This is a genomic window from Streptomyces sp. NPDC001787, assembly GCF_040297465.1.
Classification (GTDB): domain Bacteria; phylum Actinomycetota; class Actinomycetes; order Streptomycetales; family Streptomycetaceae; genus Streptomyces.
The window spans coordinates 113,142-162,269 of record NZ_JBEOZE010000024.1 but is presented as its reverse complement, the minus strand read 5'-3'; the positions used below and the strand labels follow the sequence as shown (position 1 = coordinate 162,269).

The following is a 49,128-nucleotide window of genomic DNA, read 5'->3' as shown; positions in this document are numbered from 1 at the left end:
GGCGACCAGCTCGGCCAGGGCAAGGAGAACTCCCGGAACTTCCTCAAGGACAACCCCGATCTCGCCAACGAGATCGAGAAGAAGATCCTGGACAAACTCGGCATCGGCGTCGGTATCCGCTTCGAGGAGTCCGCTGCGCCGGTCCGCCAGGGTGTGACTGTCCTTCCGCACCGCACCGACGTCGCAGCGGAACAGCAACCGAACAGCGCGGCGCAGAACGCCGAGGGGCTCCAATAGCTAAGGGCTGTCCCGCGATTCCTGGCGGGCGCACGACGACAGCTACGGCACCTCGCCGTGTTGTCGAAACGCCCGAGTACATCCAGCATGCGGGCGCCTCTCCGCCTTGCGATGCACCGCATCCGACGCCGCGCGCTGATCCACCAGGAATTGCGGGACGGCCGTTAGAAAACGCCACCCCCATCCCTTTCCTTGCTCACGCATTCTGTGCGAAGTCAAGAGTCACCCACGCGTTCTTCGCGCCGCTTTCCAAGCTGGGTCGGGTTCTCTTTGCGCACGCGATGAGCTTCCCTGTCAAGGGAGATATTTGCCACGCGGATCTGGTGCTGAATAGTGAGCCTGACGTGTGGCGGCACGGTGCTACGGTTGGTCTCGGCTAGTTCTCGATATCACCTGAGGTTTACGAAGTGAGAAATCGGCTCGTCATCAAGGGTGCCCGGCAACACAATCTCCGTGACGTATCCGTCGAGCTGCCCCGGGATGCGCTTATCGTGTTCACGGGCGTATCGGGATCCGGAAAGTCAAGCCTGGCATTCGATACCATATTCGCCGAGGGGCAGCGGCGCTATATCGAATCCCTCTCCGCCTATGCGCGGCAGTTTCTCGGGCAGCTCGACAAGCCTGATGTCGATGCCATTGAGGGGCTGTCCCCGGCGATCGCCATTGATCAGAAGACGTCCAGTCGCAACCCGCGTTCCACGGTGGGCACCGTCACCGAGGTCTACGACCACCTGCGCCTGCTCTACGCCCGCATCGGCCGCCCCCATTGCCCCGAGTGCGGCGAGCCGGTCAGCAGGCAGACACCGCAGCGCATCGTCGACCTGCTGTTGGACGAGAATGAGGGGACCCGCTTCCAGGTGCTGGCCCCGGTCGTCCGTGACCGCAAGGGCGAACATGCGGAAATCTTCCGGCAGTTGTCCGCCGATGGATTCAGCCGGGTCCGGGTCGACGGGACAGTCTTCGCACTGACGACGCCGCCCGCACTGGACAAGCGCAAGAAGCACTCGATCGACGCGGTCATCGACCGGCTGGCCGTCAAGCCGGGTATCCGGCAGCGGCTGACGGAATCCGTCGAAACCGCGCTGGGGCTCGGATGCGGTGTTCTGCGAGTCGAGTTCGTGGATCGGGAACTCGACCCGGCAGGCCGCGAGCTGGTGCTCTCCGAGGAGTTGGCCTGCCCGCGCTCCCACGACATCGGCCTGGAGTCGCTGGAGCCCCGGCTGTTCTCGTTCAACGCGCCCTGGGGCGCCTGCCCCACCTGCACCGGCCTCGGCTCGCGCGTGGAGGTCGACCCCGCGCTCGTCGTGCCGGACGACACCATGTCCCTGGCGGAGGGCGCCATCGCCCCCTGGACCAACACCAGCGGCGCCGATTACTACGCCCGCCTGCTCGAAGCCCTGGGCGCGGACGCCGGCTTCAGCGTCACCACCCCCTGGCGTGAGCTCTCCGCCGATACACGTCAGATGGTGTTGCACGGTACGGAGCGGCGGCTGCACCTCACGTACCGGAACCGCTTCGGACGTGACCGCTCGCACGCGGCCCGCTTTGAAGGAGTCATCCCGCACATCAAGCGCCGCTACGCCGAAGGTGCCGAGTCCGCAGCGGGTCAGAACCGGTTCGCCGGATACATGCGCGCGGAGCCATGTGCGGCCTGCGGGGGCGCGAGGCTTGCCCCGCACGTCCTCGCGGTCACGGTCGGCGGGCGCAGCATCGCTCAGACGGCCGCCCTGCCACTCGGTGAACTCGTCACCTTCATCGAGGCGTTGGAGCTGAGCACCCGTGAGCAGCGGATCTCCGAGGCCGTGCTCTCGGAGATCGGCGAACGGCTGAGGTTCCTGCTCGATGTCGGCCTGGACTACCTCTCGCTCGACCGGCCCGCCGCGTCCCTCTCGGGCGGGGAGGCGCAGCGGATCCGGCTTGCGACCCAGATCGGCGCGGGGCTGACGGGCGTGCTGTACGTGCTGGACGAGCCGTCCATCGGGCTGCACCAGCGCGACAACCAGCGGCTCATCGAGACCCTGAAGCGGCTGCGCGACCGCGGCAACACCGTGATCGTCGTCGAGCACGACGAGGAGACGCTGCGGGTCGCCGACTGGGTGGTCGACGTCGGCCCCGGCGCAGGCGCGCACGGCGGCCGGATCGTCTGCTCGGGCACCGTGCAGGAACTGGCCGCACATCCCGAGTCCATCACCGGCGCCTACCTCTCCGGACGCCGTACGATCCCCCTGCCCACCCGGCGCAGAGAGCCGGCACAGGGCCGCGACCTCACCGTGCACGGGGCATCCGAGCACAATCTGCGCAACATGACGGTGTCGTTCCCGCTCGGCCTGTTCACCGTGGTCACCGGCGTCTCGGGCTCCGGCAAGTCGACCCTGGTCAACGACATCCTGCACACCGCGCTCGCCCGGCGCATCCACCGCGCACACAGAGTGCCGGGCCGGCATCGCACCATCACCGGCGTCGAGCACCTCGACAAGGTGGTCCAGGTCGACCAGACCCCGATCGGCCGCAGCCCCCGCTCCAACCCGGCAACGTACACGGGCGTCTTCGACCACCTGCGCAAGCTGTTCGCCCAGACCCCGGAGGCGAAAGTCCGCGGCTACCAGCCCGGCCGGTTCTCCTTCAACGTCAAGGGCGGACGCTGCGAACACTGCTACGGCGACGGCACCATCAAGGTCGAGATGAACTTCCTCCCGGACGTCTACGTCCCGTGCGAGGTGTGCCAGGGCGCCCAGTACAACCGCGAGACCCTCGAAGTGCACTACAGGGGGAGGTCCATCGCGGACGTGCTCGCCATGACTGTGGCGGAGAGCCTGGACTTCTTCAGCGGCCATCAGATCATCTCCCGGCATCTGCGGGCCCTGGACGATGTCGGGCTCGGCTATGTGAAGCTCGGCCAGGCGGCCACCACCCTGTCCGGCGGTGAGGCGCAGCGCGTCAAGCTCGCCGCCGAGCTTCAGCGCCGTACTCGTGGGCGCACCCTCTACGTGCTGGACGAACCCACCACCGGCCTCCACATCGCCGATGTCGACCGTCTGCTGGCGGCGCTTCAACGACTGGTCGACGGCGGCAACACGGTCGTCGTCATCGAGCACAACCTCGACGTGATCAAGTCAGCCGACCACGTGATCGACATGGGGCCGGAAGGCGGGCACCGGGGCGGCGAGGTCATCGCCGAAGGCACCCCGGAACAGGTCGCGGCCAACGCCCGGTCGCACACCGGACGGTATCTGAACGCCTTGCTGGAGCCCATGTGAACGCCACAGACATACAGCACCCGGAGGAAATCCCGCTCCCGGAGCACGACGAGACCGACGCCCCTGCCCCCAGGCTCCCCTCGGGCGACAGTACGGTCGATCAGGTCAGGGACTACCTGCGGCTCATCGCCAAGGTACCGCTGCTGACCGCCGAGCAGGAGGTGGAACTGAGCAAGCGCATCGAAGCCGGTCTGTATGCCGAGCACCTCCTCGCCGAAGGACCGGGACCGGACACGCACATGCGCCGGGAGCTGGCCCTTCTCGTCGAGGACGGCCGCCGCGCGAAGAACCATTTCACCGAGGCCAACCTCCGCCTGGTGGTCGCCGTCACCAAGCGCTACACCGGGCGCGGACTGCAGTTCCTGGACCTGATCCAGGAAGGCAACACCGGGCTGATCAGAGCCGTGGAGAAGTTCGACTATGCCAAAGGCTTCAAGTTCTCCACGTACGCGACCTGGTGGATCAAACAGGCGGTCACCCGGGCCCTGGCCGACCAGAGCCGTACCATCCGCGTACCGGTGCACGCTGTGGAGATCATCAACCGTGTGGCGCGGATCCGCCGTGAGTTGATCAACAAATCCGGCGCCGAGCCCACCCCGGAAGAACTGGCCGAGAAGGCGGACGTCCCGGTGGAACGGCTGGCCGAACTCAAGGCCTACAACAAGGAACCCGTCTCGCTGGAGGTGACGCTGTCCGACGACGGAAACACCGAATTCGGCGACCTCATCATGGACGGCGACTCGCCATCCGCCTGGGACGTGGTCGCCTTCGGCTTTCTCCGGCAGGCCATCCAGGCCATTCTGGCGGAGATGACCCCGCGCGAAGCCGGCATCATCACCCTGCGGTACGGGCTTCTGGGCGGCAGCCCCAGGACTCTGGAGGAGATCGGCAAGGTCTACGGCGTGACACGCGAACGCATACGCCAGGTCGAGGCCAAGACGATGAGCAAGCTGCGCCACCCCTCACGCTCGCACGTGCTGCGGGACTACCTCAATGACGACTGAACGCTGTCCCTCGATTCCTGGCGGGCGCGCGGCGTCGGATGCGGTACCTCGCGGCGGTGTCGGGACGTACCGCATACATCCCGTACGCGGGCGTCCCTCTGCCCTGCGACGTACCGCATCCGACGCCGGGCGCTGATCCACCGGGGATGCGGAGACAGCCTTTGGCCGAAGTCGACGGGCCGGCCTTTACCGGCTTGTAGTGCTTGGTGAGGTTGGTGTCTCTATGAGAGGGCCAGAGCTCCGTCCCCTCGTCCCGATGCTGCGGGGGGCCACGGGGCGTAGTACCACCTTCCAACCCGGCGGCCGAGGACCTGCGCGCGCGGTGCGGGACGCTCGTCGACCACGACGATGCTGCGGATCCTTCGCCGCCTCGCCGAGAACACCGGCCGTCCACGCTCAGCCCTCGTCAGTTCTGCCCCGGCGGGCAGGGCGGTTCCCGACCCCGGCGAGCGGGACGGTTGCGCCCTGGCGGTATCGTGCGCGCCTGAGCTGTGAGCCGGCTGTGGGGGCAGCGCCACCCGGCACGGCTCGACAGAACGCTTCAAACGGGGAGAACGAAGAAATATGCGCATGTGGACTCGTGCTGTACCGGCGGCGGTTGGCGCCTTGGCGCTGGCTGTGGCGCTGACCGGTTGCAACGACTCGGGATCGGGGAAGGGCCGGCGCGGCTCCGGCTCCGTCGGTTCCTCCTCGTCGGACGGCAAGAAGACCTACCGCCTGGGCGAGGCCAGCCCGCCGCAGGAAAGCACTATGAAGGCGTCGAAGGACAGCAAGTTCACGGTGACGCCCACGAAGGTGCAGACCGGAACGACGGCCGACATGGACAACTCGGGCCTGGACAAGGACAAGGACAAGGCCCCCAAGATTCCCGTGTACGTGTGGTCCACCCTCACCCACAAGAGCGGCAAGGCCATGGAAGTCGGCGACATGGACAACGACCTGGTCGTCAAGACGGACAAGGGCGAGCGCACCAGGGCCCTCATCGTCATCATGGGCGATGCCAAGTGGCCGAACTGCCCGGAGCCCGACACCTTGAAGAAGCTGAGCGCGGGACAGTCGGAGAAGATCTGCACCGCCTTCCTCATCCCCGAGGGCCAGAAGGCCGCCGCTGTCCAACTGAGCCAGGGCTTCTCCAGTGCACCGCTGGAGTGGCCGGTCAAGAACTGAACCCTGGCCGGGGCCCTGCCGAGGAGGGTGACCAGGGCATAGCCGCTTGACGGAGTGCACGCACCCATGACGGAGGGGGTGTGTGCACTCCGTCGCACCACGCCGTACTCCGCCAACCGGGCACTCGTGTGACGTTGCCCGGGAGCGACCAGTGCGCGAGGTTGTCCCGGCGAATCAGGGTGCCCATCCGGTGCGGATCCGATCAGCGAGGCCGCGTCCCTGACCGGGTGGGCGGTGCTGGCCGCCCACCCGATCGCCGGGCCGCGAAGCGACGTTCCTAATCCCTGACCTTGAGGAAGCGCATCCGGGTTGCGCCATTGCTGTCGGTGCCGCCGGCCTCGGCGTTGGAGATCTTGCCGCCGGTGAGGACGAACATCAGGTGCAGGCGGACCGTCCGGGGGCCGGAGGCGACCGTGTACTCGGTCATGATGTGTGTGGTTCCGCCTTGCTGCTCCTGCCCCGCTGCGTTGATCGCGGCGATCTGGGTGAAGCTCGTCAGAAGGGTGTCCGTGGTCTCGTCCCTGAGCCAGCCGATGATGTAGCCGCTGCCGCCGGTGGCGGAACCGAGCGCGTACCGTACATCGCTGTCGATGTGGTACACCCCGACTTCCGGGAGCACGATGTCGGACTCGGGGATCGGCACGTCGGTACCGGCCCGGGCCAGGAGGTTGGCATGCTGCCGCTCGGAGTTGAGGAACGCGCTCACCGGCGTGAGGCGGGCGCCGATCTCCCACCTTTCGGGGCAGCCGGGCGTGCCGGTGACGTCGATGTCCACCGACCGTTCGATGCCCCTGTTGCCGCCGGGAGCGATGCCCGCCAGGCCGATCCGCGGCACGAGCAGCCCACCTGTCGTGTTCCGCGCGGCATTGCACGGGGACGGGTCCAGAGCAGGCGTGTCGGGTGCGTACAGGCACCCGTCGCTGCCCCGGGTGATGGCGTTGCCCCGGTCGGTGGAGATGCACGGAGGGCGGGCGGTGGCGCATCCGTCCTGGCAGGAGGCGACCGGGATGACCGGCGGGACCGCGGCGTAGGGAGTTGAGCCGTCGAGGGTGTCGGTCGTGCAGGTGACCGTGCCGTCGCAGCTGCGGCAGGTCGTACGGAGGAACGGCCTGCCGCAGCCCGGGGCGGACGCCTGGACGGTGAGGACGAAGCTGTCGACGGTCCACTGCTTGGGGCCGACCCGGCAGGTGTCGTCGTTGCCTGTCTCCAGGTTGAGCTCGACGACGATCTTTCCCGCGAGGACGTCCGCGAGGGACACGGCGGTCGGTGGGATGACGCCGTTGTCGTCACCACCCGCCGGCAGATCGGGTGGGCCGAGGAGATCGGTGCGGATCGGGGCCGTGCCGTTCCACAGGGCGAAGCGGCCGTAGAGCTGGCAGGCCGTGCTCCTGCCGTCGTTGCGGACATGGACCGAGGCGCTGATCGTGACGGTGGTGGGGTTGCCACGCAGCGACGTGGGGTCGATGTGCACGACGCCGGCGAGCCAGGTGTGCTGGCCGTTGTGCGTCCCGTTGTCGGCCGGGAACGTGCCCGTGCCGCTGTTCAGGATGGTCTGGGCGACGACAGGGTCCAGTGCCGCATGGGTGTTGGCGATGGTGTAGTACGGCGTCGGGTCGGTGCTGCTCGCGGTCGCTGCGACCCGGTACGGCGCGGAGTCGCGCAGTGGGATCGTCTCGCAGTGCTCACACGGCTTGGAGTCGGGACAAGCAACGGGGGGACAGGTCGGCTTGGGGGGCTGACAGCCGCCGATGGCGATGGGGGCCTGCCCGCAGCCGCATCCACTCATGGGTCAACTCCTTTGGTGAGGCGGAGTGGTGGCAGTGGTGGTGTGCGCCATGCCACTTTGCGCGGTTGGTGTACGAGCACGTGGGGCACCGGCTCCTCGGCCGAGACGGATGAAAGTCGAGCTGGGGCAGGCGCGCTGAGGGATTCCGGCGGACCTGATGAGGTCGTCCGCGCAACCGGGGAGCGGGAGAAAGCGGAAGAAGAAGACCGTCTGGTGGACCACTCGCCCGGGGCCCGTGGCTGACAGGACGCCGATCGTCATCCAGCTACGTGTTACCGCAGCCGGTCATGTCCGTGGGGATGGGAAACAGAAGCGGCCGCGCCGACCCCTTGTCGCGATTCTGCTACTGGTACTGGGCGAATCGCGTTGGGCGCTCGGACCCGGGAACTGAAGGCAAGTCACTTGTCTTCTTCGTTGCCATCCCTAATGTACTATCCCGTGATCTGTCGGGCATTACCCCGTTAGGGTGGCCGATTTCACGTCTGCGCGCTGCCGGCAGTCGGCAACAGCCGGCCTGCGATCCAACGACAGCTCGGCATGGCGTACCGCCCCCGTCCAACGGCTGGCCGACGCCGCAGCGCCGGAAGACCCCTTCCAGGGGCAGTGGCAGAACTGACGATCCGGCGGTTCGGCGACGCGCCGTGGTCCGGTGTCACGCCAACTTCACCGCGTGTTCCGTGAGCACCTCATGCTGCTCCTGGGTGAGCCGGTCGCGGCGGCTATTCGGTGTTGCTGATGAATACACCGAACTTCACCATGTGCCTCCGGCCGTCGAGCAGAGATGGCGGCGGTGCGGTGGTGGGGTCCGAGGAACATGCACGGCAGGGGCGCGTGCTCCCGGACGGACGCCGGTGGTCACCCCGTTCGATGCGGTGGCTTGTAGAGGTCGTCAAGGCGGAGTGGCGCGGGCTGGGGCAGGGGTGCGCCGTCCGTCGGCAGGCAGGACTGGAGAAAGTAGGCGAGCAGGCGGCGGGATGCGGCCATGGAGGCCGCCGGAGACTCTCGCACGACGCCGTTGTTGGCCAGGAGCAGGAGGGTTACGTCGCTGGGGTCGAAGTCCTTGCGCAGCTGTCCGGTGTCCTTCGCACGCTGTACCAGCTGCACGAGGGATGCCTCGGCGCGGGCACGCTCGCGATGGACGTCGGGCGCGTCGGGAAACTGGGAGAGGAACGCGGCGCTGAACCCGCGGTCCTGGGCCTGCATCGCACACACCTTGGTGAGGACGTTGCGAAGTCCGTGCCAGGGATCGTCGTCCTGAAGGGCCTCGTCGAGGGCTGCGACGCACTGGCTGAGCTGTTCGGAGAAAGCGGCGGCGATGAGTGAGCCGCGTGTCGGGAAGTGCCGGTAGAGGGTGGCGGCACCCACGCCCGCTCTGCGGGCGATTGCGCTGGAAGACACGTCGGTGCCGTTGAGGGCGTACGCCTCGCGGGCCGCCTGGAGGAGTCGGGCGCGGTTGTGCCGGGCGTCGGCTCGCTGCCCCGGGGCGGGGGTGCCGGAGGCGGAGGAGGCCGGGTTCCGAGGCAGTTGGGCAGGCATGTCTCCCACTTAATCACAAACGGAAGGGGGCGACCGTTTAGCGGGTTAGCGTGATCCGGTGCCGAGGTGCCCAGGTGCCGCGCGGCCCGCTCGCTGCCGCAGAGGTGAGTGGCTGCGAGTTCTTCTGCTGAACGACGTGCCATGTGTATGGAGGTCTTCCATGTTTGCTGTTCAATACCACCGCTACGGCGGTTCGGAGGTCCTACGCGTCGAGGAGGTCGAAGAGCCGCACGCAGGGCCGGGTCAGGTCCGTATCGCGGTGCGTGCCACCGGAGTCACCCCTGCTGACTGGTATCTGCGCTCAGGGATGCTGCGGGACATCGCCACCGTGGACTTCCCCCATATCCCCGGCATGGATGCCGCGGGGATCGTCGACGAGGTGGGAGAGGGGGTGACCGGCGCCGCCGTGGGAGACGCGGTCTTCGGCCTCGTCCCGTTCGTGGATCAGGGAGGCGCCGCGGCCCAGTACGCCGTGCTGGAGGCGTGGGCGTCCAAGCCGCGGTCATGGTCTTTCGAGGAAGCGGGTGGCGCCGCGGGCAATATCGACTCGGCCACACGTGTGCTGGAAGCACTGGAAGCCGTCGAAGGCATGACCCTGTTGATCGATGGTGCCGCCGGAGGCGTCGGCACCATCGCCGCGCAACTCGCCCAGGCCCGCGGCCTCACCGTGATCGGCACCGCGAGCGAGGGCAACCACGGCTTCCTCGCCCGGCTCGGCGTCGTACCGGTCACCTACGGGGCGGGGCTGGCCGATCGCCTTGCCCCACTGGCTCCGCTCGGTGTCGATGTGGTTCTGGACGCGGCGGGTAAGGGCTCTCTCGCCGAACTGGTGGCCATCGCCGGCGACCCGCACCATGTGGTGACCATCGCTGACTTCGACGCAGGCCGGCACGGAGTGCGGTTCTCCCGCTCCGAAGCCGGGGAGTCGCCGGGCTGGGCAGGACTGCCGCTGGCGGCCGACCTCGCCGAACACGGCCGCCTCTCCGTCCCGCTGCACGCCGTGTTCCCGCTGAAGGAGACCGCCGCGGCGCATGACGTCAGCGCCACCGGCCACGCGCGCGGCAAGATCGTCATCACCGTGCCCTGACACGGCGAACGATTCGGCCCGCAACGGGCGGGCCCGCAGCAGCACGGCCACGGCCACGGTAGCCGTGGCCGGCGCGACCCGTGCCGGACCGCACCCCGACGCCGGCCACCACGGACGTACCGACCCGAACTGTCGACCATCGTGCGGTGGTGCTGCCCGTGACGCGGTCGTCCGCCCGGACGGAGATGCCGGTGAACCGGCCCAGCAGGCATCCCGGAACAGCCCCCCGGCCGAGGATCGGGTCGCCGCCCTGCGCGAGTGCCTCACGTGCTCCGGCGACAGGCGTTTGGTTTCCGGGCGAACAGGGCCAGGCTCTATGTACCGGGGCCCTCCCGCCGCCGGCGGCGGATCATTGCCTCCCACAGGAGGTCGGACAAACCGTCGTGGTCGAGGGTGTTGAGGACGAGGGCGTCGAGGGCGAGGAAGGCCACGGGTGCTCCTGGTGCGAGGCGTGCGCGGACCGCAGTCGCATCTGCCTGGAGACAGGCAGATGCGACGGTACACGTACGTCGTTGCGATCCTCAGTTGCCGGCACCGGCACCGGCAACTGCCAAGTCCCCGTCGCCAGTTCCGCCGCCGTGAAGGGACAGTACGAGCCTGGGCCAGGACGTCCGGGCTGCGGGCGGCGCCCGCCGTGGTGTGGTTGCCAGAGCGCAGCCGCCTTCGCCGCTGCTGACCAGGGGCGTTGCCCGTTGTGCGTACCGGAGTTGACCATGACCGGCATTGCCGTCGCCTGCATCCGGCCTTGGCCCCGACGCCTGGCCGTGGTCCTGATCGTGGCAGGGGAGAACGAGGGAAGTGACGGGCCCGCCCACGGGGTGGGCCTTTGCGTTCTCTCAGCGTGTCGCCCATGAACGTGAAACGATCCCCCTCTTCACCTGACCCTGGGGGGATCATGCGTACCCGCACCACCGCCGCTACCGCGCTCGTCGCGGCCAGTCTGCTCGCCGCACTCACCGCGTGCGGCGGGGGCAATGACGAGAAGCCCGCCGGCAAGGGATCCGCCAGTGCTCCGAGCGAGGCCGAGCGCGAAGCTGCCCGCGAGGCCGCCGGCCTTCCGCCAGAGCCCAGCGCGACGGCCCGCTACGCGTTCCTCGAAGCCCTGGACGACATCGACGAACGCATCTCGAAGCCCGGCACGGACGAACGGACCGTGGACCGAGGTCTGAACCAGTGCGGTTCCATCAAGTCGTTCCCCGATGACAGGGACAAGCTGGTGGAGCTGACTCTCGACCGGTTCACCATCCCGACACGCCTGCCCGACATCAACAACGCGGACACCGGCGGCAAGATCCTTGACGCTGTCCACCACCACCTCTGCCCCGACTTCTGACCACCGGCCCCGCACACCGGCGTGGCCCTGGCAAGCCCGCCGTACTTGAGGTTTGCCGCCACGCGGACGCGGAGTCGGTCTTCCCCTGTGCGGCGTGCGCAGCGGGGAAGACCGCCGGCCTGGGGCGAGCGTGAGAATCACACCGTTGGCGGCGGGGCAACTTCGGAGTCGTCACCGAGCACGACTGGCAGGTGTTCACTGACACCTGACGAACTCCACCGGGACCCCGGCCGGAGGTTTCGAACTGTTCGGGTACGGGGGTCAGGTGAACACGGTCGGGCCCGCGCGGACAGCGGTGGCCCAGCGTGACGCGGTGATGAAGGCCGACTTCCACACCGTCTGGAGCGACGAGTCCGACGACGGGGCCGGCCTCGCCTGGGTCCGTGATTTCTACCGTGACGTGTACAGGGACACCGGTGGCGTTCCCGTGCCCAACAGGATCAGCGACGGCTCCTACATCAACTGCCCCCGACACCGGCCTGGCCGATCCCGAATGGAACACTTCCGGGGTCCCCTGGCACACCCTCTACTACAAGGCCAACTATCCCCGGCCCCAGCGGGTGAAGTCCCGCTGGGACCCTCTCAACGTGTTTCACCACCCCCTGGCCGTCCAGCCACCGGCCCACTGACCGGCAGCTGGGACCTCAGGGTTGAGCCGAGCCGAACGCAGCAGACTTGCGCGGTCCAGCGTGGGGGGCCGGGCCGCGCGGGCGCACATGAGCGAAAGCCAGTCACGCTGGGACGGCACGGCTTCGGGTGGGGGTGGTCACGTGCGGGCAGTCCTCGTGGTGGGTGGTCCTGTTCGTCGGTCACGGGGTTTCCTCCGGTGGTCGGTGCGGGTTCTCCCGTACAGCGGCGCGGGGCCGACGGAGACCGGGGTGTTGCTGAGCCGCACAAATCCGTGACGGGTGTGACAGGTGTGCACCGCCGCGTCCGTGCGTGCGGGACAGCGGACGGTCCTGGGCGCGGGTCAGTATCCGGGCAGACACAAAGCGTTGAGATCCGGAGGACAGCATCGTCCGCAGACGCTCCGACCGCTGCGGCCATGAGGGACCGGTCTCGTCCAGGCCCGCACCGCGGGCGGGATCGTCCACCATGAAGGGCGGGCGCCGGGCCCGGCCGGGACCGTCGCCTCGGCGGGCGCGATCCGGTGGCCTGGCGCGACCCGGCCGGATCGTCTGGTGGCCACGCGCCGCCGTGTCCCTGGCGGCGGGTGCCGCCCGTACGCCGGCGGACTCGTTCACCTGGGTACTGGGTACTGGGTACCGGGTACCGGGTGGTTCCGAGGTGAACGACGCCGCGTTCTACGGTGCCGTGGGCATCGAGCCGGCTGACGATGACTATTTGCGGGCCCTGGGTGCGCTGGAGGCCGTCGTCGGGAACGACGGCACGTTCCTGGGCGTGACCCATGCGTTCACCGACACCCGCGACACCCTGATCCTGCCGCGCGTGCTGGTCCTGCTGCGCCACGAAGCTCTCCGGGTCGAATGAGCCTTCAGCCCGTTTGGTTCCCGCGCACGCAGTGTCGGCAGCACGAGACCCCGGGCGATGGCGCCCGGGGTCTGTCTGCGGCATGACGTGATGTCTGTACTGCCGGTTCAACGACCGGCCGCGGCCGGCGTCACGCCGTCAGGAAGGGGTGACGGTCATGGTGAAGGTGCACAGGCCGGGGCCTGACTGTGCGGTGACGCGAACCTCGAAGTCTCCGGGGCGGGGTCCGGCGGTCAGGGGAAGGGCAGTCGCTTTCCCGTCCGGGCCGGTGCGGGGGTCGCAGTGGCTGGCACCGCCGGGAAAGGCGGAACCGGTGTTGCCGGTGTCCTGGATGGTGAAGTGGAGTGAGGCGTCGGCGACGGTGCTGCCGGCGGTGTTCCGGGCGATGACGGTGAGGAGATCTGCGAAGACGGTGCCCTTGGGAGCTGAGAAGTGATCGCCGCCGACGGAGCTGATCGTGGTGACCGGTTCGGGTGTGCTGGTGACGGTGAAGTGGCGGATGGCCGGCTGGGAAGTCCGGCTGCCGCTGTGTGCGACGGCGCCGAGGGTGTGTTCTCCTGCTGCCCAGTCCGAGGACGGGGTGAAGGACCAGCCCTCGTCGGCCGGGACGATCTCCGTGAGCGGAGTGCCGCCGTCGGTAAGGACGACGGTGTCCACCTCCGCCGTCACCGTCCCCGCGATGATCTGCCGCGGATCGGCTGTGACCGCGCCTTCCCCGGGAACAGCGAAGACGGGAGGTGCGAGCGGGGAAAGGGGACTGACGGTGAAGTGGCGGGTCGCCGGCTCGGACACCTCCTCGCCCTTGTGGGCCACGGCCTGCACGGTGTGGTCGCCGGGAGCCCAGTCGCGGGTGGGGGAGAAGGACCAGGTGCCGCTGGACGGGACCACGTCGCCCAGCGGCGTGCCCTGGTCGGCGACGGTGACCTTGTCCACGCCGTTGGTGACGGTGCCGCTGACCGTCTGGCGGGGGTCGGTGACGGTCGCCCCTTCCTGCGGTGCGGAGATCACCGGGGGCGCGAGCGGGGCATCGAACCTGACGCGATAGAGACTCCGGTCGTAGTCGGCGAGATACAGGTCGGTGCCGTCCAGGGCCAGACCCGTGCCATAAGCATGGCTGGGAAGGTCAACGAGCTTGGTCTCCGCGCCCGTTCGCAGATCCTTTGCCCAGAGCGCCCTCGTGTCGGTCACATAGAGGCTGTCGGTGCCGAACGGGCACACCGCGAAGACGTTTGTGTTCTGGGTCCAGGGGATACGGGAGACGGTCCGCGCCCGCAGATCGACGCTCCAGATCTCCGCTTCGTCCTTGACGACGTACGCGTAGGAGTCATCGACCCTGAGATTCGCGTAGTAGTTCTCGGCCGGGCCGATCTCGGGATACGTGTCCAGAAGCGTCTCACCGGTCGGGCTCAGCTTGGTGAGAGTGCCGTTCTTCTGATGCACGGAGAACAGCGCGTCCATCGCCGGGCTCATAGCCACGCTGTACGGCAGCTCGGCCGGACACTCGACCTTCGTCACCTTTTTGGTGGCGAAGGTCGTTTTGACCAGGCTGTCGTCCTGGCTTGCGTAGGAGAAAGAACTCCCCTGCCCGTCTACCGCAAGTCCGAATACGTAGTAGTCGTCGTACTCGTAGACGGTCGTGGGGACGGGCTCCCCCGTGAGGTTCACCGAGACGAGCGTCCGCTCCCCGAGCCCGCCCTGCGGGTTCGCCGCAGCGTCAAACGGGATATAACTCGTCAGTACGTACGCAGTGTGCGTGCTGACGTCAATATCCAGGCTGACAGCACGGTCGGAGAAGCTGCACACGAGTTCCAGACGGCCCTGCGAATTTCCCACATCGACTCCTGTCGGACTTCCGGTAGCGGAGAGATTCCGGTACCCCGATCCGCCTCCTCGCCGGAACGGCTGAACACCACCGTTCCTGACGCGGACCGCCGCGACCGGAGAGCACCCACACGGATGGGCGCGAGCTTCAGATGAAGCGACACTCAGCACGACCGGATCAGGGGGCAGTCAACCGGGCGCGTCCGACGGGAGCAGGACAAGCGCTGTGAGTTCACCCGGTTGTGCATGAAGAAATGTTCTTGCACGTCAACACGCCCCCAACGCCGAACTCTCGGCCGGCCTGCGGACCGCCAGCACGAAGCCCTCCGGCGAGCGACTGCACACCCCAGGGAGAACCCGCAGAACCGCTTCTCCGCCTCGGCCACCGTTGATGCGGATGATGGTCAGCGCGAGGATGAACGAGGCGGCGAACCAGCCCGCGGCGATCAAGGTCCAGCGAGGGCCATCGCCGCAGGCAGCCATAGTCGTACACCTTGTCGGCGTGCATTTCCGCCGGGCGTCGGCGGCACGGGCCAGCAACAGCCGTTCCGCCTGATCAGTCAGGCACGATGCCACGAACGATCACATCGAAGGAGACGACGCCCAAATACCCGGGCCAGGTTCGAAGCCACCCACCGCTGGCGGGTGAACCGCTCTGGGCATATGGCTCGCTGCTCGCTCTCGGGGCCTGGTGACCAGTCCATTCGCCATCACGGCGGGTTTCCGTGAAGCGCGTACGTCGAGTGACGTTTCACAGGTAGAGAGCTGCGCGCCTCTGTGTCAGAACGGCGGGTCTTCGGCGCAGCCGCCTGTCCCGTTGCTCGCCCACCACAGGTCGTGATCGGCCATGCGGACGTGAAATTCACGGGCGGCAATGTCGTTCGCGTTTTCCAGTGTGCTGGTGTCGTGGCCCCAGGCGTTCAGCGCGTCGAGCGCGCGGTCGCGTCTGTATCGATCCGTGCTGGTGCTGAGCAAGCGGTGAGCGTGGTCAGCCAGCTCATTCCGGTGCTCGGCGAGGGCATGGTGCTCTGTGAGGGGGATGGCGGAGACAAGGGCCGCGTCGCGAACCCTTGCATTGTCGTCGGTGAGGAAAGGCTGAACGGCGGAGTAGATCACCGGGCGCAGTTCCCGGAAAGCCCACATGTCAGGGCATGCGTCGAGAAAGCCTTCACCGAGATGGCGTTCGCTCAGCGCGAGGCACTCGTCGTCGGCGTCGTAGGCGGTGTGGCCGAGCCAGTCCAGTAGCGTCTCGCGGGTGGAGTGGTGCTGGAGGTCGGCCTCGTGGGCGTGTTCGCCTGCTGTGATGGTCGGGTGGTTCAGGATGGCCGCCACGTAAAGAGCTACGGGCACGGTGGCTTCATAGATGGTGTTCTGGTGGGTCACAGCGTCGAGCGCGTCCCTGGCGGCCGCCGCCCTGATGGACGGGTTGGGATCAAGGAGGCGTGTAAGCGCGGCCGGTAAGGATTCGCCTGTCCCGTACGGAGTGGCGAGCGACGCCCAGTCTGTCCCGTCCAAGAGCTCCTGAAAGTGAGGCAGCTCGGAATGGGGGTTCTCCGTCGTTCGACTGCAACTGTTGGTCACAGGCCGAGGTTATAGCGTCGGTGAACCTGCGTTACGCGTGGTCAGCCATAGGGGTGTGCCGGCTCGCGGTGGCTCAGGGCGGGGCATCGATGGGATAGCCCCGCAAGGCTGCTACGCCGTCGCTTCCCCTGGGACGCCCGAACGGGAGGCCTTCTTCTTCCGCTACCGCCCTACTCCCGCGCGACCTGAACTGGGTCGCACCGACCGGAAGCAGTGACTTGCGCAGCAGCCGTCGAACCCCAGCGACCCGAACCTCCGCATCATCACCGCGCTCATTGGCACAGGGCTCCATGGCGTTTGCCATCGTCTTGAAGCTGTGAGGGGTGTTCACGAGTGCCGCTGGTCTGTGGCTTCCCGTTCCACTCAAGGTCCTTTCCCGGGCGCCTGGTGATCGTTCCCCGAACGGCCCCGCCTTCCGCGGAACTGCGTTGATATGCCCGTGCACGGCAGCGGTTCGGGGTGCAAACTACCGGGATGAATAGGGAAGAGGTCGACGCGCGGTTGGTGGGTCGATTCGGCCCTGAGGCCGAAGGATGGCTCGCTGGGGTCCCGAACCTCGCTGCGCGGCTGGCCGCGCGGTGGGGTTTCGTGCTCGGTGAGCTGTTCGAGAGTGGAGCCTCCTCCGTCGTCCTGCGCTGTCAGTGGCCGGACGGAACGCCAGCGGTTCTCAAACTCAGTCCGGATCGGGCGCTGTTGACCAAGCAGGTGGAGATGCTTCGCGTGTTCGCGCCATCAGGTCGGGTACCGGCCGTATTGTCTGCCGACGCGGAAGCCGGGGCGATGGTGTTGGAGGAGGTCCTGCCCGGCACCGTGGCCGAGGAAATGCCGCAGACGTCGTTGCCGCAGCTGTGGGGAGAGTTGCTTGCCGAACTGCACGCCGTGGCCCCACCCGCGCACTGGCCGCTGGATCTGCGCGGTCGGTTTGACGAGGCTTTCGTTCGGATCGGCAGGCGGTTGTCCGAGCCGGCCATTGGCGCACGCGTTGACCAGACCACGTGGCAGCGGGCAATACGGCGCTGTGAACGGTTGCTGGACAGTCAGGCCAGGCTCGTGTTGCTGCACGGTGATCTTCACCTCGGCAACGCCCTGGACGGTGGCCCATCGCGCAGCCTGGTCGCTATCGACCCCAAGGCATGCCTAGGCGACCCATGCTTCGACGCAGTCGACTACGTGGTGGCCGGCGCCGGACAAGAGGGTGTCGAGGACCGTTGCCAGCGGGTGGCGACCGCGTGTGGGCTCGATGGGGACCGGCTGTATGCCTGGAGCCGAGTCATCGCACCAATGGCAGCCATTGCACACCTCACCTATGGCAATGCAGAACCGGTGATCGACGAATTACTCGTCCTGTCTCGCTGATAAGTGGTCGGCCCGCGCCGAATCATGGACTCAAGGTGGGCAGGAGTTGCATGCGCCTCTGCCCGTTTTCTGGAACAGTACCCGTGCCTCGACCTCGACGCGGTTTCCCGTCCGGGAGCACCCCGGCGACACCCCTCCAAGGTGGGAACAGCCGTCCAGATCTGTCCGGGACAGATCGAAGCCCCGCCTCTGAACAGGCCGGACAGCACAGCGGCTGTCCGGGACAGCGGAATACCTGGACGCCACCTGAGTCACCCTCCAATGCTGTCGGCAGCCAGGAGGCCTTTCCTGGCACACGAGAGGGGAGATGAACATGCGCACCACAGCGAAGCGCGCCGTCGTCACACTCGCCACCAGCGCGGCAGTCGTCATGATGGCTACGGTGGGAGCCTCGGCCGCCACGACCGGTGCCGCTCCGGCCCCCGCAGGTGCTGCGGGCTGGGATTACATCGGTGAGTTCTCCAAGTCGGCGTGCATAGAGCTGCGGGACTCCTATGCCGGTTCGGCCAAGTGTGTCCAGAACGCCGGCGGGCTGTACGACCTCTACGTCTGGGTGTGATCCGCCGCCCTCCTGGACCAGTGCGCGTGATTGCCGCCCGGAGTTGGAACACGCGGCGGCCTGCAGGTCCGTGAGGGCGCTCCGTCAGCCGTACGAACACGAACAGTGCCCGGTCCCTTTGATCCCGTCCGGGGACCGGGCACGCGCCGTTGCCGATGTCTCTTGTCCCCACGGTCAGTGAGGCGAGCCGTGCGGTGCCGTTCGAGGTCTGCCTAAGAGATCGCGCGGATAGGTGCTCCGGCGACGAGATCCCCGTGCCCAGGAAGCTCTGTAGAACGGGCGGCCTACGAGTGAAGAGATGAGACGTCAGGCAGGTGCCTGAGCCCGGGGGCTCCGCCCTGGTACCGTTCACGGCATGTCAGCTACTTCGTGTGCGGCCGCTTGCGCCGCAGTGACCAGGACGTCCCGCTAGCGGCGGGACGTTCGACTCACACACTCCTCCTGGACGTCCAGCCGCTTCGTGATCAGACCGGAGCGGCACGATTGTGCTGCTCAGAACTTCTTCTGAGCGACGGAGCACCTGATGCTTCCAGGCATCCCTTCTTCCCGCGGGCACAGCCCGTCCCCGGCACGCGCATGGCTGATGCTGTGCGCGGTGTCCATGCTGCAGTTCTTCATCGCGGTCGACGTGACCGTGGTCAACATCGCCCTGCCCTCGATCGGCGCTGACTTCGACGTTGACGGGCACGCTCTGACCTGGGTCGTGGTCGGGTACACGGTCGCCGGTGGTGGACTGCTGATGCTCGGTGGCCGGCTGGGCGACCTGCTCGGGCGGCGGCGCGTGCTGCTGCTCGGCACCGGCCTGTTCGGCGCCGCTTCGCTGCTGGCGGGCCTGGCCCCCACGTTTGCGCTGCTGGTGGTCGCGCGCCTGTTGCAGGGCGCAGGTGAGGCCATCGCGCTGCCCGCTGCAATGGCCACCATCGTCCTGATGTTCCCCGAAGGTCCGCGCCGGTCGCGGGCCCTGAGCGTGTGGGCGGCGGTGGCCAGCTGCGGGCTCGTACTCGGATTCGTCCTGTCCGGAATCATCACCGCCCACCTCGGATGGCGGTGGATCTTCCTGGTCTCGGCCCCGTTCATCCTGGTCGTGCTGCTGGCAGCTGTCTTCCTGGTCGAGGGGGACCGGCCCGTGGCCAAGGACGCCCCGCCGCTGGACCTTCCAGGCGCACTGTTGCTGACCGCTTGCCCGCTGCTGTTCATCTTCGGCGTGGTCGAGGCCGGTGAACCCGGAACGCCCGCATGGGTGGTCCCGGGGGCGCTGGCCGGGGCGGTGACCGCCGGAGCCGGGTTCGTGAGGGTCGAGACACGCTCGCGCAACCCGCTGCTGCCGCTGCGCTTCTTCGCCAACCGCACGCGTGTGGCGGCCAACCTGACCACGATGCTGCTGAGCGGGGCGCTGTCGACCTCGTTCCTGCTGTTCACCTTCTATCTGCAGGATCGGTTGGGCATTGGCCCGCTCGGCGCGGGTCTGACGATGCTGCCTCTGGCCCTCTCGCTGATCGTTTTCTCCATGCTCGTGCCCCGCCTGCTGGGCCGCTGGGGAACACGCGCGTGCGTGCTCGCCGGCATCGGGTTCACCGCCGCCGCGATGGCCGCGATCGCGGCGATCGCGGCCCTGCGGGCAGGCAGCGTGGCGATGATCCCGCCCATGCTCCTGATCGCGGCCGGGATGGGGTTCGGCATCGTGGGGCTCCAGTACCTCGGGGTCAGCGGCGTCACCGAGGACGACGCCGGGACCGCCTCGGGCGTCCAGCGCGCGGCTGATCAACTGGGCGGTGCGACCGGAGTAGCAGCCTGTGTTGGGATCGGGTTCGCCCCGTCCTTGCACTCCTTCGATCCGTTCCTGGTGGCCACCCTGCTGGCCGTCGTAGGGCTCGTGACCGGCGCGGTTGTGGCTTGGCGCATGCCCGTGCCCGCTCCCGTTCCCGCAGCGGACCTGCAGCAACAGGCCGGGTGACTTTCGCCCCGCAGGGGTGTGCCGCCATGACAGTCGGGGCGGCACACCCCTGCGGGACTTGCTGGTCAGCGCCCTCTACGGCCGAGCGAAGGTCACGTGCCCGTCCTGCCCTCATCCATAATCGACCCGTTGTGGGACCAGTTCCAAGCCTTCCTGCCCAGGCGGGCAGTGGCCGCTCGTCCATTGGGCTGCCACCGTCCCCGCATCCCCGACGGGGTCGTGTTCGACAAGCTCCTGGCCCGCCTCGTGCTCGGAGGCACCTACCAGCAGCGTGCCGACCACACCTGCTCGGCACCACGATGAGGGCTCGGCGGGATGAGTGGATCGCCAATGGCCTCTTCGAGCGGCGGACCCTGCGCCTGTTCGGGTTCCATCTGCCACCGTCGATCACAGTGCACCTGGACGCCGGCTACGACTCACGACCCACCCGGGCACTGCTGGAAGAGCTGGGATGCGCCGGGCGGATCACCCCGAAGGAGTAGTTCGTGCCGATCAACCACACCCACCGGTGGGTGATCGTACGGACCAACTCCTGGCGCAACCGGGGGTTCAAGGCGTTAGCGATCGTGACCCCACCGGCGCGCGGTGGTGCAGGACGCGTGGGTGGCGTTGGCCAGCGCGGTCATTGTGATCCACGGGCTGCTACGCCGGGGCCTGGACGGCCTACCGGTGGGATGCCCGCCCTGCCCGACGACCCTGACCTATCCGCGGGACAGCCCTTGGGCACGTAGTTCGCGGGCCGTTGATTCGTATGGTGTGGCTGGTCATCGCTGTGAAGTGGCGGAGACCTCCGTGGTGGAGAAACGTCTGGGCGCTCTGGCTGTCGTTTCCGATTTCACTCGTCGGCTGGTTCCGACCGGGATTGTCGATGAGGTGTGTCCGGGCGGAGCGAACGCTGGTGACGCACGGGCAGGTGAGCGAGGCGCTGGTGGCCGATTGGCTGACCGCGCCCGCACTGTTGGTGCGGGACGGGGACTGGGCAGGCACCCGGGCGGTGGAGGAGGTCTGCGTCCGGGCGAGCTGGACTTCGAACGCCTGCCTTTTGCACTGGCCGGATCATGTGATCTTCGACGGGGACCTCGTCATCGGCTGCGCGCTAGGCCCTTCGGCTGGCGGGAGGACGACGACTGACGGTATGACGGCAGGAGGTGCTTGTGACAGTCGGCCTCGCCTGCCTCGTCCACGTCGGGCCGGTTGTCAGTGCAGGACACTATCCTGCTCCGCATGGCAGTTGACCCCGTTGACCCGATGAAGAGCGATCCCGATTCTCGGGGCGCGGGAGGCGGCCGGGAGCTGCCGACCGCCACCCGGGGTGTTGGGCAGCTCCTCACCGATCTGAATCACCACGACGGTGGTCCCGACGCGTTCTGGCGGCTGCTGGAGCGCGGCACCATAGTGGGCGGTGATGATGACTCGGCCCGTCCCCTGACGGGCGATCAGGAGCTGTGGGAGCCGCTGCTCCACTATGGCGACCTCGTCGTCACCGGCCACCTGTATGTGCCGACGGCGATCGTGGTCACCGGCTCGCTCACCGTCGGCGGCTGCCTGTCCGACCGCGGGGACGGCTCCCGGATCGTCGTCGGCGGGAACCTGACGGCGCGCGCGGTGTTCAGCGTCGGCGACCTGCTGGTCCGGGGCGATCTCACAGCGGACATCGTCTCCTGCGTTCGCCTCGACCCCCGTACGACCGCCACGGGCACCGTCCGGGCGCGGCTGGTCCTGGAGGAGGACCCGGGGGATGGCGGGGCTGCCACGGTGGACGCTGGCATCCAGCTCGACTACGATACCTACCGCCTGGGACGGGACGACCGGGAGGGCCTGCGGGAGCAGCTGCGCGCGCTGCTGGTGGACGAGGTCTTCACCAAGGACGACGACAGCGACGGCGATGACGAGCTGCGCCTTGACCGGTACGAGCTGTTCGACCGGCTGCTGGCGGGGGAGCCGGTGTTCCACGACGACGTCCGCTGACCGATCGGCCGTCCCGTTGGCACGGCCTTGGATTCAACCGGTCAGAGCAACAGTGCTGGTTGAGGACGGTTTGCATGGCGGGGATGGGGCGGCCGGGGGTGCCGGACGATATGAAGGCCGACTTGTAGCGGCGGTGGAGGGCTGGGAAGCCGATCAGCGTCATCTCTCGGCAGGTCGGCAGGTCGGCAGGTCGGAAGGTCCGCGGATCGGCAGGCCGCCTGGCTCGGTGTTCACTGTCCTCAAGCACCATGGGGGGATCGCTCCCGGCTCCTCCCGGAAGACCCGGACGGGCAGCTTGACCTGGGGGGAGTGCAAGGAATCTCACGCGACTGTGCGTCGGCCGATCCTACCGATCTCTCGCAGCCCTCCTGGGACGTGCGGTGTCGAAGGCCAGCCGCGAGGTCGGCATCAACGGCGGACGCGACGCCTACCGGGCGATTGCGGTTCAGGAAAGGGCACTTGACCGCGCCCGACGACCGAAACAGTGCCTTCTCACCGCGTGCCCGTACTGAGGCAAACGGTGTTGACCCTGCTCAAGGAGGAGTGGTCACCTGAGCAGTTCGTCGGACACCTTCGGCTGCACCACGGGGACGATCCGAACATGTAGATCGCTCACGAGACGATCTACAGATCGATACCGTGGTGAAGCTCGCCAGCCATCACACCGCAGTGGTCGTTCCCGCTCGGGCGGACGCCTATGAGCGCATGGAGTTGGCAGCTCACGAGCGTTTGACCACAGACATGGGTGTCGACGTGTTCTTTGTGGCTCCGTGAAGCCCCTGGCAGCGCGGCACCAACGAGAACACGAACAAGCTCCTCCGGCAGTATCTGCCCAAGGGAACGAACCTGTCGACGCTCAGCCAGGACGATCTCGACGCCATCGCGACGAAGCTCAACGACGCCCACGCAAGTGCTTGGGATTCCGGACTTCAGTCGAGAGTGTTGCTTTGACCGGTTGAATCTGAGCGACCCTTGGCCGCCCTGGGGGCAACCGCCACCGATGCCTTTGCGGCCAGATTCGCCGTCGGCGTCTTGCTGCTATCCTCGCTCGCCGCGAGGGACGAGCGCCACACGGCAATGAGCTGTGGGTCCTGCCGTCGCCCAGGTGCACGAAGGTGTCCAGGAACCCGGCCCCTGGCGGACGTGTTCGCCTACGCCCGGGCCGAGGGCATCGAGAGGCGGTTGGATGCCACCGAGGTCCACGTCCGCAGAGTTCGAAGCCGCAGAGTTCGAAGCCGCAGGCCAGGACGGTCGCGGACCGTGCATCCCTGCTCGGCCGGGAGCCTGCGTACCTCTTCGATGGCTCGGGTGGTTGTGGAGCGGTCGACACCGAACGACAGGGCGAGGTCAGAGTGCGGGAGATCGTGGCGCAGGTGGATCAGCGTGGCGACCAACCGGTCGACGAACACCAGCCGATGCCGGGCACCTGCCCCTGCCTCGCTTTTTCCGGCCCCCCCCCGCATGCTTCATGACGGCGCCCCTTGGCAGCGGCCTGCCACGGGCCTGCCAACTCCTCGACCAGGCAGCCCAGATGCTGACGGGGATACCAGCGAGCAGCCGTGGACTCGCCAGGGTCGCGCGGGTCGACCTCGGCATACCCGGCATCGTGCTGCGATCAGGGGTCAGGCGAGAATGAGCGGGTGTATTGCCTGCAGGCGGTCATCGCCACCGAACCCGTGCTCCGCGAGTTGGCCGGCTCCACCACACGGGCGTGCGTCGTTCCTCTCGGCCAACACCTCTGGCTCTTGCCGATGACCGACGCTCTTTTCGATGCGGTCACGGTCGCCGGGGCATCCGAACTCGACGGGTTCCGGAAGGCGCCAGCAGGCTTTGAGCGCTTGCTGACCGCGTGCTCGGAGGCAGGACCCGTGGCCTACATCGAGGCCGACTACTTCGGCGGGGCAGGAACCCAGACGGCGCAGGTCTGGGATGCCGAGAAGATGGTCCTTGGCCCATTGCACCTGGCCGAAGGGGAACCGTCGCCGTCGAGCGGCACTCCGATCTCTCAGGCGCTGCGGCGACTCGGCGCCGCCGCAGGCGATCGGGTCGACGAGTTCTCCGCAGTCGGACTCGACCGCCACCGCGATACAGACGACTGGCTTTCTCCCGCGAACCGTTCGAGGTCCGTCGGGCACGCCATTTGACTCGGTGCGGAGAAGGAACCGGAAAGAGAAGGAACCGGAACCAGGCCAGCGGCTCGTACGCGTAAGAGCGCAGCGAAGCCGGGCTGTCATCGTCGGCGAGCATGTCGAGCAGGGCTCGGTGACTGCCGCCACTGCGCGCCCGTCCTGGTCGAGCAATCTGTACGGCAGCGACGGATCGCCCGTCTCCTCGACCCGGCCGGTCCTCGGGACCGTGGCTGCCGTGATGTCCCGTAACTGCGTGCCCTCTTGCCTCTGATCCTTCACCAGCCGTGGTGGTCCCCAACAAGTCGTGATGACAACACATCAGAAGGCGGTGTGGCACGGCTCCCGAGGCAGGCTGACCGGCCTGATGCTTGGTTCTGTCGCCGTGCGTCGATCTCCGGGGGCCCGTCGGCTCATGCCTCGGAAGGGTTCGGTAACAGGTTCTCCACGCCGTCCTGGTAACGCTGGTAAAGCTGCTTGGCCAGGCCGCGGAAGATCTTTTGGGCGAGCGCGTGACAGCCTTCCGGCAGGTCGGCCTGCACCTTGATCTAGCGGTGCGGCACCCGGGCTCGCCGGCCGAGCGAAGGATGCGCAGGGACTCGGCGATCCGTCCGTAGTGCGTGATCGCATTGTCCAGCGGGGTTGGGCGTCCCTCGCGCGACAGCATCCGGATCACGTCGTAGGCGAGGACGGCCCCGGCGTGGATGGAGCCGATGATCCGCACGATGTCCTCCTGGCGCCGCTCGATCCGCCCCAGGCCGCCCCGGTCGCGGGACACGTCCTGAAAGGCGCCGTAGTCGGCGGCGCGGTCGATGCGCCACATCTTCTGGTCCGGCAGGGCCGCGAGCTGGTGCGTGTACGCGAACACGGCCAGGGCCAGCAGCTCGAACACGATGTCGGATCAGAGGCGGTATCGGTGAAGATCGTCCTGGACGACCGTCGGCATCGCGGACCCACGTCCGCAGCGTCTCGCGGTGACGTTCAGGTCGGTCGCGACTTCCTTGAGCGTCTGCTCCCTTGGCGCGCCTGGGCCTCGGTGCCGCCGTCCGGACCTGCTGATGTGGCCGGCCGGGTTCGCCCGGGTGGAGGCGGTTGACTGCGGCAGTCCGCCCGCCTAAGTTTGCTGCACTTTAGATCGTTCGATGAACAAATGTTCATGACGTGGTTGCGGGAGGTTCATCGGTGACTCGTCAGGCAGTGATCGGCATCGACGCGGGCACCACCGCGGTCAAGGCCGTCGTCCTCGCGGGGGACGGCGAGCAACTCGGCTGGGCGCGCGTGCCGCTGGGGGTGACACACCACGGCGACCGGGTCGAACAGGACATGGACGAGGTGTGGTCCGCCGTCCGCGACACCGTCCGCTCGGCGGTCCGGCAGGCGGGCGACAGCGTCGAGATCGCCGCCGTCGGGGTCACCGGACAGGGTGACGGCGCGTGGCTCGTGGACGCCGACGGCCGCCCCTGCGGCCCCGCGCGGATCTGGATGGACGGCGCCGCCGCCGACCGGGGCGCGCGCTGGGAGGCCGACGGCCGGGGCGCGCTGGTCCACGAGGTCACCGGCTCGTCCCTGTTCCCCGGAGCGCTGCCGGTGCTCCTGGAACAGTTGGAGGCGGACTGCCCCGAGCGGCTCGCACAGGCCGCCCACCACCTCAACTGCAAGGACTGGATCCGCTTCCGGCTCACGGGCGAGGTCGCCACCGACGCCTCCGAGGCATCCCGCACCTATCTCGACGTGGCCGCCGGGGAATACTCCGATGCCCTGATCGAAGGGCTGGGGCACCAGCGCTTCCGCAGGCTGCTCGCCCCGGTACTGCCCCCCGCGTCCCCGGCGGGCCGCATCACCGCCGAGGCCGCCGCCGCCACCGGTCTGCCGATCGGCGTCCCTGTCTCCGCCGGTCTGGTCGACGCCGCCGCGGGCGGGGTCGGCCTGGGGGCGGTCCGGCCGGGCGACGCCTACCTCATCGTGGGCACCACCGCGTTCACCGCCACCGTGCACCGCGACAGCCGGGACCGCCGAGCCCAGGGCCAGATCACCCTCGCGACCGGCCTGGACGGACAGGCCCTCGCCTGCCTCGCCCCCATGACGGGAGCGCCCAACCTCGACTGGGTACGCCGGGTGACCGGGCTGGAGGACATCGACTGGCCCGAGGCGGAGCGGGTCGCCCGCGCCGCGGGCCCCGGCGCGGGCGGTGTCGTCTATCTCCCCTACGGCTCGCCCAGCGGGGAACGTGCCCCCTTCATCGACAGCGCGGCCTCCGCGTCCTGGGTGGGGATGAGCGTCCGTACCACGGCCGGGCAACTGCTGCGCGCCGTCTACGAGGGCATCGCCTTCACCCTGCGCGAGTGCCTCGGCACGCCCGTCCCCGGGCGGGTGCTGCGGATCGCGGGCGGCTCGGCTTCCTCGGATCTGCTCTGCCAGGTGCTCGCCGATGTCACCGGCGAGCCGGTCGTGCGCTCCACCTCGCCCGAGCTCGGCGCCCGGGGCGTGGCCGCCCTCGCCATGGTGACCGGCGGGGTGGCCGAGGACCTCGACGCGGCGCTCACGGCGCTGGCCCGCCCCACGGACGCCTTCCACCCCGACCCCTCCCTGCGGGAACCGTACGGCCGGCAGGCGCGGGTGTTCGCCGCCGCCCGGGACGCGCTGCGACCCGTCTGGCCCGCGCTGCGGGAACTGCGGACCGAGGCCGAGGCCACGCCGTCCGTCTCCCCTGCCACGAACACCTCCAACACCTCCAGCACCTCTGACCTCTCTGACACTTCTGACACCTCTGACAAGGCTGAGTCGGCGCATGACGCCGATGGATGGGAAACCCTGTGACCAGTGCGTCGCCGCGACCGCGGCTGCTCATCACCGCACCCTTCGACCCCGCCGCCGCCGCGCGGCTGGGCGATCTCTTCGACATCGAGACCGTGGAGCCGTCCATGGCGGGTGACTCCCTCGCCCGGCCCCAGCTCGCCGACTGGCTCGCGGAGGCCGACGCGGTGGTCTGCGAGGTCGACCGGGTCGACCAGGCGGCCCTGGATGCCGCTCCGGCGCTGAAGTTCGTGGTCACCTGCCGGGCCAGCCCAGTCAACGTCGATCTCGCCGCATGCACCCGCCGGGGCATACCGGTGGCCACCACTCCGGCACGCAACGCGGAGATCACCGCCGATCTGGCCTTCACCCTGATCCTCTCCACCGTCCGTCACACCAGCGCCGCCGAGCGGTGGATGCGCGCGGGTGACTGGTCGGCGGAGGACATCTTCGAGCCGTACGCCCGGTTCCGCGGGATCGGTCTGGGCGGCCGGACCCTGGGCATCGTCGGCGGCGGCGCGATCGGCCGCCGGGTGCTGCGCCGGGCGCTGGCGTTCGGCATGGACGTCCTGGTCTACGACCCCTATCTGGAGCCGGGCGCGCTGGGCGTCGACGCCGAGATCGTCGCCCTGGACGAACTCATGCGCCGCTCCGACGTCATCACCGTTCATGTGCCCCTCAACGACGCGACGGTGGGGCTGATCGGAGCACCCGAGATCGCCCTGATGCGTCCCGATGCCTATCTCGTCAACGCGGGGCGGGCCGCCGTCGTGGACGAGACGGCGCTGCTGTCGGTCCTGCGGGAGAAGCGGATCGCGGGGGCGGGCCTCGACGTGTTCTGGACCGAGCCGCCGCCCGCCGACCATGAGCTGTTCCGGCTCGACAATGTCACCCTCACCCCGCATATCGGCGGTGCGTCCGACGACGTGGTCACCGAGCACTCCCGCATCGCGGAACGGGCGCTGCGGGCCTGGGCGACGGGCGCGGAGCCCGCCGCAGTGGCCAACGCGAGAGAACTGGCCTCCTGAACACACCTCCGCACGGACTGTGGGCGGGCCCCCGACGGGGGCCCGCCCACAGTCCGTGCGGAGGTGAGGAAGCGAGCAGAGGTCACACGTGGTGCAGCGTGGCCAGGGCCGAGGACGGGAAAGCGGCGGTCGTGTTGCCCAGCGTCAGAGCGCGATAGGTCGCCACGGCTGCTTCCTCCAGGTTCATGGCGCGGCGGAACGCCATGCCCACATCCGCACCCAGCGAGGAACTGCCGTGGTGGGACAGGACGACGCAGTCGTGCGTCAGCGCCTGCTCGGCCGACGCGTCGGCGAGTTCGTCCGACCCGTTGGGGTAGTACGGCACCGTGCCGATGGAGCGGACGTAGTAGGCGTGGTCGAGGGTGATCAGCCGTATCGGCTCGCCGACGGCGTCGAGGAGGACCGCGTGCTGCGGGTGCAGATGGACCACGCAGTTCACATCCGGCCGCACCTGGTACGTCCGCTGGTGCAGCTTCCACTCACTGGACGGCCGCTCGGCGCCACCGGTCCGTTCCCCGGCGAGGTTCATCACGGTGAAGTCCGCGACCTCCAGACGGTCCAGCCAGGTACCCGCGCCGGAGACCACGTACTCGTCGGATCCGGGCAGCCGCGCCGACAGATTCCCGCCGCTGGCGAGCACCAGTCCGCGCTCCACGGCGAGCCGGCCGACCTCGGCCAGTTGCTCACACAGCTCCTCGCGCGTTTGTACGGGCTTCATATCGTGTCCTTTCGTAGCGTCGCTCGGATGCCCCTGAGGGTGTCGCCGCGGAACTCCCGGCGGCGGCTCATGAAGGAGCCTCCTCGGGGGAGCCGGCGTCGGCCAGCAGCGCCTCGGCGGTGTCGACATCGGTCACCAGCACATTGATCAGGCCGTGGTGCAGCGCGACCGCCAGGGCCCGCAGCTTGTCGGCCCCGCGCGCCACGCCGATGCGGACGGGGATCGCCCGCAACTGCTCCAGGCTCAGCCCGATGAGCCGCTCGTCCACCTCGCCCGGCACGGCGGCGCCGTCCGCGTCGAAGAAGCGCCCGGAGATGTCGCCGACCGCACCCCGCTCCCGGATGCCCGCGAGTTCCGCGGCGTTCAGACCCTGAACGAGCAGCCCGGCGTCGGCCGCGGTGCCGCCGACACCGGCGACCAGCACATCCGCCGAAACGGCCCGCTCCAGCGTCTCCTGGACCGCCGGGTCCTCCCGCCACACCCTTGCGGTCTGCGCGTTGCGCGCGAGCAGCGGAGCGGGCAGGTGGTAGGCCCGCCCGTCCACGGCGGCGGCGAAGGAGAGGGCCAGCTCATGGGGGCTGGCCGCGCGGGAGACGCCGCCCTTGCTCCCGGTGAGCGGGACGATGTTCAGATTCAGCCCGGTCGCCTCCCGCAGATGCTTGGGGATCGCGGCGACCGACCCCGACAGGCCCACGGCGACGGTGGTGCCCTCCGTCAGGAAGGCGGTGACGCAGTCGGCGGCCACCGCCCCCAGGGAGTGGAGGGCGCGGCCCTCGTCTTCGAACGTGGGGCCCACCCACGCCTGGAGGAGCGGATAGGCGTGTTTGAGGGCAGATTCCAGGCCCACGAACAAATGGTCGTCGCTGTGAACCGTGATCTCGACAATCCCGACCAGGCGGGCCTCCGCCAGCAGCCGGGTGACCTTGATCCGGGACAGCCCACAGAGATCGGCGATCTCCTGGTGGGTCAGACCATGCTCGTAGTACAGCCGCGCGATCCTGCCCAGCGGTGGTTGCTTCTGACCATGTGTTCTCTCCATTGATCCTCCGTTCGGATCCTGTCCGCGCCGCCCTCCGCCGGTCAAGGCCCGGCGGACCGGAGAACGCGCACCCCGGCCAAGGGTTGACACCCGCAGAGGTGCCACTCATATTACATGCACTTTGGTTCGAGTTTTGATCAGATGTTCACGCGTCTGTGTTGTGTACGTCGGAGGACACATGCCTACCTCGTCTAATACCGCGGCCGACGCCGCCGTGCCCCGCCCCGGACTGCTCGAACGGCAGGGGATCGTCCGCCCGCTCGCCTTCGGCTACCTCGCCGTCATGCTCTTCATGGTCGGCGACGGCATCGAAGTCGGATTCCTCTCGCCCTATCTGGAGTCGCGCGGGCTCTCCGGCAGCGAGGTCGCCCTGCTGTGGAGCGTCTACGGCTTCGTGGTCGCGGTCGCGGCCTGGCTCTCCGGCGCGCTCGCCGAGGCCTGGGGCCCCCGTCGGGTGATGCTGCTGGGCCTGGGGATCTGGGGCGTCTTCGAGGTTCTCTTCCTGACTGTCGGCGTGGCCGCCGGGAACTACCCGCTGATGCTGCTGACGTTCGGCATCCGGGGCCTGGGCTACCCCTTCTTCGCCTACGGCTTCCTGGTCTGGATCGCCATGGAGACTCCGAGCGAGAAACTCAGCCGCGCCGTCAGCTGGTACTGGTTCGCCTCCACCGCCGGACTCGGCGTCATCAGCTCCTACTTCGCGGGAGCGGTCATCCCCGTCGTCGGTGAGATGGCCACCCTCTGGCTCTCCCTCGCCTTCGTCGCCTCCGGCGGCGCGCTGGTGCTCTTCCTCGTCCGGGCCCGGGTCACCAAGGGGCCTCCGGCATCGATGAAGGACTCCATGTCCCAGATGGTCAAGGCGCTCACCGTCGTCAAAACGCACCCCCGTGTGGGCGCCGGCGGCGTGGTCCGCATGATCAACACCCTGTCCTTCTACGCCTTCGTGGTCTTCCTGACGACCCATATGGTCAACGAGGTCGGCTTCTCCACGGCGCAGTGGCAGACCATCTGGGGCACGATGCTGCTGGCCAACGTCGCGGCCAACCTCCTCTCCGGCTACGTCGCGGACTGGATCGGCGGTGTCAACACCGTCGCCTGGGTCGGCGGGCTCGGCTGTTTCGTGACCGTGCTCGCGCTCTACTACGTGCCCGAGGCGGTCGGCCCCAGCTTCGGTATCACGCTCGCCGTCGCCGTCGTCTACGGGCTGGCCCTCGGGGCGTTCGTACCGCTCTCCGCGATCATGCCGCTCCTCGCGCCCCGTCATATCGCCAGCGCGGTCGCCATCCTCAACCTGGGCGCCGGGCTCAGTCAGTTCGTCGGCTCGGCCGTGGCCGGACTGGTCGGCCCGATCGGCATCGAGGGCACCGTCTGGGTGATCGCCTCCGTGTACCTGGTGGGTCTGGTGCTCACCTTCACCCTCAAGGAGCCGAAGCCCGCCGCGGACGACGCGGTGGCGGATGGGCTGCTCTCTTCGTCGCCGGCCAAGGAGCCGACCGGGGCGGCGGTCGTCGCACGGACGGGGGAGTGAGCGGGGCGCGGACCAGGCCGCCGATGCCCGCCGACGCCCGCCGACCGCTGCGACGGTCGGCGGGCGTCGGCGATGGATGACACGGCGTGGCCACTGTGTGATAGCCGCGAGCGAAGCGGACGCCCAACGGACGCGAACGGACGCGGAACGGACACGAACGGACGTGGAACGAACGGGGAGGAGCACGGCCTCCTCCCCGACGGGCAGTGTGTGACTGAGATGCCCTATGGCCGGCATCCCAGCGACAGGGGCAGCGTCACCCGCGCGGGGTGATGGACTCGAAGCCCCTGTGGCGGGCGCCCTGGCCCGTGCTGGATCGATGCGGAGCGCGTACCGCCATCCTGGAGAGCCACAACTCCAGCCGGACCGACGTACCGTCCGGCAACTCCTCGCTACAGGACCGGGGTGCGACGAGCCTTCCTTCTCACTTCTCGTACTGGGTGAGCGCTAGGACGCCAGGCCCGACATGCCCCAGCCGCCGCTCGCTGCGGTGGGTGAACCTTCAGTCGGCGTACGCGACCCCGGCTCTGGCCGGGAGCGGACGCGAGGTCCTGGGGCCCGCCCCTTCGACGGTGACGACCGGGCCGAGGACGGCAAGGCGGATTCTCTCCTGGATCCGCTCGACGGAGCCGGGACGAAAGTCGCCCTTGAGCTGTCTTCCCTGACCGCCCCTGACCGTCAGGGCCTCTGGAAGAGCCTCGGCCAGCACTACGGCGAGCTGATCCTCGGCCTGCAAGCAGACCGGCTGGTCGAGTTGCTCCAGGCACGCACGTGAAGAGGTCGGCCACGCCACTGGCCGGACCGGCGGCCGACCAGCCGGCTGCTCACTGGTCCGCTGCCGCGACCCCGCCCCCGGCTCCGGGCAGCCGCGACGGTCACATCCGGCAGGAACAGGACCGCTGGGGCGACGGCTTCAGCACGTGTACCCGCGAGAGCGAGGAGCCTTTCGGCAGGGTGTGGTTCTCCGAGGCCGACGAGCCGGACGACGCCGACGAGCCGGACGAGTCCGGCTCGATTCCAACGAGTTCGACACCTGGTCCGCACTGACGGCGACCAACTCGGTATCCCCGCCGCCCTCGTGGGCCCGCCCGGTGGGTGGATGCGCGCGATGTGATGCAGCTCACTATGCCACTTGGGAGGTGTTTCATGTTTACCTACAGCTGTCCAACATTTGGAGGTTTGAATGGAGGGGTTGAGGGAGCCGCGCCGTGGCGCGACCCTGTCCGCCCAGGCCGCTGATCAACTACGGGAGCAGATCGCCTCCGGCCGCTGGCCGGTCGGTAGTCGGATACCTCCCGAACACGAGTTGGTCGCGACTCTCGGAATCAGTCGCAACACCGTGCGAGAGGCCTTGCGCGCCTTGGTGCATCTGGGCCTGCTGGAAGCCCGTGCCGGGGACGGCACCTACGTCCGGGTCGCCAGCGAGTTGGAGGCAGTGCTGGTGCGCAGGGCGGCAACGGCACACCTGTCCGATGTCTTCGAACTGCGCGCGGTATTGGAGGAGCATGCTGCGGGGCTGGCCGCGCAGCGTCGGACGAGCGCAGACGTGCAGCGATTGCGGGAGCTGCTGCACAAGGCGCAGGAGACCAACTGTGCCGGTGAGATGACCGCGTTGGCCGACGCCGATGGTTCATTCCACCTGGCGGTGGTGGAAGCCAGCGGGAACCGGTTGCTTGCCGAGGTCTACAAGCACTTGGGGAGCGCGCTGGCCGCAGCGGTCGCCGGGCTGACCTGGGGCAGTGATATCGCCGCCGAACACGACCACTGGCACACCACTCTCGTAGAGGCGATTGCCGAGGGAGACGCGGTGACTGCCCGCTCCGCCGCCTCCACGCTCGTGCGGATCAGCCGTCGGGCTGCGCCGGGGCAGGAGGGGGTGCAAGAGCGTGACCGTGCCGAAGGACGCTGACGCTCCCGTGGCCGAATCCGACGGCCGCCAGGGCGGAGCGCCTCGCGTGGGGCTGCTCCTGGTTGGGATCTTGCTCATTGCGGCGAATCTGCGGGCGCCGCTGACAGGTGTCGGTTCGGTGCTGCCGATGATCGAACACGACACCGGCTTGTCCAGCACCGCGGCAGGACTGCTCAACGCTCTGCCACTACTGGCTTTCGCGGCCACGTCACCGCTGGTGGGCAGGAGCGCGCAGCGCCACGGAACCGAGCGTGTCCTGTGGATCGCTCTGCTGGTGCTGACGGTCGGCATTGTGCTGCGCTCGCTGCCAGGCGTGGTGACCTTGTTCGTCGGCACCGTGATCATGGCAGCGGCGATCGCCTACGGCAACGTGCTGCTGCCCTCGTTGGTCAAGAGCACTGTTCCCGAACGGCGGATCGCCTCAGTCACCGGGCTCTACGTCACTGTCATGGGGCTGATAGCCGCGGTCTCCTCCGGGGTGTCCGTGCCCCTGGCTGACCATCTTCCCGGAGGATGGCATACCGCGTTGGGCTGCTGGGCGGTGCTGGCGCTGCTCGGAGTCCTGGCCTGGGCACCGCAACTGGCCCGCCGGCGGCCCGTAACTTCCACCGCCCCCGCAGCGGAGCAGGGGCACAGTCTGTGGCGTCACCCACTGGCCTGGCAGGTCAGTGCGTTCATGGGACTGCAGTCCCTCGGTTTTTACACCACGATCGCGTGGTTGCCCAGCATCGTGCACGACCACGGCGCCTCCGAAGGCGCCGCCGGCTGGCAGCTGTTCCTGCTCCAGGTGACCGGTCTGGCCTCCAGCAGTACTGTGCCCATCCTCGCACGCAGACTCACTGACCAACGGCTGCTGGCCGTCAGCGGTTCATTGATGTGCGCCACCGGATACCTGGGGCTGCTCCTGGCACCCGAGATGGCGACCGCCTGGAGTGTGCTGATCGGCCTTGGCGGCGGAGCCTGCCTGGTGTTGGCGCTGACGTTCCAAGGCCAGCGGGCGGCCGACGCGTCACAGGCCGCCGCGCTGTCCGGCATGGCCCAAAGCGTGGGCTACCTCCTGGCCGCCGTTGGACCCCTGCTGTTCGGCTCAGCCCACGACCTCGCCGGTGGGTGGACTGTCCCGCTCGGCCTTCTTGTCGCGCTGACCCTCGTACAGGGCCTCTTCGGCCTTGGCGCTGGTCGCGCCGTCCGCCTTCCGCAATCAACGAGCGCTCAGCCGGCACCGGAAAGGAATCAATCCGCATGAACGGAATGACCTGCTTCAGTTACTTGGACACTCCCATGGCAGCACCGCTGTCCATCACCGAACTCATGCCCGGCGCCAATAACGTCATGGAGTACACCGCCGTTGCCGCCGGCGAACAGGTACTGATCCTGACGGAGAATTCGGTGGACCCTGTGGTGGTGCAGGCACTGGCGGCAGCAGCCGCCTGTCGCAACGCCGAGGTGCACGTTCTGGCCGTTCCCCCATTCAGCGCGGGTGGCTGGGACTCCGAGCGGCCATCACCCATGCTGTCGGCCATCCACGCCGAGGCTGACGTGGTGCTCTCCTGCACATGGTGGGGTGAGGTGCACAGCGACCGCTTGTTCTTCGACGAGATCGCCAAGCGCAAGGCCCGGTTCCTCTCACTGCACCAGACCGCGACCGCATCGGCTCTGGCCACCGGTGCCCGCTTCCCGCTGGAGCTGTATTTCGCCTTGGAAGCCAAGGCGACCGCACAACTCGCCGCGGCCAGCGAGATCCGGGTAACCACCGCTGCAGGCACCGACGTGACCTTCCGTGACTTCGCCACCAGTGGCCATCATGCTCCTCTCATCGCTGGAATGTGGCGGCCCTTCCCTTACGGCGGCGTCAACTTCTACCCCAACCGCACCGACGGGCTGCTGGTCATCGAGGAGTCCACGGTCACCGGCACGCCGGCCGAACCCACCACGATCGAACTCACCAACAACGTGGTGACAGCGATCGAGGGCGCGACTGCCGCCACCGAGCTACGCCACTATTCACCGAGGGGCTACTACCTGCGGCACGCCCTGATCGGACTCAACCCGAAAGTGCGCTCAAGCGGTGGCACCCAGTTCGAACGGGAGAAGCACGCCGGTGCGTTCTACCTTGGCCTGGACGCCCTGACCGAGAAGGGAGAGCCCGACCGTAGCGGGCCAGGACACGCCCACTGCGACTGCCAGTTCGACAAGCCGACCATCACCATTGACGGCATACCCTTCATCGAGGACGGTCACCTCCGCCTTCTCGAAGATCCCGAAATCCGCGAACTGGCCGCACGGTTCGGTCCCGCCGATGTGCTGCTTGATTCCAATCCCCGAATGGTCCTACCTGCCAGATATGTGCGGTATTAACCACTGGCCTTGAGTGCGTCTTGCCGTAGGGCCTGACCGCAGGGGGGCGAGCGTTCCGTGAGCGGTTCCGGAGGGGAGCGGTCGTGATGTTCGCCGTCGGGCGGGGCAGTAGGGAGATCGCGAAGGAGCGACGGGTCGGTCGGTGTCCGGTCCGTGTGGCGGCGGGTCTGGCGGGAGGCCGGCCGGGGCGTGCTCCGTTCCCGTGGGCCGGTGTCCCGCCCGAACCCGGTCGACGTCCCGTCCGAAGCCGGCCGATGTGCTGTTCGCCGTACTTGAGTAGGAGTTGGCCAAGGGCACGGTCGCTCACGGCCGGCCGGACCAGTGGTGGACACCGGCCGGGATCGGGACGCTGATCGGCCGGGGATTCCACATGGGCATGACGCTGTCGGGATTCTCCCAGATGCTGCGGCGGCGCGGCTGGAACCACCGGGTTCCAGCCCGTCGTGCCGTCGAGCATGACGAGGCAGCCGTCGCCGGCTGGATGAAGGAGGTACGGGGCCGCACCTGAAACCACCGCGACGGCGCTCGGGGCCCCGGCTCGTCATCGAGGACGAGGGGCCGGATCCCCGATGACGCCGCCGACCTCCCGCATGTAGGGCGAGCCCGGATCGGCCCCGAACCGGCAGGCTTTTCACCCTAGTTGGTAAGTGCTGTGGTGGTATCGGTTGATGCCTCAGATGCCTCAGATGCCTCAGATGCCTCCGATGCCGTCGTGACGGTCCAAGCTCGTACGAGATCCGGGAACCTGCGGTAGCCGGATCCGGCCGTGATGGCCACGGACTTGGCGCGGTGGACGGTGCTCGCGGAACCGGTGGCCGCTTTGATGTCGCCGGTGAGGTTCACGGGGATGTCGTCGTCGATCATCTCGGCGCCGAACCGCTCGGCCAGGGTCCGCATGTTGGTCATGAGGTCTGGACCGTCGACTTCCTGGGGGAGGCCGGAGAAGTTCTCGACCGTGGTGGTGGTGGGGGAGCCGCCGACGAAGGTGCTGATGCCGAACGGCAGGGGCCTCAGCTGGGCGCGGGCGGTGTAGAGGGCGGCGTATCCGGCGGGGCCGGAGGCGATGATGATGACCTCGCGCATGTCGTTCACGCGGCGGGGCTTCGGGGCGGTCTCGTTGATCAGGTTCTCGACGAGGTTCTTGAGCTCGTCGCGGATCGGCCGGACGGATTCGATGCCCTGGCCTGCGGGGTCTTCGAGCTTCCGGTCGAGGTGGTGCTCTCCATCCTGTACCGCTTCCTCGCGGTCTGGATCCTTCTCGTCATGGGCCTCGGGCTCGGCCGCCTGATCCCCGGCCTGAACGACGCGCTCGTCAAGGTGGAGATCGGCGAAATCTCCCTGCTCGTCGCGGTCGGCCTGCCGATCACGACGTATCCGGTGCTGGCGAAGCCGCTACGACAAGCTCGACGCGGTCACGGGCGACCGGAAGCCGATGGTCTCCTCGCTGGTCATCAATCGGATCCGCGGCCCGCCGTCATTTTGGTGCTCGCCCGGATCGTCCTGGCGGGCAGCGCTTCCCTGAAGCGGGTCGCTGGGACGGAGGACGTTGCAGAGGCCATGGCGATGCTCACCAGCGACGATGCATGGTTCGTGACCGGCGTCGTGGTGCGGGTCGACGGCGGAACCACCGTGCCCCGATAGTAAGGTGCCTTATGGTTTGAGCTATCATTGGAAGGCACCTTATAGAGAGAAAACGAGGACGCCCTGCAATGCCCGCACCCTCCACCACCCTTGAATCACGTCACGCGTACCATCCACCGACGATCGACGCCGCGCCCCCTCAGCAGGGGGCCGGCGGAGTGAAGGGCGTCCTGCTGCCGGTAGTGATCGTGCTGGCCATCGGCTCCATCTTCGTCAGCGTGTTCCTGGCCGCGTTCCACGCGCCGAAGCCGCATGACCTGCCGGTCGCCGTCGTCGGTACGACCGCCCAGCTTGCGCAGGTCACCCAGGGTCTGGAGCGAGCGCTGCCCGGCGGTTTCGAGGTGAGGGGCTACGCCGACGAGGATGCGGCGCGCCGCGCCGTACAGGACCGGACTGTCTACGCCGCCTACGTGGTGGGCGCCGGGAAATCTGCCGAGTTGCTGTACGCGGGGGCCAACGGTCCGTCCGTGACGTCCACTGTCACGGGCGCGTTCTCCGGTGTCGCCCGGGCGAGCGGCGGTCATCTGAGTCAGCACGACGTCGCCCAGGCCTCGGCCGGCGACACACGCAGCATGTCGGTGTTCTACGCCGGCTTCGGTGTCGTCCTGGCCGGCTTCCTGTTCGGCATGATGACTTACCAGATGGCGCCCCGCCTGCTGTACCGGTGGCGGATGGCCAGTCTGGCCTCTTTCAGTATCCTCGGCGGCATCATCGTGGCGCTGATCGCCGGCAGCCTCGGCTTCGCCGCGCTTCCCGGCCCCTTCCTGGGCATCGCGGGGATCATCGCGCTGATGGCCGCAGCGGTCGGCGGTACGACCATGGTGTTCATGCGCCTGTTCGGCAAGGCCGGGATGTCGCTGGCCTCGGTGGTGCTGCTGACCTTCGGCAACAGCACCAGCGGCGGCACCCTGCCCAGCGCCTTTCTGCCGGGCTGGCTGCGGCCGCTCTCCGAAATCCTTCCGGTGGGAGTCGGCGTACGAGCCCTTCAGGGCGTGTCCCACTTCAACAACGACGGCCTGACCATCGGCATCGTCGTCCTGGCGGCCTGGATCGTGGTCGCCGCCGCGACGCTCTACCTGCGCGATGTCCGTGCCCCACGCCGCCGAGCCATCGGCTGACCTGCCTGTCCGGGCCGTGATTCGGCCACGACCAGACCACGGAATCCACCGGTCGCGGTGCGGCAGGGGACACCCGCACCGGTGGAGGCGTCGTGCGCGGGGACGGTGACGCCTGCGTGAAGCCCGGGACCACTCCCTTGTGGGCCGGGCCACAACGCCCGCAACAGTAAGGTGCATTCTCGTTAAACTGAGACCGTGACCGACGCAGCGTTCCCCACCACCGGATACCTTGCCTGGCAGTTCTCGCAGATCGTCGCCGGACGGCTGGAGCGGGAGCTGCGCGCGGAGGACCTCACCCTCGCCCAGCACAACGCCCTGACACAGACTGTCCGTACGCCGGGAGTTTCCGCAGCGGACATCGCGCGCCGATCCGGTATCACGGCTCAGTCGATGGGAGCTGCGGTGAGCCAACTCGTCGAGCGTGGGCTGCTGCTGCGTGAGCCGCACCCGACCAGCCGCCGCAGCATGTGTCTGTACGTCACCGACGAGGGGCGCGCCACCGCGACCCGAGCCGATTCGATCTTGTGCCGGGTCGAGTCCACGACGACCTTGCCGCTCTCACCTGACGACAAGGAGGCCCTTCACGACGTGCTGTACCGCCTGGTCGAGGAGCTGAACCCCGACGCCGTCGCAGGTGCCGAGGCGCCCAAGACCACGCCCCGGAGCACCAACTGAACGGGCGCCCGCACACCCCTCGTCCTCGTGAACGCAGCGAGCACAATCTTGACACCTGACGTCGGCTCGGTAAGTGACAAGGAGCAGCGCTCTGGCCGCGCCGTGAGCGTCTCACGGCGCATCGCAATAGGGAGGGATCGTGACGGTACTCACAGGCAAGGCAGCTGTCGTTACGGGAGGGGCGCGGGGGATCGGCCGGGCCATTGTGCTGCGGCTCGCGCGGGACGGGGCAAGTGTGGTCTTCAACTACGCGCAGAACCGGGAAGCCGCGGAGGAAGTCGTCCGGCAGGCTCAGGAGGAAGGCGGGAACGTCTTTGCGGTCCAGTTGGATCTGGCACAGCCCAGTGCGGCCGAGGATCTGTTAGGTACTGCGGAGCATCAGCTCGGGGGCCTGGACATTCTCGTCAACAACGCGGCTCTGCATACCGAAGTCGTGCCTCTCGCGCAGACGGAGGAGGCCGATTTCGACAGAGTGATGGCCGTGAACGCAAAGTCGGTCTTTCTTACGGTGCGTTACGCGGCGCGGCACATGCGTGATGGCGGCCGGATCGTGAACATCTCTACTCTGAACACAGTTTTTCCAGCCCCTGGGAACGCCCCGTACGCAGCGAGCAAGGGCGCCCTCGAACAGTTGTCGCTGGTGGCTTCACGCGAACTGGGTGCCCGTGGCATCACGGTCAACACCGTGTCGCCAGGTGCCACGGACACCGATTTCCTCAGAGGGGCCAACACTCCCGAGGGTTTGGCGATGGCCGTTGGAATGACGTCGCTCGGACGCCTCGGCCTGCCCGGGGATGTGGCCGACGTCGTCGGCTTCCTTGCGGGCCCTGATGGACGCTGGGTGACGGGTCAGAACATTCGGGCCAACGGTGGCGTCCTCTAGTACCAAGGCCGTGAAGTTTTGCCGGTTGGGCCGGGTTGTCAAGGGCCTGCGGGTGCGAGAATTTCTGGATGTCCCCTGCGTGAGCGGTGCACCAAGGCCGAGGCCGGACGCATCCTGATGATCCGCCCCCACCACGACTTACTCGCCGCCGCCCGTCATCAAGCCGCCACCGACTCCGACTGGCAAGCCGACTACCGCCACTGGAGACCACCGGTCGAACGCGCCGTCGCCTGTCTCGTCCACCTAGGCAACCGCTAATTCTGCTACTGCGGCACCACCATCAAGAACGACACCTGGCTCCACACCCGAGCAGCCGTCCTCAACCTCCGCCGACTGATCAACCTCGGACTCACCCGAACGAACAGCACCTGGACGATCAACCCGGCCACCGCATAGACCGAGGGGTCGTTCGGTTTACGGCTGAACGACCCCTCAGCAAGATCTTCATGAGTCTTCTAGCCGTTGTTGCGGGTCCAGGTTTCCGCGGAGCAGCTGCCGCTGGAGCTGCATATGGCCACCCGGATGCCGCTGCCCTGGCTTCCGTACGCGTTCGGATATGTACTGTCCTCGTAGAAATCCTTGTTGCAGCGGCCCCAGGTACCCGTGACGGAGATCGCGCATTCGCCCTGGCGGTAAAGCTGCCAAGAGCTGCCGTTCCACAGGTAGTTGCTCCAGCGGGCGTATGCGCCACTCGTGTTCGCGACCAGATAAATCCCGTCTCCGTACATCTGGAAGCACGATTCACCGGCACTGGACTCCGCACAGGGGCCCGTGCTGTAAACGGGGCCACCGAGCACCGCTTGATCGTATTCCGTTGCCGCAGCCGACACGCCGGCAACGGCCGACGCCGTATCCGAATTCGCCGCTGCGGGGCTTGCCGAGGTGGCCAGGCCGATGGTCATCAGCACGGCCACGACCGCTCCGAAATTCCGTGCTCGCTTGATGGTGTTCCGTAACACAAACCCTCCTTCGCTGGCACCAGCGTCCACGCTGTCCGGACGGTGGCGCTCAAGGCTCCCGAAGTGCATGAAAGGACCGTCGGATTGGCGGGAAGTCGGAATTTCTCCGCACCGAAGACCCCCGTCCCCCAAGGTGCCTCGTAGTTCAGGCACCGGCATGTCCGCAGACGAGCATCGCTCATGACTCGCCGAGCCGTCCAGGAAACAATGAGTCAGCCTGACGGCTCATTCGTGGGGGCCGGTGGCGCATCCGGACTGTAATAGTCGTAGGACGCCGTGTCGATCAGGTAGACGCCGAGGTAAGTGGCGATCCGGCCCGGATCATGCCCGGTCCCACGCGGCCGAAGCAGCCTGAGCGCGGTGGAGTACGCGGCGGTGAGCCCGGTGGCATCAGCGAGATCAGCCAGTAACCGTGCCCCGGCATGACCGACCACCCCCGAACCATCTGCACTGACCTGGATCTTGGGACGCAACCCGATAGCCTGCACGTAGAAAGTGCCCTCTGCCTGGACCGACAGAACCCCTCAGCAAGGTTCATCGTCCCAGGTCAGGAAGGCACTTTCGCGTTTTTGCCCCAACAGCTCCCGTAACCAAACGAAACGGCGAGGCTAAAGGTTGTCCCGTAACCACGGCTCATCCCCGCGAGGGCGGGTCGCTCCGCGCTCCCGGGGTTAGCCGAAGATGAGCTTGACGTCCTTGTCCACGCAGAACCGCAAAACGGTGATCAACTGCCTGACATCTTCGATGCGCCGTCGGATAACAGGGTCGCTGTCGTCAGACTGTCGCTGGTCGAGGATGGCTTCCAGCCGGGGCAGCATGGCCGCGCATTGAGCGGGCGTCAGATCAGGGCCATCGTCGTCTGGATGGTTGAGCAGTGGCGCCAGCGTGGTGGAGACCCTGCACCACGGGCGTTCTCCGCCGAACCCGCTCATCTCGGTGAGGGTGACGCCCTCGGCCTGGGTCAACCAATGCCTGAACATGCTGAATCCGGTGTATGACCAGGACACGTCCGGGCTCGCCACGTCGTCGTCGCCCGGAAAGAGCATCAGTCCCACCTTGTCCCCCTTGGTCGCTCGTAGCCCAGGATCGCCGTGGGAAAGGGTGTCGGCAACTGAAATGATCTCCGGATGGCTGGTCTGATCACGGCGTCCGAGCCGTCCTGGATAGCCCCGTTCACCGGGCTGAGCCCGCGCTGTTTCGGCAGGCTGGTGACGGCTGTGCGCCGCGAGATTGCGGCCAAAGCGCATCGCGGGCGCCCCTGGGGGCTGCCGCTGGAGGACCGCATCCTGCTGGTCGCCGCTTACTGGCGAACGAACTTGACGATGCGCCAGATCGCCCCGCTGTTCGGCATCTCGAAATCGGCGGCCGACCGGATCATCAACCACCTCGGGCCAAAGATCGCGCTCCATCCACGCAAGCGGTTCGCGAAGGACACCGTGCTCATCGTGGACGGCACCCTGGTCCCCCCCCCGGGACCGCACGATCGCCGAGCAGTCGAAGAACTACCGCTACTCCACGGCCCATCAGGTCGTCATCGACGCCGACACCCGGCTGGTCGTCGTGGTCGGCCGGCCTCTGCCCGGTAACCGGCACGACTCCCGCGGCTGGGAGGAATCCGGCACCAAGGATGCCGTCGGCAAGACCGTGACCATCGCCGACGGCGGCTACCAGGGCACCGGCTTGGTCATCCCGCACCGTAGGACCAAGGGCGAGGACCTCCCCACCTGGAAAGAAGAACACAAACGCTCCCACAAACGCGTCCGGCCCCGCGTCGAGCACACCTTCGCCCGTATGAACGGCTGGAAGATCCTGCGCGACTGCCGCCTCAAGGGCGACGGCGTCCACCACGCCATGCTCGGCATCGCTCGCCTGCATAACCTCAACCTCGGTGGATGGCAGGTGAGCTCATGCAGTGGCCGGCCACGTCAAAGCCGACCTCAAGATCAGTTACGGGACAACCTTCAATGGCATAAATACCGTCCGCGTGGAGCCGCGTCACGCCGACAACAGCCCCTGCGAGCACGTCGTGCGGTTTCGCCGGACATGAGGAGGAGCCCCGGTAGAACTGGCAGTCGACCAAGACAAGCCGTTCACAAAGACCGGAGGCTCCGCTGTCTGGACAGACTGCCATCACGCGTGCCGTCACGGTGGCCGGAGGCCGGTTTGCGCCCGGTCATCTCGGCGAGCTCACTCAACTCGTGCCTTTCGAGATGGTCGACGAGGCACTGATCGCCACCAGGGCCGTGCAGGCACGGCTGCGGGATCTGCCCTCCCGCGTCATGGTCTACCTGACCCTGGCCGCGTGCCTGTTCCCGGAGACTGGCTATCCGGGGGTATGGCGCAAGCTCACCGGGGCGCTGGTCGGCTTGCCGGTAGCCGCGCCGACGGCGAGTGCGCTGGCCCAGGCCCGCCGCCGCGTCGGAGCGAAGCCGCTGCGGTGGCTGTTCGACCTGCTACGCGGCCCGGCCGCCGACGTCGGCACCGCCGGTGTGTGGTGGCGGGAGCTGCTGGTGGTCGCACTCGGCGGCACCATCCTGACCGTGCCTGACACCTCCGCCGTCTTGACCAGGTTCACCAAACAGGCGGGCAACCACGGCGGGACCGGATACCCGCAGGTCCGCCTGCTCGCCCTGGTCGCCTGCGGCACCCGCACCCTCATCGACGCGGTCTTCGGCCCCACCACCTCGGGCGAGACCACCTACGCGCCACGCCTGCTGCCCAGCCTCCGGGCCGGGATGATCCTGCTCGCCGACCGCAACTTCGCCGCCCAGAAGCTGGTGGCCGACATCGCCGCCACTGGTGCCGATGTCCTGGTCCGGCTCAAGAACAGCCGCACAATGCCCGTCCTGGCCCGCTACCGGGACGGCTCCTACCTCTCCACCCTCGGCCCGGCACGAGTCCGCGTCATCGACTGCGAGATCACCGTCACCACCACCGCCGGGAAACACACCTGCCTCTGCCGGCTCACCACCACCCTGCTCGATCACCACCCCCACCCGGCAGCCGAACTCGCCACCCTGTATCACCAGCGCTGGGAGATCGAAACCGCCTACCTGGAACTGAAGTCGACCATCCTCGGCGGCCGCGTCCTGCGGTCCCGCACTCCCCAAGGCATCGACCAGGAGATCTACGTCCTGCTCGTGGTCTACCAACTGCTGCGCACCGACATGGCAGACGCCACCAGCACCCGCCCGGGCACCGACCCCGACCGGGCCGGCTTCTCCATCGCCTGGCAGGCCGCCCGTGACCAGATCATCCTGGCCGCAGGCGTCATCGCAGGCACCGTCATCGACCTGACCGGCACCATCGGCCGACACGTCCTGGCCAACCTGCTGCCCGTACGGCGGCTACGCGTCAGCCCCCGCATCGTCGAACGCGCCATCTCCAAGTACCAGGCCCGAGGCCCCCGCATCGACCGCACCAGCTACAAAGCCACCACTGGCATCGAAATCCTCGCACCCGCAGGCCCTTGACAACCCGGCCCAACCGGCAAACTTCACGGCCTTGCCTCTAGTACTCCAGCTGTAGATAGTGATCTTCGTGTGGTGGCCATCGTCTGGTGTCACCAGCGGGCGACAAGCGTCTCGTCTCTGCCTCGGTTGCGGTACAGCCAGGTGGTCCCGGGCGCGACATTCCCGGTCAGATAGCCGACGATGGGCTCCCGCTGTGTTGCGCTGTCCAGCTCGCGGAGCAGCTTCAGGGCGTCGGGCAGGGGGAAGAAGGCGGCCTGTTGGATGTCGTCGTCCTGTGGCGCGATGTCCCCCGACCACTCGTCGATCTCGAAGGCAACGGCCAGTGCCGAAGGGTAGGGCTCGGAGTCGATGTGCATGAGGAATGCGGTCCGCACCGGGTCGCCTACCAGCAGGCCGGTCTCCTCCCGTAGCTCGCGCCGGAGGGCTTCGTGCATGAGTTCGCCGTCCTCGACCCCGCCACCGGGCAGCGACCAGAGGATCTCGTCGGCGGCGCCGAGACTCTCTCGCACGAGCAGGATCTCGTCGCCTTGGCGGATGATGCCAATGACCAGCTGCACCCGGGGTTTTGGAGCCTTCGAATCCTCTGCCGTCATGCCGCAGACCGTACGTGATGGCCAGCGCGCGGATAGCCAGGGCCGGTGCGGTGACGGGCGCGGCCACCGTTGATCATCGTGAGTTGTGTGGACTGACGAAGAGACGGTGGCCGCAGGTCACAGCATGGATCCAGGCCGTTGGCGGGAGGTGTTCGAGGTGGGCACGGGCCGCGTCGCAGGCCGGTGCATCCGGGTCGAACCCCGGCTGCGGCCGGGCGGTTGGTACTGGGGCTGCTGTCGGACTGCCGCGCACGAACTGCTGGACGATCGCGGAGTGGGCCGGGGAGAAGGTCTCCCAAGGCAATGCAGTGCCTGCTGTGCCGGGCCGCCTGGGATGCCGATGCCGATGCCGATGCCGTGCGGGACGACGTGCGCGAGTACGTCGTCGAACATCTCCACGACGAGGTGGCAGTGCTGGTCGTGGATGGGACCGGCGATGTGAAGAAGGGCACCCGCACCGTCGGGGTTCAGCGCCAGTACACCGGAACCGCCGGACGGATCGAGAACTCCCAGGTTGCCGTCTACCTCGTCTGGGCCGTCATCGACTTCACCGCCCCGGGGCCCGGCCACCGTCAGCTGTTGATCCGGCGCAACCGCACCACCGGAGAACTCGCCTACTACCGCTGCCATTCCGCCGGGCCGGTCCCGTTGCACACCCTGGTCAGGACGGCCGGATCCAGGTGGCGGGTGGAGGAGACCTTCCAGACCGAGAAGGGCCTGGCCGGACTCGATGAACACCAGGTCCGCCGTTACCCGTCCTGGAGCCCGCTGGGTCACCCTCGCCATGCTCGCTCATGCCTTCCTCGCCGTCGTCCGCGCAGACAAACACACATCGCGCCGGACCGGACGACCTGGCGCCGCTGACCTGCAACGAGATCCAGTCGAGGTCGCCGTACACATCGCACGTTCCGCGGGGCCAACCTCTATGCGCATGGGTCAAGGCATCGAGGAGTGGTCCTCTGAAGCAGGGTCGTGCAACCGCCGCGTGGTTTTTCGGGCGGGCTTCTGTGTGCTTCCTCCCGACTGTCTCTCCGTGACGCTCAGCGGAACCGTCGGCCGGGCTCTCCGCCGTTCCGCAGCTCCGCATTCTCGCGGGGCCGCGCTGCCCGTGAAGGGCGGCGGTCCCACGCCCCCTGTCCCGACGAAGTCGGCCGAGCCGTCCTCCCGCAGGCGCCCGGCCCCGTGACCGCGGCCTGCCGTGAGCAGAGGGATCACGAGGATCGGCAGGAACCAGACCAGCACGATGAGCCGGTAGTCGTTCATTATGGCGAGGTTGGGGTGGCCGGCTTGGTTGAGCAGGCCGGACAGTGCCGTCGCGGAGGCGAGCAGTCCGAGGACCGCGGGCCGTCGCACCAGGGCCCAGGCGGCGAGGGCCAGTGCGATGAGGAGCTCGGGGTGGGTCAGCTGATGCTGCAACCAGGCCGGCCAGAAGGTCAGTTCGCGCTCGATGAAGTGGGTCCAGGGGGAGGCGACGTCCGGACGCCGGTAGTGGTGGGTCAGGAGGTCCTGGGCACTGTCCTGTCCGGTGGGCCATCGCAGCACGTGCGTCGTCGTCTGCATGACGATGGTCAGGACGCCGCAGAGGGCGAACAGTCCGAGCGCGGGCCGCGTTGGCCGACTGTGCCGCTTTCGGTACCAGGCGAGTCCCGCAAAGGCCCCGGTGAGGACGGCTGCCAGGAGCAGCGCCTGGGAGTAGCGAGCGAGGAAGGCCGACAGGAGCCCGCCGACGACCATCGCTGTTCCGGCCCGCCGCTTCCCGTTCAGGGTCAGTGCGCAGCCGAGCACCACCCCGGCCGTGCAGGCCATGGTGAGCCCGTCGGCCATGGGGCGCATCGCGGTGGCGCCGGTGGGCAGGGTGAGATACAGGGCCTGCCCGGTCAACGCGGCAGGCCGGGTGGCACCGCTCGTACGGAGCGCGGCCAGAACGCAGAGACTTCCCGCCACCGCGACGGTCACGCCGGCCAGCCAGATGCCCCAGACAAGGCCGAACGCGGCGATGAACGGCACGAGCAGCAGCGGGTACCCGGGACGTGCCTCGTAGATCGCCATGAAGCGGGAGTTGAGGAACGGCCCGGTCATGCCGGAGGTATTGCCCTGCCGGGTCCAGTACGCGGCCGATGCGGTCAGGCGCCGCACACATTCCCGCGGGGTCTCCGTCGGGCGGCCGTTCCCGGACCAGGGAATCCAGGTCGGCGGCCTCTCGGCCTGGTCGGCGCATACGTAGTCGATCGCGTGAGCGGTGGCCGAGGTCCGGCTTTCCCCGCTCAGGCTGAGGGCGTAGGAGATGTAGTTCTTGGAGTCCGGGGAGTCCCGGCCGGTCACCGCCGTCAGCTGAACCCCGACGAAAACGACCGCGATCAGCACGGCGCACATGATTCCGGTGCGGAACGGGGTGGTGCGTCGGCGCATGTCGCGTCCTCAGGGAGAGACGATCGGTCGACAGGCCAACGAGGGAGGCCGGGACGGGTTCCGTCCTCGCTCACACCATCAGGTGACCACCGTTGCCGTTCCAACCGGAGGGCAGGTTGGCCAGGCACCGACCGGGATCGAGCGTGACTTCCCGGCCCTTGTAGTCGTAGGCCTTGTGGAGCGTCACAGCATGGTCGGTGTAGTTGACGACGGAGCTGCTCTGGTCGTCGAACCCGTGGCTGACCAGGTTGGGCACGTTCTCGTCGGCGGCCGGGATCATGCCGTTGTCGTAGCCGCAGTCGTTGAACCCGTGGTCGAGGTACAGGCAGACACCCGCGCAGTAGCAGTTGGCCGTTGGTGAGATGTCCGCGGCTGACAGCTTGAACCTGCCGTAGGGTTCCCACGGGTCCGGAACAGCGGGGACGGCTCCAGCCGCTCGGGGGCGGTGAGGTCCTGGAGGAGTCAGTGGTGGTCGTGCGCGAGTAGCCGGCGTGTGGCATCCGCAGCGAAGTCGGACACGGTCGCCAGTTCGTCACCCTGGTCGATTCTGCGGATGCACGCATCGACAACGGCCTGGAGCACGGCGACGGTCAGCTCCGGCTGTGGCTCGCCCAGTTCTCGGACGATCCGGGCGAGTGCCTCGTGCAGTGAGGTGTGCAGGTTCTTCACACGCTCCCGCGCCGACGGGGAGAGCGAGCCGCGCGAGAGCGATGCCCTCCAGCCGTGGGTGCCGCGCGCGGCCTGTTCGAGGTTGGCTCTGACGTAGGCGGCTGCCTGCTCCTCGGGGGCGGCTTCTGCCGCGATGGCCCGCTCCACTGCCTCGATCCAGGCGGGGAACTCGCGGGTCACCACAAGTTCGAGCAGGTCTTCGATGGAGTCGAAGTAACGGTAGATGCTGTTGCGGGCGATGCCTGCCCGCGCGGCGACTGCGCCGGCGGTGAGGCTCTCCACGCCGCCCTCGTTCAGGATTGCCTCTGCCGCGTCGATCAGCTGAGCGAGCCGCTGGGCCCGGTGCTCACGGACACTTCCGGCTTCGATCTTGGGCATTCTCTCCGCTCCACCTCGGGCACTGCGTCCTACGCCAATCTACCCCCGCGTCCGGGGTGACGCGGGTCCCGTGTGTTAGCTTGGCGAAACTTAGAGACACCCTGTCTCTAAGTTCTGTCCGTGCTTCCTGCCAAAGGCTGTCCGATGCAACCGATGCACTCCCGCATGTTCCGATGTCTCCTGGGATCGCGAAAGCGCGCTGCCGCGGTGGTGGCGTTCTGGGTACTGATCGCGGGCCTTCTCGCGGGGGTCGCCCCCGCACTGGAATCCGTCGAGGACAACGCCTCCGCCAATCTTCCACCCGCCGCTTCGGATTCCATGAAGGCCCGCGACCTCGTCCGCGACCGGCTTCCGGGCCAGGACGCGACGCCTGCGATCATCGTGGTGCGCGGTGAGGGCGCCGACGCTGCGGCGAACGTCGGGGAAGCGGTCGCCCGCATCACCTCGGCACTGTCCGAATCCGCCCGGCCCGACGAGGTCGCGAGCGTGATCTCCACGGTGACCGCTCCCGACGCCGCAGCCGAACTGGTCTCGCGGGACCGCGGCGCCCAGCTGGTCATCGTGCCCATGACGGGAAGCCCCTCGGACGAGAACTTCCAGAACGCCGTCGACAAGGTGCGCGCCCTCGCGTCCGACCGCTCGGGGCCCACCGAAGTCGCCGTGACCGGCCCCGCCGGCATCGCCTCCGACACCG

Annotated in this window: 40 protein-coding genes and 11 pseudogenes (1 of these 51 cut by a window edge); 35 read left to right on the top strand and 16 right to left on the bottom strand. The window is 68.0% G+C overall.

Features of this window, described 5'->3' with window-relative positions:
• The 4 genes and pseudogenes from ABT170_RS28705 to ABT170_RS28690 form a co-directional block, all read left to right on the top strand.
• Positions 1-237 (top strand): annotated as a pseudogene (locus ABT170_RS28705) (recombinase RecA); the annotation flags it as partial.
• 407 nt (positions 238-644) lie between these two features.
• The gene (uvrA, locus tag ABT170_RS28700) at positions 645-3,494 is read left to right on the top strand and encodes an excinuclease ABC subunit UvrA (protein ID WP_351872176.1); all 2,850 of its coding nucleotides are present in this window, start codon (positions 645-647) and stop codon (positions 3,492-3,494) included.
• A 35-nt stretch (positions 3,495-3,529) separates the two neighbouring features.
• Positions 3,530-4,498 (top strand): annotated as a pseudogene (locus tag ABT170_RS28695) (RNA polymerase sigma factor); the annotation flags it as partial.
• 606 nt (positions 4,499-5,104) lie between these two features.
• On the top strand, positions 5,105-5,665 hold the full coding sequence (locus ABT170_RS28690; protein WP_351872173.1) for a hypothetical protein: 561 nt from the start codon (positions 5,105-5,107) through the stop codon (positions 5,663-5,665).
• Between the two features lie 277 nt (positions 5,666-5,942).
• On the opposite strand, the gene ABT170_RS28685 is transcribed toward ABT170_RS28690, so the two are convergent.
• Both ABT170_RS28685 and ABT170_RS28680 read right to left on the bottom strand, forming a co-directional pair.
• Positions 5,943-7,451 carry a hypothetical protein gene (locus tag ABT170_RS28685; protein ID WP_351872170.1) on the bottom strand — a complete coding sequence of 503 codons (1,509 nt, stop codon included), beginning with the start codon at positions 7,449-7,451 and terminating at the stop codon, positions 5,943-5,945.
• 855 nt (positions 7,452-8,306) lie between these two features.
• Positions 8,307-8,987, bottom strand: a complete 681-nt coding sequence (locus ABT170_RS28680) for a TetR/AcrR family transcriptional regulator (RefSeq protein ID WP_329940811.1) — start codon at positions 8,985-8,987, stop codon at positions 8,307-8,309.
• Positions 8,988-9,147: 160 nt separating this feature from the next.
• Here ABT170_RS28680 and ABT170_RS28675 point away from each other — a divergent pair, with 160 nt between their 5' ends.
• From ABT170_RS28675 to ABT170_RS28660, 4 genes are all read left to right on the top strand, one after another.
• Positions 9,148-10,074 carry an NADP-dependent oxidoreductase gene (locus ABT170_RS28675; RefSeq protein WP_351872167.1) on the top strand — a complete coding sequence of 309 codons (927 nt, stop codon included), beginning with the start codon at positions 9,148-9,150 and terminating at the stop codon, positions 10,072-10,074.
• 895 nt (positions 10,075-10,969) lie between these two features.
• Entirely contained in the window at positions 10,970-11,407 is a 438-nt protein-coding gene (locus tag ABT170_RS28670; RefSeq protein ID WP_351872164.1) for a hypothetical protein, read from the top strand.
• Positions 11,408-11,790: 383 nt separating this feature from the next.
• Entirely contained in the window at positions 11,791-12,036 is a 246-nt protein-coding gene (locus tag ABT170_RS28665) for a BBE domain-containing protein (RefSeq protein WP_351872161.1), read from the top strand.
• A gap of 658 nt (positions 12,037-12,694) precedes the next feature.
• The gene (locus ABT170_RS28660; RefSeq protein WP_351872158.1) at positions 12,695-12,898 is read left to right on the top strand and encodes a hypothetical protein; all 204 of its coding nucleotides are present in this window, start codon (positions 12,695-12,697) and stop codon (positions 12,896-12,898) included.
• A gap of 138 nt (positions 12,899-13,036) precedes the next feature.
• Here ABT170_RS28660 and ABT170_RS28655 read toward each other — a convergent pair whose 3' ends face one another.
• The gene (locus ABT170_RS28655; RefSeq protein ID WP_351872155.1) at positions 13,037-14,731 is read right to left on the bottom strand and encodes a hypothetical protein; all 1,695 of its coding nucleotides are present in this window, start codon (positions 14,729-14,731) and stop codon (positions 13,037-13,039) included.
• 768 nt (positions 14,732-15,499) lie between these two features.
• Positions 15,500-16,300 (bottom strand): hypothetical protein, encoded by an 801-nt coding sequence (locus tag ABT170_RS28650; protein WP_351872152.1) that lies wholly within the window; start codon positions 16,298-16,300, stop codon positions 15,500-15,502.
• A 474-nt stretch (positions 16,301-16,774) separates the two neighbouring features.
• On the opposite strand from ABT170_RS28650, the gene ABT170_RS28645 reads away from it, so the two are divergent.
• From ABT170_RS28645 to ABT170_RS40650, 7 genes and pseudogenes are all read left to right on the top strand, one after another.
• The gene (locus ABT170_RS28645; RefSeq protein WP_329940802.1) at positions 16,775-17,656 is read left to right on the top strand and encodes an aminoglycoside phosphotransferase family protein; all 882 of its coding nucleotides are present in this window, start codon (positions 16,775-16,777) and stop codon (positions 17,654-17,656) included.
• A 313-nt stretch (positions 17,657-17,969) separates the two neighbouring features.
• Positions 17,970-18,215 (top strand): hypothetical protein, encoded by a 246-nt coding sequence (locus tag ABT170_RS28640; protein WP_351872149.1) that lies wholly within the window; start codon positions 17,970-17,972, stop codon positions 18,213-18,215.
• A 595-nt stretch (positions 18,216-18,810) separates the two neighbouring features.
• Complete coding sequence (locus tag ABT170_RS28635; protein ID WP_329940800.1) at positions 18,811-20,169, top strand: MFS transporter; 1,359 nt, start codon at positions 18,811-18,813, stop codon at positions 20,167-20,169.
• Positions 20,170-20,265: 96 nt separating this feature from the next.
• Positions 20,266-20,869: pseudogene (locus ABT170_RS28630) on the top strand (transposase family protein).
• A gap of 524 nt (positions 20,870-21,393) precedes the next feature.
• Positions 21,394-22,137, top strand: coding sequence for a hypothetical protein (locus ABT170_RS28625; RefSeq protein ID WP_351872146.1), 744 nt, complete (start codon positions 21,394-21,396; stop codon positions 22,135-22,137).
• A gap of 708 nt (positions 22,138-22,845) precedes the next feature.
• A pseudogene (locus ABT170_RS28620) lies at positions 22,846-23,096 on the top strand (IS30 family transposase); the annotation flags it as partial.
• A gap of 124 nt (positions 23,097-23,220) precedes the next feature.
• Positions 23,221-23,349: pseudogene (locus ABT170_RS40650) on the top strand (transposase family protein); the annotation flags it as partial.
• An 11-nt stretch (positions 23,350-23,360) separates the two neighbouring features.
• On the opposite strand, the pseudogene ABT170_RS28615 reads toward ABT170_RS40650, so the two are convergent.
• A pseudogene (locus ABT170_RS28615) lies at positions 23,361-23,668 on the bottom strand (helix-turn-helix domain-containing protein); the annotation flags it as partial.
• A 109-nt stretch (positions 23,669-23,777) separates the two neighbouring features.
• Here ABT170_RS28615 and ABT170_RS28610 point away from each other — a divergent pair.
• On the top strand, positions 23,778-24,281 hold the full coding sequence (locus ABT170_RS28610; RefSeq protein ID WP_351872143.1) for a hypothetical protein: 504 nt from the start codon (positions 23,778-23,780) through the stop codon (positions 24,279-24,281).
• 422 nt (positions 24,282-24,703) lie between these two features.
• Here the strand turns inward: ABT170_RS28610 and ABT170_RS28605 are convergent.
• A pseudogene (locus ABT170_RS28605) lies at positions 24,704-25,187 on the bottom strand (Tn3 family transposase); the annotation flags it as partial.
• A 258-nt stretch (positions 25,188-25,445) separates the two neighbouring features.
• On the opposite strand from ABT170_RS28605, the gene ABT170_RS28600 reads away from it, so the two are divergent.
• Together ABT170_RS28600 and ABT170_RS28595 are read left to right on the top strand one after the other, a co-directional pair.
• On the top strand, positions 25,446-27,080 hold the full coding sequence (locus ABT170_RS28600) for an FGGY family carbohydrate kinase (protein ID WP_351872140.1): 1,635 nt from the start codon (positions 25,446-25,448) through the stop codon (positions 27,078-27,080).
• The gene (locus ABT170_RS28595) at positions 27,077-28,084 is read left to right on the top strand and encodes an NAD(P)-dependent oxidoreductase (RefSeq protein ID WP_351872137.1); all 1,008 of its coding nucleotides are present in this window, start codon (positions 27,077-27,079) and stop codon (positions 28,082-28,084) included. The genes ABT170_RS28600 and ABT170_RS28595 overlap by 4 nt, the downstream gene beginning before the upstream one ends.
• A gap of 82 nt (positions 28,085-28,166) precedes the next feature.
• Here the strand turns inward: ABT170_RS28595 and ABT170_RS28590 are convergent, their stop codons facing one another.
• Together ABT170_RS28590 and ABT170_RS28585 are read right to left on the bottom strand one after the other, a co-directional pair.
• Positions 28,167-28,802: a class II aldolase/adducin family protein gene (locus ABT170_RS28590; RefSeq protein ID WP_329940794.1), complete on the bottom strand. Its 636-nt coding sequence runs from the start codon at positions 28,800-28,802 to the stop codon at positions 28,167-28,169.
• Between the two features lie 67 nt (positions 28,803-28,869).
• A complete protein-coding gene (locus ABT170_RS28585; RefSeq protein WP_329940793.1) occupies positions 28,870-29,841 on the bottom strand; it encodes a sugar-binding transcriptional regulator in 972 nt (323 codons plus the stop codon).
• A gap of 178 nt (positions 29,842-30,019) precedes the next feature.
• Between ABT170_RS28585 and ABT170_RS28580 the strand changes: the two genes are divergently transcribed.
• The 7 genes from ABT170_RS28580 (at position 30,020) to ABT170_RS28550 (ending at position 36,144) form a co-directional block, all read left to right on the top strand.
• Complete coding sequence (locus ABT170_RS28580; RefSeq protein ID WP_351872133.1) at positions 30,020-31,369, top strand: MFS transporter; 1,350 nt, start codon at positions 30,020-30,022, stop codon at positions 31,367-31,369.
• A 490-nt stretch (positions 31,370-31,859) separates the two neighbouring features.
• Positions 31,860-32,144: a hypothetical protein gene (locus ABT170_RS28575; RefSeq protein WP_351872130.1), complete on the top strand. Its 285-nt coding sequence runs from the start codon at positions 31,860-31,862 to the stop codon at positions 32,142-32,144.
• Positions 32,141-32,416 (top strand): hypothetical protein, encoded by a 276-nt coding sequence (locus ABT170_RS28570; RefSeq protein WP_351872127.1) that lies wholly within the window; start codon positions 32,141-32,143, stop codon positions 32,414-32,416. Before ABT170_RS28575 ends, ABT170_RS28570 begins: the two co-directional genes overlap by 4 nt.
• Positions 32,417-32,552: 136 nt before the next feature.
• Complete coding sequence (locus ABT170_RS28565; RefSeq protein WP_351872124.1) at positions 32,553-33,278, top strand: FadR/GntR family transcriptional regulator; 726 nt, start codon at positions 32,553-32,555, stop codon at positions 33,276-33,278.
• Entirely contained in the window at positions 33,256-34,524 is a 1,269-nt protein-coding gene (locus tag ABT170_RS28560) for a CynX/NimT family MFS transporter (RefSeq protein WP_329940789.1), read from the top strand. The genes ABT170_RS28565 and ABT170_RS28560 overlap by 23 nt, the downstream gene beginning before the upstream one ends.
• Positions 34,521-35,636 (top strand): 2,5-dihydroxypyridine 5,6-dioxygenase NicX family protein, encoded by a 1,116-nt coding sequence (locus ABT170_RS28555; protein WP_329940788.1) that lies wholly within the window; start codon positions 34,521-34,523, stop codon positions 35,634-35,636. Before ABT170_RS28560 ends, ABT170_RS28555 begins: the two co-directional genes overlap by 4 nt.
• Before the next feature lie 283 nt (positions 35,637-35,919).
• Entirely contained in the window at positions 35,920-36,144 is a 225-nt protein-coding gene (locus ABT170_RS28550) for a helix-turn-helix domain-containing protein (RefSeq protein WP_351872119.1), read from the top strand.
• A gap of 236 nt (positions 36,145-36,380) precedes the next feature.
• Here ABT170_RS28550 and ABT170_RS28545 read toward each other — a convergent pair.
• Positions 36,381-36,728: pseudogene (locus tag ABT170_RS28545) on the bottom strand (NAD(P)/FAD-dependent oxidoreductase); the annotation flags it as partial.
• Between the two features lie 171 nt (positions 36,729-36,899).
• Here ABT170_RS28545 and ABT170_RS28540 point away from each other — a divergent pair.
• The 6 genes and pseudogenes from ABT170_RS28540 to ABT170_RS28515 form a co-directional block, all read left to right on the top strand.
• Positions 36,900-37,107: pseudogene (locus ABT170_RS28540) on the top strand (ACR3 family arsenite efflux transporter); the annotation flags it as partial.
• An 11-nt stretch (positions 37,108-37,118) separates the two neighbouring features.
• Entirely contained in the window at positions 37,119-37,277 is a 159-nt protein-coding gene (locus ABT170_RS28535) for an SDR family oxidoreductase (RefSeq protein WP_329940817.1), read from the top strand.
• 68 nt (positions 37,278-37,345) lie between these two features.
• Positions 37,346-38,395 (top strand): ABC transporter permease, encoded by a 1,050-nt coding sequence (locus tag ABT170_RS28530; protein WP_351872116.1) that lies wholly within the window; start codon positions 37,346-37,348, stop codon positions 38,393-38,395.
• Between the two features lie 195 nt (positions 38,396-38,590).
• On the top strand, positions 38,591-39,070 hold the full coding sequence (locus ABT170_RS28525; protein ID WP_329940785.1) for a MarR family winged helix-turn-helix transcriptional regulator: 480 nt from the start codon (positions 38,591-38,593) through the stop codon (positions 39,068-39,070).
• A gap of 139 nt (positions 39,071-39,209) precedes the next feature.
• Positions 39,210-39,953, top strand: coding sequence for an SDR family oxidoreductase (locus ABT170_RS28520; RefSeq protein ID WP_351872113.1), 744 nt, complete (start codon positions 39,210-39,212; stop codon positions 39,951-39,953).
• 18 nt (positions 39,954-39,971) lie between these two features.
• Complete coding sequence (locus ABT170_RS28515) at positions 39,972-40,211, top strand: transposase (protein ID WP_329940783.1); 240 nt, start codon at positions 39,972-39,974, stop codon at positions 40,209-40,211.
• Positions 40,212-40,408: 197 nt separating this feature from the next.
• Here the strand turns inward: ABT170_RS28515 and ABT170_RS28510 are convergent, their stop codons facing one another.
• The 3 genes and pseudogenes from ABT170_RS28510 to ABT170_RS28500 all read right to left on the bottom strand — a co-directional run bounded on the left by ABT170_RS28510 (position 40,409) and on the right by ABT170_RS28500 (position 41,967).
• The gene (locus ABT170_RS28510) at positions 40,409-40,867 is read right to left on the bottom strand and encodes a hypothetical protein (RefSeq protein ID WP_326681612.1); all 459 of its coding nucleotides are present in this window, start codon (positions 40,865-40,867) and stop codon (positions 40,409-40,411) included.
• 323 nt (positions 40,868-41,190) lie between these two features.
• Positions 41,191-41,430: pseudogene (locus tag ABT170_RS28505) on the bottom strand (IS1380 family transposase); the annotation flags it as partial.
• Between the two features lie 153 nt (positions 41,431-41,583).
• On the bottom strand, positions 41,584-41,967 hold the full coding sequence (locus ABT170_RS28500; protein ID WP_329940782.1) for a hypothetical protein: 384 nt from the start codon (positions 41,965-41,967) through the stop codon (positions 41,584-41,586).
• A 72-nt stretch (positions 41,968-42,039) separates the two neighbouring features.
• On the opposite strand from ABT170_RS28500, the pseudogene ABT170_RS28495 reads away from it, so the two are divergent.
• A pseudogene (locus ABT170_RS28495) lies at positions 42,040-42,805 on the top strand (transposase); the annotation flags it as partial.
• Positions 42,806-43,059: 254 nt separating this feature from the next.
• Positions 43,060-44,385 carry an IS4 family transposase gene (locus ABT170_RS28490; RefSeq protein ID WP_351872108.1) on the top strand — a complete coding sequence of 442 codons (1,326 nt, stop codon included), beginning with the start codon at positions 43,060-43,062 and terminating at the stop codon, positions 44,383-44,385.
• Positions 44,386-44,474: 89 nt separating this feature from the next.
• On the opposite strand, the gene ABT170_RS28485 is transcribed toward ABT170_RS28490, so the two are convergent.
• Positions 44,475-44,978 carry an NUDIX hydrolase gene (locus tag ABT170_RS28485; protein ID WP_329940779.1) on the bottom strand — a complete coding sequence of 168 codons (504 nt, stop codon included), beginning with the start codon at positions 44,976-44,978 and terminating at the stop codon, positions 44,475-44,477.
• 183 nt (positions 44,979-45,161) lie between these two features.
• Here ABT170_RS28485 and ABT170_RS28480 point away from each other — a divergent pair, with 183 nt between their 5' ends.
• Positions 45,162-45,842: a transposase gene (locus tag ABT170_RS28480; protein WP_351872105.1), complete on the top strand. Its 681-nt coding sequence runs from the start codon at positions 45,162-45,164 to the stop codon at positions 45,840-45,842.
• Positions 45,843-45,914: 72 nt separating this feature from the next.
• On the opposite strand, the gene ABT170_RS28475 is transcribed toward ABT170_RS28480, so the two are convergent.
• The 3 genes from ABT170_RS28475 to ABT170_RS28465 form a co-directional block, all read right to left on the bottom strand.
• Positions 45,915-47,387 (bottom strand): hypothetical protein, encoded by a 1,473-nt coding sequence (locus tag ABT170_RS28475; protein WP_351872102.1) that lies wholly within the window; start codon positions 47,385-47,387, stop codon positions 45,915-45,917.
• A gap of 70 nt (positions 47,388-47,457) precedes the next feature.
• Complete coding sequence (locus ABT170_RS28470; RefSeq protein ID WP_351872196.1) at positions 47,458-47,751, bottom strand: peptidase inhibitor family I36 protein; 294 nt, start codon at positions 47,749-47,751, stop codon at positions 47,458-47,460.
• Positions 47,752-47,849: 98 nt separating this feature from the next.
• Positions 47,850-48,434, bottom strand: coding sequence for a TetR/AcrR family transcriptional regulator (locus tag ABT170_RS28465; protein ID WP_329940776.1), 585 nt, complete (start codon positions 48,432-48,434; stop codon positions 47,850-47,852).
• Between the two features lie 165 nt (positions 48,435-48,599).
• Here ABT170_RS28465 and ABT170_RS28460 point away from each other — a divergent pair, with 165 nt between their 5' ends.
• A protein-coding gene (locus tag ABT170_RS28460) for an MMPL family transporter (RefSeq protein WP_351872099.1) crosses the window boundary here: on the top strand, positions 48,600-49,128 show its 5' end (the start). It continues 1,985 nt past the right edge of the window; only the first 529 of its 2,514 coding nucleotides appear in the window; the start codon lies at positions 48,600-48,602; its stop codon lies beyond the right edge, outside the window.

Excerpts from the sequence above, each read along its gene's own strand:
- ABT170_RS28590 (WP_329940794.1), bottom strand. The coding sequence starts at position 28,802 with ATGAAGCCCGTACAAACGCGCGAGGAGCTGTGTGAGCAACTGGCCGAG.
- ABT170_RS28555 (WP_329940788.1), top strand. The coding sequence starts at position 34,521 with ATGAACGGAATGACCTGCTTCAGTTACTTGGACACTCCCATGGCAGCA.
- ABT170_RS28675 (WP_351872167.1), top strand. The coding sequence starts at position 9,148 with ATGTTTGCTGTTCAATACCACCGCTACGGCGGTTCGGAGGTCCTACGC.
- ABT170_RS28475 (WP_351872102.1), bottom strand. The coding sequence starts at position 47,387 with ATGCGCCGACGCACCACCCCGTTCCGCACCGGAATCATGTGCGCCGTG.
- ABT170_RS28465 (WP_329940776.1), bottom strand. The coding sequence starts at position 48,434 with ATGCCCAAGATCGAAGCCGGAAGTGTCCGTGAGCACCGGGCCCAGCGG.
- ABT170_RS28485 (WP_329940779.1), bottom strand. The coding sequence starts at position 44,978 with ATGACGGCAGAGGATTCGAAGGCTCCAAAACCCCGGGTGCAGCTGGTC.
- ABT170_RS28580 (WP_351872133.1), top strand. The coding sequence starts at position 30,020 with ATGCCTACCTCGTCTAATACCGCGGCCGACGCCGCCGTGCCCCGCCCC.
- ABT170_RS28625 (WP_351872146.1), top strand. The coding sequence starts at position 21,394 with ATGGCAGTTGACCCCGTTGACCCGATGAAGAGCGATCCCGATTCTCGG.
- ABT170_RS28640 (WP_351872149.1), top strand. The coding sequence starts at position 17,970 with ATGCGCACCACAGCGAAGCGCGCCGTCGTCACACTCGCCACCAGCGCG.
- ABT170_RS28585 (WP_329940793.1), bottom strand. The coding sequence starts at position 29,841 with ATGGAGAGAACACATGGTCAGAAGCAACCACCGCTGGGCAGGATCGCG.
- ABT170_RS28680 (WP_329940811.1), bottom strand. The coding sequence starts at position 8,987 with ATGCCTGCCCAACTGCCTCGGAACCCGGCCTCCTCCGCCTCCGGCACC.
- ABT170_RS28670 (WP_351872164.1), top strand. The coding sequence starts at position 10,970 with ATGCGTACCCGCACCACCGCCGCTACCGCGCTCGTCGCGGCCAGTCTG.
- ABT170_RS28565 (WP_351872124.1), top strand. The coding sequence starts at position 32,553 with ATGGAGGGGTTGAGGGAGCCGCGCCGTGGCGCGACCCTGTCCGCCCAG.
- ABT170_RS28685 (WP_351872170.1), bottom strand. The coding sequence starts at position 7,451 with ATGAGTGGATGCGGCTGCGGGCAGGCCCCCATCGCCATCGGCGGCTGT.
- ABT170_RS28530 (WP_351872116.1), top strand. The coding sequence starts at position 37,346 with ATGCCCGCACCCTCCACCACCCTTGAATCACGTCACGCGTACCATCCA.
- ABT170_RS28645 (WP_329940802.1), top strand. The coding sequence starts at position 16,775 with ATGAATAGGGAAGAGGTCGACGCGCGGTTGGTGGGTCGATTCGGCCCT.